Here is a 57,671-nt window from a genome sequence, read left to right as displayed (position 1 = left end):
ATGTCATCGCCATGCTGCCGGAAGCGATGCGCGAGATCCTGGTGCTGCGCGAACTGGAGGAGCTTTCCTACAAACAGATCGCCGAGGTTATCGACGTGCCGATCGGCACCGTCATGTCCCGCATCGCCCGCGCGCGGCGCGAATTCGGCGAAGCCTGGGATGCGTTCGAAAATGGCGGGGTCGGGGCATGAGCGATACGCCGAAACAGGGCTGCGACCAGTGGGGACCGGTGCTGCATGCCTTCATCGATGGCGAGCTCGATCTGGTGCGCGCAGCGGAACTGGAGGCTCATCTTGCGGGGTGCCCGGATTGCCGGGCGGAGATGGAAAGGGTGCGTGGGGTGCGGCAACGGATCGGGCGGGATGGCGTGCGCTTCAAGATGCCGGAAGAGGTGCGCGCGCAGGTGCTGACGGCGCTCTCGCGGGAGCAGGCCGCGGGCCTTCAGGCGCAAAGGCGCGTCGAGACGGCATCCCCATGGAGCCGCTTCTTCCGCTTCGTGCGCGACTGGAGCTTCGTGCCGTCGCTGGCGGCATTGGCCGCGAGCGCCATGCTGTTCGTCAACGCACCGGCGCCAGAACTCGGCATTCAGGACCAGCTGCTCGCTAGCCATGTCCAGTCGATGCTGGCCGATCACCTCGTCGATGTGCAGACCTCGAACCAGCATACGGTCAAACCCTGGTTCAACGGCCGTATCGACTTCTCGCCGCCGGTCAATGATCTTGCCAAGGATGGTTTCCCACTGGTGGGCGGGCGTGTCGATTACATCGGCGGGCGCGTGGTCGCCGCGCTCGTCTACCGGCGCAACGGCCACGTCATCAATCTCTTCGTCTGGCCGCAGACGGCAGGCAGGCAGACGGACAGTGAACACGACGGCTACAACATGGCCGAATGGTCGGCCAACGGGCTGGTGTTCTGGGCGGTGTCGGATGTCAGCGCCGGAGACCTCGCCGCCTTTCGCGCAAGCTTCATGCGTGCGGCAGCCGGCATGTGACGCAACGAAAAAGGCGGGCCAGAGCCCGCCTTTCGAATGCCTTTTCGGAAGAGCCGATCAAGCCGAAAGCTTGGCAAGCACTTCTTCGGAGACTTCGAAGTTCGAATAGACGTTCTGGACGTCGTCGTCGTCTTCGAGATTGTCGATCATCTTCATGAGCGACTGGGCCTTTTCCTCATCAACAGGCACGTTGTTCCGGGCACGCCAGACGGCCTTGACGGTTTCGGCTTCGCCGAGCGTCGCTTCGAGCGCCTTGGCGACTTCGCCGAGGCTTTCGAAACCGGTCGTGATGTAGTGGCCTTCCTCGTCGGTCTCGACGTCGTCGGCGCCGGCTTCGATCGCAGCTTCCATCACCTTGTCGGCATCGCCTGCCGAAAGCTTGTAGGTAATTTCGCCGACGTGATCGAAGGAGAAGGAGACCGAGCCGGTTTCGCCGAGTGCGCCGCCGGCCTTGGTGAAGATCGAGCGGACATTCGAGGCGGTGCGGTTGCGGTTGTCGGTCAGCGCCTCGACGATCACGGCGGTGCCGCCCGGGCCGTAGCCTTCGTAGCGGATCTGCTCGTAGTTCTCGCCATCGCTGCCGGCTGCCTTCTTGATGGCACGGTCGATATTGTCTTTCGGCATCGACTGGGCCTTGGCGTTCTGGATTGCCAGGCGCAGGCTCGCGTTCATCGCCGGGTCGGGCAGACCAGCCTTGGCGGCAACGGTGATTTCGCGCGCCAGCTTGGAGAACATTTTCGACCGCACGGCGTCCTGACGGCCCTTGCGATGCATGATGTTTTTAAACTGTGAATGGCCAGCCATGGCACCCCTGTTCACGTCTCATTGTTCGGAATGGGCCGCCTTATAAGAGCGAAACGGGCCGTATTCAAGCGGAAAGCAGCTTTCGGGCCTGCTGCACAGGCTGTGCAAATCATCGGAACAAAGCCGGTGGACCTGACGTTTTGAGCGGGAAACGCAAACGGAAAGGAATGGCCATGGCAAGCTTCAGCGAAGCCCGCGAACATCCGGCACAGCAGCTCTGGGAGCAGGTGAACGGCATTCACGCCGGGATGCTCGGCGTCGACGGCGCCGACATGCATATGCAGCCCATGGCGCCGCATGCCGATCCGAAGACCAATACGATCTGGTTCTACACCAAATCCGATGCCGATATCGCCCGCGCCATCAAGTCCGGCGCCCGCGCGCATTTCTGCGTGGTCGGCAAGGATCACGACTACCATGCGTGCCTCGCGGGCAAGATCGAGGTCAAGGCCGATCCCGGCAAGGTGGAGGAATACTGGAATTCCATCGTCGCCGCCTGGTACGAGAACGGTAAGAAGGACCCGAAGCTGACGATGCTCGCCATGCATGTCGACGATGCCGAAATCTGGGTCTCGACCGGCAGCAAGCTGAAATTCGGCTGGGAGATCGCCAAGGCCAATCTGGACGATGAGAAGATGCCGGATGTGGGGATCAAGCGGCATTTGCAGTTTGCTTGACGTCTCGTAGGCGTTCTACCGCGCGGCCCCCTCATCCCCGGCACAACAAGTTGCGCCTGAAACCTTCGGGCACCTTCTCCCCGTGGGGAGAAGGGAGGTCGCATCGATTGCCTCACTCTCGACATCCCCCTCTCCCCTCGGGGAGAGGGTAGGGTGAGGGGGCTTCGGGCGCCGACCTTACCTACTGCACATCCTTCATCACATAAATCTGCGGCTTCCGCGGCAGCGTCCTGAGCGACACCGTCAGCGTATCGTTCGGCGCATAGACGATCTCGAATTCCTTGCCGATCATCGACAGGAAGCGCTCAACCGGCGGTCCGCGGCGGTGCATCGGGAGCACGATCGAGGAGCGCAGCCGCTTGATCACCCGGCTCATGCTGTCAGGGCCCATCGTCAGTCCGCCATCAACAGGCACCATGACGATGTCGAGGCGGCCGATCTCGGTGTAATGGGCGTCTGTCAGCTCGTAATGCAGGTGGCCGAGATGGCCGATGCAGAGGCCGGCGATCTCGAAGATGAAGATCGAATTGCCGTCCTGCTGCGATCCGCCGAGGCCGTAGCTGAAGCGGATATCGGTGGTGACGTTGCGGATATAGGCGTCGCCGACGACGAGATCGACCTTGGCCTTTTCGCCGGGCACATCGCTCCAGCCGTGCAGGACGTGCTTGATCGCCGGATCCGGCGTCAGCGTGTAATGCGTCTGGTGCGCCTTGTTCATGGTGACGACATCAGGGGTCACCGAGGGCTGATAGATGCCGTTATAATCGGTGGCGATGACGATGCCGCCGGGCGTGTCGATCTCGAAGGTCGAATGTCCGAGGAACGTGAAGGTGACATCCTCGCCTTCGGAGACGGCGGGGACGATGGGGGTGCCCGGAGAGAAGCTTGCGAACTGCGCCTTCGGAATCCCCTGTGCGATCGCCTGGCATTGGCTGACATTCTTGCGCTGTTCCTGGGAGCCTGCCGCCTGCGGCAGGGCGAACGAGGCAAGGCATGCGATCGCGAGGATAAGACATTGCGGCTTCATGCCACCCCTCCGGCGCTTTCACGGTGGCCGGAAGGATGCGGCAAGGCGCCGCAGGGGTCCAGATGCGGGGTGCTCACGTTTGCGTGTTGGGGTGGTCGCCGTCTTTTGCGTGGGCGGTGGCAGCCCCCCTCTGCCCTGCCGGGCATCTCCCCCACAGGTGGGGAGACCACAAGAGGCGTGCTCCCCGCTTTAAAAATGAATGCTGCGGCTCTTAGGACGGTATTGGCACAGCGAGCGGCTGCGCCCAGCCAATCTCCCCACCCGTGGGGGAGATGCCCGGCAGGGCAGAGGGGGGCTGGCGCCCTCCGACGTCAAAGCCTACCGCCAAAACTCCGGAATCGTCTCCGCCAGCCGCGGTCCCAGCCGCAGCGGCGCAATCTTCTCCGCGAGTCCCGTCGCATCCGAAATCTCGACGCCAACGCCGCAGATCGTCGCCGGTCCGGTCGCCGCCTCCATCCGCCCCTTCGGCATCTTGGAAATGAACCGGTTGAGCGGTTCTTCCTTGTCCATGCCGAGCGAGGAGTCGTAATCGCCGCACATGCCGGCGTCCGACATATAGGCGGTGCCGCCGTTCAGGATCTGGTGGTCGGCGGTGGGCACATGGGTGTGCGTGCCGACGACGAAGCTGGCGCGGCCGTCGACGAAATGGCCGAAGCATTGCTTTTCGCTGGTCGCCTCGGCGTGGAAGTCGAAGATGATCGCGTCGGCCTGTTCCTTCAGCGGGCAGGCGGAAAGGATTGCCTCGGCCGACTTGAAGGGGTCGTCGAGCTCGGGATGCATGAAGACGCGGCCCATGATGTTGGCGACGAGCACGCGCGCGCCATTGCGCGCATAGAAGAGGCCGGAGCCGCGGCCGGGCGTTCCCTGCGGATAGTTGGCCGGGCGCAGGAACTGGTCGTGGCGGCCGGCGAAGGCGACGGCATCCTTCTGGTCCCAGACGTGATTGCCTGTCGTCACGACATCGGCGCCGGCATTGATCGTCTCGAGGAAGATGTCCTCGGTGATGCCGAAGCCGCCGGCGGCGTTCTCGCCGTTGACGACGACGAAGTCGAGTTTCAGGTCGGAAACCAGCCCCGGCAGGCGGTCCCAAACCGCCGTGCGTCCCGTCTTGCCGACCATGTCACCCAGAAAAAGAAGCCGCATTTCTATCTGATCCAAGAAGCAAAAAAGCGAAGGCCGCTTTCTGTCAGGATGGCATCCAGGCTTATGTCATGCGGCTCGTCGGGCACATGTGCCACTTCCTGGCAGTCGAATGCAATGCCGATCAGCCTTGGTTTGCGGCCTTTTTGCCGCAAAAGGCTAATGGCGCGGTCATAATAACCGGCGCCATAGCCGATCCGGTGGCCGCGGGCATCGAAAGCCGAGAGCGGCACGAGCAGGATATCGGGGTCGAGAACCGGTGCATCCGGGCCGGGACCCGAGGTGCCGAAGCCGGTGGCAATCAGTGGCGCATCGCGCAGCAATTCGCGGAAGACGATGGTCTGCTTGTCGAGGATGGCAGGCACGCAGAGCCGGGCGCCGCGCGCCTGAAAGCGTGCCATCAGCGGGCGGATATCGGCTTCCGAGCGGATCGGCAGGAAGCCGGAGATGATCGTGCCGGGATCGAAGGCGACGGCCTCGCCGGCGTGATCGGCCATGGCGAGCGCCTTTTCGATGCGCATTTCCGGCGGGATGGCGTCGCGAAGCGAAAGCCGCTCGGCCCGCATGTCGGCCTTTAGCTGTTTGGACATGGTTTGCATGCGCCGACCATAGACCGGCTGCAGATCAATGCAAATGCGCGAAAGCGGCGTTGGCTTTGCCGATCGGGCTAGATGACGATGCTGGAGGGGATGGCGGAGGCTGCCGTCGGCATCGGCATTGCCTGCGTTGCGTCCGCGACGGTCTTGCCGTTGCGCAGCTCGTCCATCGCCTTGTTGAGGATCTGGCGGACCTCGCGCAGAAGCGACTGCAATTTTTCCAGCGTCGACCGGTCCTCGTCAGACAGGCCGGTGGCCTGCTGCTCGCCGTCGGCGGCAGTGTCCTGGTAGGCCTTGCGGGCCTGCGCGGTGTCGACGGGCTCGGTCTCGGCGGTCGCCGGATCGGCTTCCGCGGATGCGGCGTCTGCCGATGACGACGTGGCGGCTGTTCCTGCCGTGCTTGCTTCGGTGGAGGCAGCGGTGACTGCGCCGGGTGTGACGCCCGCACCGGCGACGGCGGAGGCGAATTGCGCTGCGGCGGATGCGATCTTCTGCGACAGCTGTGCCGCGAGCCGGGCGGTCGCCTCAGGCGACAGACCGCCGCTCTTCAGCATCTCGACCTGCTGCTGAAGTTCCGCGAGCTTGCGCGCGGCGCGCTCCTTGGCGAGGTCGGCGGAGGATTTCTTGTCCTGCTGCAGGGCGTTGAGCGCCTCGTCGGCGCGCTGAAGCATTCTGAGCTGCGGATCGCTGCTCGAAGTTCCCGATGCCGCAAGCGATTGCGGCGTGCTGCGCAGAATGTTCAGCGCATTCGACTGTGCGATCTGCATCATATCCCCCGATACTATGAGGGGATTTCTGCAACTTCAGGCTTGCGCGGGCCTTGGCACTAATCGCCGGGCGAGCGTCTTCACGGTATCGGCGAAAAGCGGCAGGCCTCCCGGCTTCCAGCCGAGGCCTTCGAGCTTGGCGGTCTCCATGCGGTTGAGGGATGCCTTGTCTGCCGCCGGTGGTAGTGCGTGGGGACAGCCCGTTTCTGCCTGTATCCGGGCAAGGATGTCGCGCATATCGACGGTGATATCGGAGACATTGAAGGCCTCGCCTGACATCCGTGATGCCTCGATCTCGAGCATCAGCCGCACGGCGGCGCCGAGATCGCGGCCGTGGACCTCGGTTCCGGCCCGCGCCGGGATCGGCCTGCCGTCGAGATAGTCGTCGATCAGTCCGCTCCACTTGTTGGGCAGGAGATCGCCATAGACGCCGGTTGCCCTCAGACTCACCGCGGCAAAGCCGGGGCCGGCGAGATGGGCAAGTGCGCGTTCGCAATCGAGCTTGACCTCGCCGTAGAGCGTATCGGGTTTCGGCAGCAGGTCTTCGGTCTGCAAATGAGAGGCAGCGGCATCGCCATAGACCGCGCGGCTGGAGATGAAGATGCAGCGCCGGGTGCCGGCGCGCCTGGCGGCCTCGAAGAGTTTTACCGTGCCGTCGAGATTGAGGCGCTTGAAACCTTTGGGGTCATCGCCTTCGCCGCCGCGGTATTTGCCGGGCACATGGCTGAAGGCGGCATGAACGAAGAAATAGGCGTCGTCGAAGGCTTCGATATGGTCCGTATCAGGATCGAGCGAGAGCGGCGCGAAATCGACGGGGCGGGAAAACAGCCGCGGCAGCGGCGCGTGGCGTCCGCCGATGATGACATGGTATCCGGCATTGAGCAGTTCCTCGACGATATAGCGTCCGACGAGACCCGTGCCGCCCGATACCAGTACCTTCATGCCACCTCCGGGTTGTTCATGGCCGCCAGATCCGGCAGCGCCTTGCCGGCATGGAGTTCGTGCCAGAGATCGATCAGCGGCTGCAATTGTGCCGCCTTCGGATGATCGGTCTCCCACGGCTTCTCATATTGGTAATGCAGCACCGAAATGCTGTTCCAGTCCCAAAGCGCGGGCATGGTGAACCATACATATTGTAGCATGTTGAAATGGACGGGCAGGCCGTGCCAATCCGGGAAGAACTGCTGCAGGAAAGTCTGGTCGGTGCGCGGCCAGAAGGCATCGGGTGCGTCGAGCGCCTGCAGCATGCGGGCGAAGGTCTCCTTCGAAGGGGTGGCGACGAAGACGCCGGAGTTCATCCGGTGAAAATCGGCAAGCGATTCATAGACATTCGGGGCGGCGGAAAATTCCGGATAGGAAAAGAGCCGGTCGATATTGCGAAGCACGACGGCATCGGCGTCGATGAAGACCACGCGGTCGTATTCGGTCAATTCCCAGAGGCGCAGCTTGCAGAAATTGTCGAGCGGCGTGTGGAAGTCGGGCTTGCGGCCCTTGGTAAAGGGGGCGGTGGCGTGGACGTTGCCGCGAGCGTGCCGCTGGTTGAAGGCGTCCGAGAGCGGGAGGTGGGCCACTTCGATGAGACGGCAGCCTTTGTCCAGGAATGGGGCGAGATCGGCGCGTGTGACGGCGCCGGTGTGGAGGATGACGAGGTCGGCTTTCGTGCCGGTTTGGTGCAGGGAGTTGATGAGGGCGGTGGCGCCCTTGGCGTAGTCGGGGTTGGTGATGAGGGTGATGTAGGCGTGACGCGAGGGTTGGGTCATGAGGTCGACGCCTTGCGAGGATGCTCGACTGCTGCTGTGGCTGCAGGGCAAACGAAAGAGACGGTGTGCCGTGTAGCCCCCTCAACCGACCCTTCGGGGCACCTTCTCCCCGCGGGGGAGAAGGGAACACCGCAGCTTGCGCCGACGCCCCCTCTCCCCCGCGGGGAGAGGGTAGGGTGAGGGGGCTCCGGGCACCGCCGGGTGTTCTGTAGGTGTAGGGTGAGGCCGCGCAGCACAAGCGTCTCCGTCACGACACCGACTTCAACCGCTTACCCTCGGGATCATGATTGATCGTCGCGGCAATATCCTTGGTCCAGGCGGACACCGCAGGTACCCGGGAGCGGTCGACGCGGTAGGCGAATTTCCTGGCGACGTCGACGATCTCGGTCAGCAGCCCGGCCTCGAGCGTGATCGGGTCGAGGCCGAGCGCGCGGAATTTCTCGTTTTTCACGATCAGCTCGTTCTCCGGCGCTTCCTTGCGCGGGTTCGGCAGCCGGATGATTTCGGAGCCGCTCATCCTGGCGATCATCTCGGCGAGGTCGCGTATGCGATGGGTCTCGGTCATCTGGTTGAAGATCTCGACGCGGGAGCCGCGGGCCGGCGGGTTCTTCAGGGCGAGCTCGATGCAGCGGACCGAATCCTGGATGTGGATGAAGGCGCGGGTCTGGCCGCCGGTGCCGTGGACGGTGAGGGGATAGCCGATCGCCGCCTGGATCAGGAAGCGGTTCAGCACCGTGCCGTAGTCGCCGTCATAGTCGAAGCGGTTGATCAGCTGCGGGTGGCGGCGGGTCTGCTCGGTATGGGTTCCCCAGACGATGCCCTGATGCAGGTCGGTGATCCGCAGCGCGTCGTTCTTGGCGTAGAACTGGAAGAGCAGCTGATCCAGGCACTTGGTCATGTGATAGATCGAGCCGGGATTGGACGGATAGAGGATTTCCTGGCTCGCCGTCTCGCCCGCCGAGGTCTCGATGCCGACGGAGAGATATCCCTCGGGGATCGCGGCACCCACCGTCGAATAGCCATAGACGCCCATCGTGCCGAGATGGATCAGGTGCGCGTCGAGCTGCAGCTCGACGAGGGCATTCAACAGGTTATGGGTGGCGCTGACATTGTTGTTGACGGTGTAGTTCTTGTGGCGGTCGCTCTTCATCGAATAGGGCGCGGCGCGCTGTTCGGCGAAATGGATGATGGCGTCAGGGCGGTTCTCGCCGAGCCATTTCTTCAGCAGCTCATAGTCTTTCGAGAGGTCGATGAGATTGAAATGGATGCGCCGGCCGGTCTCGGCGTGCCAGATACGGGTGCGTTCCTGAATGGAGTCCATCGGCGTCAGCGATTGTACGCCGAGTTCGGTGTCGATCCATCGCCGCGAGAGATTGTCGAGGATGTGGATGTCGTGGCCCGCGTCGGAGAGATGCAGCGAGGTGGGCCAGCCAATGAATCCGTCTCCGCCCATCACTGCAATTTTCATCGCATTGCCTCCTGCGTGCTCATCCACTATCGGGAATACTTAGAGATTATGACGATTGTTCAATGCCCCCGGCCGGTGCTGCGGCCGCGGCAAAGAGGCATGCCCATTTGGAGACGATGATGGCGGAAGACGGTTTTCTGATTGCCGGGGCACTGACGGAGGAGGGCCACCGGCTCATCCAGCGCGTCTATTACGAGGACACCGATTTCTCCGGGCTCGTCTATCACGCCCGCTACCTGCATTTCCTCGAGCGTGGTCGCACCGACTACCTGCGCTGCCTCGGCGTCGAGCAGCGCGAGCTGATCACCGCGGATGAGGAAGGGCTGGTCTTCGTCGTCCACCGCATGGAGATCGACTTCAAGACCCCGGCCCGGATGGACGATATCCTGACCATCGTGACGCGGACCGAAAAAGCCGGCGGCGCGAAGATGGTCCTGTCGCAGGAAATCCGCCGCGGCGAAACGCCGCTGATCGCCGCAAAGGTCATCATCGCAGTCATCAACGCCAAGGGCCGCCCGCGCCGTCTGCCGGAGGCATTGGCAAAGCAGATGCTGATCGAGACGGAATAGCTGTAAAGCAGGGCATTCCGGCAGCTTAAAAGCCGGAATTGCGCCCTTGCAAAAACATGAGTTTCATGTGAAGGAATTGCCGCGCTGCAGGAAATGCGCGGTGCTCCGCCGCCGGAACCGTTGAATCAGGTTAAAACCGGCTAGAAAAACATCAGCTTTAATAAGCTTGCCGCCGCACTCGGACACTAACGAACTATTAACCATAATAGTGTCTTACTCTGAAAGTCAGAGTTTGTGCGGTGCACGCCTTCCTTTGACCAAATTTGACGGCAAGGAAGGCGGAAGAAAAGCTTCGAGCTTGACCAGGGCTTAAGGCGGCGGTCGCCAGACATTTCTTGCGAGATCACTTTTTGTGCCGCCCGGTCAAGCACCGGGCGTTTGGATTCGGGGATTTTGGATCAATGGAACAAGCAGGATTGGCAGCAGCAACGGCCGACGTCAGCCTCTGGTCGCTGTTCATGCAGGCAGGCATCGTCGTAAAACTGGTCATGCTCGGGCTGCTGGCAGCCTCGGTCTGGACCTGGGCGATCGTCATCGACAAATATCTGGCCTATGGCCGCGCCCGTCGCCAGTTCGACAAGTTCGAACAGGTGTTCTGGTCGGGCCAGTCGCTGGAAGAGCTCTACAGGACACTGTCCGAGCGCAACAATACCGGTCTTGCGGCGATCTTCGTTGCGGCCATGCGCGAGTGGAAGAAGTCCTTCGAGCGCGGCGCCCGGTCGCCGATCGGTCTGCAGATGCGTATCGACCGCGCCATGGACGTGACGCTGTCGCGTGAATCCGAAGGCCTCTCGGCCCGTCTCGGTTCGCTGGCGACGATCGGCTCGGCCGGTCCGTTCATCGGTCTGTTCGGTACCGTCGTCGGTATCATGACCTCGTTCCAGGCTATCGCCGGTTCGAAATCCACCAACCTCGCGGTCGTCGCTCCCGGTATCGCCGAAGCGCTGCTCGCGACCGCCATCGGCCTTGTCGCCGCTATTCCGGCGGTTATCGCCTACAACAAGTTCTCCGCCGATGCCGGCAAGCTCTCGGCGCGCATGGAAGGCTTTGCGGACGAATTCTCCGCCATCCTTTCGCGCCAGATCGACGAGAAGCTGCAGCCGCGCCAGGCCGCGCAGTAACGGAACGGCGGGGTAACGACCATGGGTATGGCTGTTGGAGGCAATTCCGGAAGCGGTGGCGGACGCCGCCGCCGCGGTGGCCGGAACAAGAACGTAATTTCCGAAATCAACGTGACGCCGCTTGTCGACGTCATGCTCGTGTTGCTGATCATCTTCATGGTCGCAGCACCGATGATGACGGTCGGCGTGCCGATCGACCTGCCGGAAACGCAGGCGAAGGCACTGAACTCGGAAACGCAGCCGATCACGATTTCGGTCAAGAACAGCGGCGAAGTCTATCTTCAGGAAACGCCGATCCCGGTCGACGAGGTTGCTGCGAAACTCGAAGCGATCGCCACGACCGGCTACAACGAGCGCATCTTCGTGCGCGGTGATGCAACTGCGCCCTACGGCGTGATCGCCGACGTGATGGCACGCATCCAGGGTGCGGGCTTCAAGAATATCGGCCTCGTCACGCAGCAGAAGAAGGACCAGTAGAAAGCAAGATGAAGACCAGCGTCGTCACATCTGCTGTTCTGCATGGACTGGTGCTCGCTGCAGCACTGGTCAGCATCGGCTCGCCCGAGCATTTCAAGGTCGATGACTTCGAAGCGATGCCGGTCGATCTGGTGCCGGTCGAATCGATCACCCAGATGCAGCAGGGCGACAAGAAGGCGCCGATGAAGGAAACGTCGGCGCCGAAGCCGACGACGCGTCCGCCGACGCCCGACCAGGGCGAGAATGTCGGCGACAACAAGGTCGACCTCAAGACAACGCCGGTTCCGAACGCCAAGCCGAGCAATACGGATGCGGCTGCCGCCAATTCCAGCGAGAAGCCGGCGCAGAAGATCGATCCGATCCCGAACGAGGTGAAGGAAGTCAACAAGGAAGAGACCGAGGTCGAACAGCCGAAGGAAGTCGCTTCCATTCCGCAGACAAAGCCTGACGTCGCGCCGACGCCGCCGAAGCCGGAGGAAAAGCCGGTCGAGGAAGCAAAGCCGGAGGAAGCGCCGAAGCCCGACGCCGAAGCGCTGCCGGACAAGGTGCCGACCCCGGTTGCTAAGCCGCAGGTGAAGCCGCCTGAGGAAAAGCAGGCCGAGAAGCCGCCGGAAAAGCCTCAGGACCAGCCGAAGACGGCTGAAAAGCCGACCGACAAGAAGAAGGACGATCAGAAGCGCGAAGTGGCCAAGTCCGCTTCGTCGATGAAGAGCGACTTCAATGCCGACGATATCGCCGCCCTCCTGAACAAGACCGATCCTTCCGCCGGCGGCACCAAGCGCTCGACGCAGGAAGCTTCGCTTGGCGCCAAGAAGGCTACCCAGGGTGCTTCGAAGCTGTCGATGAGCGAAATGGATGCGCTGAAGAGCGCGATCGCCGGCAACTGGAATGTCATTCCGGGCATGGAAGGCATGAATGAAGTGCGCATCAAGGTGCACATGAAGCTTGATGAAGACGGCAACATCATCGGCCAGCCCGAAGTCGAGGCGACCGGTGGCGACAACGATGCGACCCGCCGCGCTCTCGAAGGCGGTGCCTATCGCGCGATCATGAAGTCCGCGCCGTTCTCCACTCTTCCAAAAGATAAATACGATGCCTGGAACGAAGTCGTCGTGAACTTCGATCCCAGCGATCTAGGGATTTAAATGCTGAAAGGCCTCTGTCATATGAGAAAGTCTTCCCTTCTCCGCGCCTTGATGATGGTGGCGGGTCTCGTCACCGCGGGTGCGTTTACGACGCCTGCGAACGCGCTCGTCGAAATCAACATTAACAAGGGCAACGTTCAGCCGCTGCCGATCGCCGTCACCGACTTCCTGCAGGGCGACATGGGCGCCCAGGTGTCTCAGGTGATTGCCGCCGACCTGCAGCGCTCGGGCCTTTTCGCGCCCGTCAACAAGAACGCCTTCATCGAGAAGATTTCGAACCCCGATGCCGCTCCGCGCTTCGAGGACTGGAAGGTCATCAATGCACAGGCACTGGTCACCGGCCGCGTCACGCAGGAGGCCGATGGCCGCCTTCGCGCCGAGTTCCGCCTCTGGGATACCTTTGCCGGCCAGCAGATGACCGGCCAGCAGTTCTACACGCAGCCGGAAAACTGGCGCCGCGTCGCCCACATCATCGCTGACGCGATCTACAAGCAGATCACCGGCGAAGAAGGCTATTTCGATACCCGCGTCGTCTTCGTTTCGGAATCCGGCACCAAGCAGCAGCGCAAGCGCCAGCTCGCCATCATGGACCAGGACGGCTTCAACGTCCGCACCCTGACCGATGGCAGCGACCTCGTTCTGACGCCGCGCTTCTCGCCGAACCGCCAGGAAGTGACCTACATGTCCTTCGCCAACCAGCAGCCGCGCGTTTACCTGCTGCAGCTGGAGACCGGACAGCGCGAAGTGGTCGGCAACTTCCCGGGCATGACCTTCTCCCCGCGCTTCTCTCCCGATGGCCAGAAGGTCGTCATGAGCCTGCAGCAGGAAGGCAACGCCAACATCTATACGATGGACCTGCGTTCGCGCACGACGACGCGCCTGACCTCGACGGCGGCGATCGATACGTCCCCGTCCTATTCGCCTGACGGCAACCGCATCGTCTTCGAAAGCGACCGCGGCGGCCATCAGCAGATCTACGTGATGAATGCCGACGGCTCCGGCCAGACGCGCATCTCCTTCGGCGACGGCAACTACTCGACGCCGGTCTGGTCTCCGCGTGGCGATCTCATCGCCTTCACCAAGCAGTCGGGCGGCAAGTTCTCGATCGGCGTGATGAAGCCGGACGGTTCGGGCGAGCGTATCCTGACGACGGGCTTCCACAACGAAGGCCCGACCTGGGCACCGAACGGCCGCGTCATCATGTTCTTCCGCCAGGCGGCGGGTGCCGGTGGTCCGCAGCTCTATTCGATCGACCTGACGGGCTACAACGAGCAGCTCATCAAGACTCCGACCTACGCTTCCGACCCGGCATGGTCGCCGCTGCTCGAGTAGTGGAGAGCCTGGAATACGCCTTCATGTCGCCGCAAAGTCCTGAAAATGGGCAATGTAGGGACAAATCAGTAAATCGTTAACCATACTTATTGAGCGGCGGTTAACCGAGTACGGTTACAGTCCGGCAACCCTGATGAAGTCGCAAGGAGACCCGGCCATGAGCCGCATTCATACCCCGGCTATGAGCCGCATGCAGAATCTCGCCCGCAATCCCGTCATGATCGCTCTCGTCGCTGGTCTGGCTCTTGCTGGCTGCGCCAACAAGAAGAACATGGCCAACAGCGCCGGCGATCTCGGCCTCGGCGCCGGTGCGGCGACCCCGGGTTCGGCTCAGGACTTTACCGTGAATGTCGGCGACCGTATCTTCTTCGATACCGATTCCACCTCGATCCGTGCAGACGCTGCCCAGACGCTCGACCGTCAGGCTCAGTGGCTCGCCCGCTACCCGAACTACGCGATCACCGTCGAAGGCCATGCCGACGAACGCGGTACCCGCGAATATAACCTTGCTCTCGGCGCGCGCCGTGCGGCTGCCACCAAGGACTACCTTGCTTCGCGCGGCGTCCCGGCCCAGCGCATGAAGACGATCTCCTACGGCAAGGAACGTCCGGTTGCCGTCTGCGACGACATTTCCTGCTGGTCGCAGAACCGCCGCGCCGTTACCGTTCTCGGCGGCGCTGGCATGTAATCTGCGGATATCGCATTACATTTTGGAAAGGCGGTCCGTTCGCGGGCCGCCTTTTCTTTTTGAACACACTTTGGCCAGACTCCGTTGCTTTTTGAAAGCAATTGGCAAAATCTCCTGTTCGTGCCATCGGGGCGCGAAGAATCACTGGGACAGGACGATACCTATGAAGAAATATGTCGTGGCAGGGGTGCTCTGCCTCGCGGCTGTGACGGGGACCGAGCGAGCGGCTTACTCCGCATCGTTTCTCGGTCTGAATCTTGGCGGCAAGCCCGCGCAGACCCAGGCGCAGATGCCGCCTGTCGTCAACGTGCAGAGCAGCGGCACGGAAATGCGTGTGCAGCAGCTCGAAGACCAGCTGCGTCAGCTGAACGGCCGCATCGAAGAGATGAGCTACCAGATCCTGCAGATGCAGGAATCGCTCCGCAAGACGCAGGAAGACAACGAATTCCGCTTCCAGCAGCTCGAAAAGGGCGGTGGTGGCGGTGGTGGCGGCGGCTCGATGGGCGGCAGCACCAAGGGCACCAAGAAGAGCGAGGCAGACGTTCCTCCCGCATCCACGAACCAAGCGCAGGCCGGTTCGCAGGGGCAGGGCGGTGACGACGTCGCAACGATCATCCAAGCACCGCAGGGAGCCGAAACGGCTCCCTCCAACGACGTGCCGTCGAACAGCGGTCTCGGCCAGCCGCCGCAGCAGCTCGGCTCGATGGATTTCGACCAGAACGGCAACCCGGTCGGCGGGACGGTCAATCCGGGCGCCGAAGTCGGTTCCGCGCCGCTGCCGCCTCCGGGCGCCGGTACCTCGTCGCAGCAGACGGCATCGCTCGGCAGCGAGAACGACCAGTACAAGGCCGCATACGGCCATGTTCTCTCCGGCGACTATGCGACGGCCGAACAGGAATTCACGCAGTATATCGCCCAGTACCCAGGCAGCGCCCGCGCTGCCGACGCCAACTTCTGGCTTGGTGAAGCGCTTTATTCGCAGGGCAAGTTCAACGAGGCCGCCAAGACCTTCCTGAACGCGCATCAGAAATACGGTTCTTCCGAGAAGGCGCCGGAAATGCTGCTGAAGCTCGGCATGTCGCTTGCCGCTCTGGATAATACCGACACGGCCTGCGCAACGCTCAAGGAAGTGACCCGCCGTTATCCGAAAGCTTCGCGCGCTGTCATAAGCAAGGTCGCGAGCGAACAGAAGCGTCTCGCCTGCTAAGGGTTTCCGGCTTGTCTCCGGAAATCCCCCTGTCGCCCGAGGCAGCGGTCAGCCGCTTTCTCCAATCGCTTGCCGAACCCGCGCGCATTCTCGTCGCGATTTCAGGGGGCAGCGATTCCACCGGGCTTCTCGTCGCGCTTGCCGAAGCCGTCAAAGCCGATCCCCATTCGAAATTTTCCCTCTGCGCTGCAACGGTCGATCACGACCTGCGCGCCGGATCGGCGGATGAGGCGCGCGATGTCGCTGCTCTCTGCCAATCGCTTTCCATCCCCCACCGGATCGCTGTCTGGCACGGCGCCAAGCCGAAATCCGGCATTATGGCTGCCGCCCGCGAGGCGCGGTATGCGCTGCTCGCCGCAACCGCTGCCGGGTTCGGCGCCGATCTCGTCGTCACGGCCCATACGCTCGACGATCAGCGGGAAACCCTGATCATGCGTGGCAAGCGTGGCTCCGCCGGCGACCTAGATACGGGCATTGCCGATGCGGTGCTGTTCGACCGCTCCATCTGGATCGCCCGGCCGCTGCTTGCGAGCACGCGGGGCGATATCCGACGTTTTCTCACGTCTCGCGGTGTCGGCTGGTCGGATGATCCCAGCAATGACGACATGAAGTATGAGCGGGTCCAGACGCGTGCGGCGATGCCTGCCGATGCTGTGGCTCGCCAATTGCCGCAGCCGGAAGGCCGCGCAGCGCTCGCAGATGCAGCGGCGGATTGGCTGACGGAATATTTCACTCTTTGCGCCCCAGGTCTCGGGCGCATCGCGATCGAAAGCATCGCGATCGGCAATCCGGCATTCGCCTATGCGCTCGGCCGTCTTGGTGCGGTCTTCGGCGGGCAGTCTTTCGTGATGGGCGCGCAATCGCTGCAGCGGCTTTTGACTTTCCTTGGGACCGGCGAGCCGGGGAGGGTGACGGCAGGCCGCGTCGTCTTCGACAAGCGCCGTGATGGCCTCTATTTCAGCCGCGAAGACCGCGGCATCTTGCCACTCTCTCTGTCTCCCGGCGCGAGCGGCATCTGGGATGGGCGGTTCCGCGTCGTCAACGGTGCGAGCTTCCCGGTCAGGATCGAAAAAATCGGCGGTATCGCTGCCGAAAAGCCGTCCGAAAGCCGCCTGCCGAAATCGGCGTTGAAGCGTGCCCTCGCCGCCCAGCCGGCGATCTTTCCAGCGGATGACGCAAATGTGTCCGGAGCATTTTTGGGCGCCGTGGCGCTCGAACCGTATTTTGCGCCGTTCGACCGCTTTTTGACACGATTCGACTTCATTTTCGCCGGGCGCCTGACGGCGGCATTTGGAACACGCCCCTATCCAACGCTGCCTTTAGGACTTATTGACGGAAAAACCACCTGACGCAGGGGATCGCCTTGGCAACGGCACAGCGCAACCCTATGTTAGAGTTCAAATAAGACGGCCGCCAAACGGCGGCTGTTCCAGTGCTGGGGAGTTCAATGAACCCTAACTTACGTAATTTCGCCTTGTGGGCGATCATAGCGCTTCTGCTGATCGCCCTTTTCAGCATGTTCCAGACGACGCCGGCACAGACCAGCTCGCGCGAAATCCCTTATTCGCAGTTCCTGCGTGAGGTGGATGCGGGCCGTGTCAAGGAAGTCGTGGTCACGGGCAACCGTGTCTCCGGAAGCTATGTTGAAAATGGCACCACCTTCCAGACCTATTCGCCTGTGATCGACGACAGCCTGCTGGACCGCCTGCAGACCAAGAACGTCCTGGTTTCGGCCCGTCCGGAAACCGACGGTTCTTCCGGCTTCCTGAGCTATCTCGGCACGCTGCTGCCGATGCTCTTGATCCTCGGCGTCTGGTTGTTCTTCATGCGTCAGATGCAGGGTGGCTCGCGCGGCGCGATGGGCTTCGGCAAGTCCAAGGCCAAGCTTCTGACCGAAGCGCATGGCCGCGTGACTTTCGAAGACGTCGCTGGCGTCGACGAAGCCAAGCAGGACCTTGAGGAAATCGTCGAATTCCTGCGTGACCCGCAGAAGTTCCAGCGTCTCGGCGGCAAGATCCCGCGCGGCGTTCTGCTCGTCGGCCCTCCCGGTACCGGTAAGACGCTGCTGGCGCGCTCCGTTGCGGGCGAAGCCAACGTTCCGTTCTTCACGATCTCTGGTTCCGATTTCGTCGAAATGTTTGTCGGCGTCGGTGCAAGCCGCGTCCGCGACATGTTCGAGCAGGCCAAGAAGAATGCGCCCTGCATCATCTTCATCGACGAAATCGACGCCGTCGGCCGCCATCGTGGCGCCGGTCTCGGCGGCGGTAACGACGAACGCGAACAGACGCTCAACCAGCTCCTCGTCGAGATGGACGGCTTCGAAGCCAATGAAGGCATCATCCTGATCGCAGCGACTAACCGTCCTGACGTTCTAGATCCCGCGCTGCTGCGTCCGGGCCGTTTCGACCGCCAGGTCGTGGTTCCGAACCCCGATATCGTCGGCCGCGAACGCATCCTGAAGGTTCATGCCCGCAATGTTCCGCTGGCTCCGAATGTCGATCTGAAGACGCTGGCGCGCGGTACGCCCGGTTTCTCCGGTGCCGACCTGATGAACCTCGTCAACGAAGCTGCCCTGATGGCCGCACGCCGCAACAAGCGCGTCGTCACCATGCAGGAATTCGAAGACGCCAAGGACAAGATCATGATGGGCGCCGAGCGCCGCTCTTCGGCGATGACCGAGGCGGAAAAGAAGCTCACGGCCTATCACGAAGCCGGTCACGCGATCACGGCGCTCAAGGTCGCCGTCGCCGATCCGCTGCACAAGGCAACGATCATTCCGCGCGGCCGGGCTCTCGGCATGGTCATGCAGCTTCCCGAGGGCGACCGCTACTCGATGAGCTATAAGTGGATGGTCTCGCGTCTCGTGATCATGATGGGCGGCCGTATCGCTGAGGAACTGACCTTTGGCAAGGAGAACATCACCTCGGGTGCGTCCTCCGATATCGAGCAGGCCACCAAGCTTGCCCGCGCCATGGTCACCCAGTGGGGCTTCTCCGACGTGCTCGGCCAGGTCGCCTATGGTGAAAACCAGCAGGAAGTCTTCCTCGGCCATTCGGTTTCGCAGTCGAAGAACGTCTCCGAAGCGACGGCCCAGAAGATCGACAGCGAAGTGCGCCGTCTGATCGAGGACGCCTATACCGAGGCCCGCCAGATCCTGACCGACAATCACGATGAATTCGTCGCGATTGCCGAAGGCCTGCTGGAATACGAAACGCTGACCGGCGAAGAGATCAAGGCGCTTATCCGCGGCGAAAAGCCGGCGCGCGATCTTGGCGACGATACGCCGCCGAGCCGTGGCTCGGCCGTTCCGAAGGCTGGCGCTCGTCCGGCGTCGAAGGGCGATGAGGCCGAAGGTGGCCTCGAGCCGCAGCCGCATTGACCGAAAGTACAACGGACTAAGCTTAAGAGAGGCCGGGTTTCCCCAGGAAATCCGGCCTTTTCTGTGCAGTAACGCGATATAATCGGTTTTCGTCGTAATTGACGTGATGGCGCCTGCGTTTTGTGGCATGCCGCTATCATGAGCAGGCTGCATCAATGGATTTCGAGCGAGTTGATTCGCTCCCGCAGCCGGGAATTGCTTGGCACATGGCGCCGTCTTCTTGGCGCGCCGGAAGCATAGGGGTACATATGAAAAGACGTTACTTCGGCACGGACGGCATTCGCGGCCAGTCGAACATCTTCCCGATGACGCCGGATCTGGCGATGCGGGTCGGCATCGCAGTCGGCACCATCTTCCGCCGCGGCAGCCACCGCCACCGCGTCGTCATCGGCAAGGATACCCGCCTTTCCGGTTACATGCTGGAGAATGCGATGGTCGCAGGCTTCACCGCCGCCGGCATCGACGCCTTCGTTCTCGGCCCGATCCCGACGCCGGCTGTCGCCATGCTGACGCGCTCGCTGCGCGCCGATATCGGCGTGATGATCTCGGCCTCGCACAACCCCTACGAAGACAACGGCATCAAGCTTTTCGGCCCTGACGGCTACAAGCTTTCCGACGACATCGAGCAGCAGATCGAAGAGCTGCTCGAGAAGGACCTTTCCGGCCAACTTGCCAAGTCTGACGACATCGGTCGCGCCAAGCGCATCGACGGCGTTCACGACCGCTATATCGAGCATGCCAAGCGCACGCTGCCGCGCGACGTGACGCTGCAGGGCCTGAGGATCGCCATCGACTGCGCCAATGGCGCTGCCTACAAGGTCGCTCCGGCCGCGCTCTGGGAACTCGGCGCCGATGTCGTGACGATCGGCAACGAACCGAACGGTACGAACATCAATCTCAATTGCGGTTCGACGAGCCCGGTCGCCCTGCAGAAGAAGGTCGATGAAGTGCGCGCCGATATCGGCATCGCGCTCGATGGCGATGCGGATCGCGTGATCATCGTCGATGAAAACGGCGCAATCGTCGACGGCGATCAGCTGATGGCCGTCATCGCCGAAAGCTGGGCCGACAGCCAGCAGCTGCGCGGCAACGGCATCGTCGCCACCGTGATGTCCAATCTCGGCCTGGAACGTTTCCTGGAAGACAAGGGCATGAACCTTGCCCGCACCAAGGTCGGCGATCGCTATGTCGTCGAGCATATGCGCCAGCACAATTACAATGTTGGCGGCGAACAGTCCGGCCATATCGTCATGTCCGACTACGGCACGACGGGCGACGGTCTCGTGGCTGCCCTGCAGATCCTGGCGGCCGTGAAGCGGACCGGTAAGACGGTCAGCGAGATCTGCCGCCGGTTCGAGCCGGTGCCGCAGCTGCTGCGCAATGTCCGGATCTCCGGCGGCAAGCCGCTCGAGGATATCCATGTGCAGAAGGCGATCGCCGATGCGGAAGCCGAGCTCGCCAAGAACGGCCGCCTCGTCATCCGCCCCTCCGGCACCGAGCCGCTGATCCGCGTCATGGCCGAAGGCGACGACCGCGCCCAGATCGAGCGCATCGTCAACGACCTGATCGGGACGATCTCGAACGTGCGCAGCGCGGCCTAAGAAGAAGCGCTCCAGCCAATCATGAAGCCGGTGCTTTCAGCGCCGGCTTTTTCTTTGCGCCACAGACTATGGTGAGCGATCCCTGAAGAAACACGGTAAATATTCGTAGTTAAGCGGGTTTTAACGTTTCCCGTTCATTATCCAAACAAAGCGTATCAGATTGGCAGGCGCGTGCCGGGCCAATGTAACTTCTTTGGAGTGGATCATGAAAAGAAGCTTGGCCGGCATCTTCGCCGCACTGCTGATGACATCGAATGCACTGGCGGCCGATCTCGCTCCTGTCGAGCCGGTCCCGGAAATGCCGCCGGAAGTCACGGTCACGGAAACGACCGGCTGGTATCTGCGCGGTGACGTCGGCTACGGCTTCACCGATCTGCGCGGCGCCCGCTATTTCCAGGGCAGCAATGACAACGAAGTTGATTTCACCAGCGCCGATCTTCGCGACAGCTTCACCGTCGGCGGCGGTGTCGGTTACCAGGTCAACAACTACCTGCGCACCGATCTGACGCTGGATTACCTGACCAAGGCTGACTTCCACGGTTCGACCACGGGCGAGTGCGGCTCGCCGCTCGAGCCTTGCACGTCGAGCGATCGTTCGTCGCTGAGCGCCTGGAACCTGATGGCCAACGCCTATGTCGATCTCGGCACCTACGGCATCTTCACGCCTTACGCCGGTGCCGGTATCGGTGGCTCCTACGTCAAGTGGAACAACCTCCGCAACGTCGCCTGCCAGGACGACGGCGGCGGTTGCGATGACGAAGTTACGCATAACGGCAAGGGCAACTGGCGCTTCAGCTACGCTCTGATGGCCGGTACCTCCATCGACGTCAGCTGCAACGTCAAGGCCGACCTCGGCTACCGCTTCCTGCATGTCAACGGCGGCAGCATGTTCGGCTACGCTGAAAACGGCGGCCCGGGCCGTGACAAGGGCTTCAACGTCCACGAAGTCCGCGCCGGTGCCCGTTACCTCTTCGGCGGTTGCCAGGAGCCCGTTGCCTACGAACCCGCTCCGGCGATCCCGCTGCAGCAGCCGGTTTACAAGTAATCGGATCGAGACTGATTTGCGAAAGCCGCCTTCGGGCGGCTTTTTGCATTTGTGGCCATCCGTCGCGCCTGCGTCAAAAAATCCTCAGGCTGCGACACTTCTCCGTTGACCATAACGGGCGACGTCTGTATCTACGGCGGCGGGACACCTCTCCCCAACGAGAGGCTAATTACCTGGAAGGGTATACATATGGCCACTGCCACCGCGAAGCCGGACGTACGTCCGAATAACACCCATTTTTCTTCTGGCCCTTGCTCGAAGCGCCCCGGTTGGTCGCTCGACGCTCTCTCCGACGCGCCTCTTGGCCGGTCGCACCGTGCGAAAGTCGGCAAGACGAAGCTGAAGCAGGCCATCGATCTTACCCGTGAAATTCTGGAAGTGCCGGCGGATTACCGCATCGGCATCGTTCCTGCCTCCGATACCGGCGCCGTTGAAATGGCGCTCTGGTCGCTGCTCGGCGAGCGCGGCGTCGACATGGTCGCCTGGGAAAGCTTTGGTGCCGGCTGGGTCACCGATGTCGTCAAGCAGCTGAAGCTGAAGGACGTGCGCAAGATTGAAGCTGGCTACGGCGAGCTGCCCGATCTCTCGACCATCGATTTCGACCGCGACGTCGTCTTCACCTGGAACGGCACCACTTCGGGCGTCCGCGTTCCGAATGCCGATTTCATCCCTGCGGACCGCAAGGGTCTTACGATCTGCGACGCGACCTCCTCGGCATTTGCCCAGGACATGGACTTCGCCAAGCTCGATGTCGTCACCTTCTCCTGGCAGAAGGTTCTCGGCGGCGAGGGCGCTCATGGCGTCATCATCCTGTCGCCGCGCGCCGTCGAGCGCCTGACGACCTATGCGCCGGCCTGGCCGCTGCCGAAGATCTTCCGCATGACCTCGGGCGGCAAGCTGATCGAGGGCATCTTCACCGGCGAGACGATCAATACGCCGTCGATGCTCTGCGTCGAGGACTATATCGATGCGCTGCTCTGGGCTCAGAAGCTCGGTGGCCTGAAGGCGCTCATGGCGCGTGCCGATGCCAATACCAAGGTCATCGCCGATTTCATCGCCGCCAATGACTGGATCGCCAACCTGGCGGTCAAGGCCGAGACGGCTTCCAACACCTCCATCTGCCTGAAGATCGTCGACAAGGATGTCGTCGCTCTTGACGCGGACGGCCAGGCGAATTTCGCCAAGGGCCTCGTCGCTCTCCTCGAAAAGGAAGGCGTCGCCTATGATATCGGCGCTTACCGAGATGCCCCGTCGGGCCTGCGCATCTGGGCCGGTGCGACGATCGAGGCATCCGACATGCAGAAGCTGATGCCGTGGCTCTCCTGGGCCTTCGAAACGCAGAAAGCTACGCTTTCCCAGGCTGCTGCCTGAGTTGATCGCATAAGGCTCCGTCTTGATGGCGGAGCCCAGCATCCCTGATTTCATCCATCGCTGAACTTTTTGAAGGAAGCCCCCAATGGCACCTCGCGTTCTCGTATCCGACGAACTGTCGGAAACCGCCGTCCAGATTTTCCGTGACCGCGGCGTCGAAGTCGATTTCCAGCCGCAGCTCGGTAAGGACAAGGACAAGCTCGCCGAAATCATCGGCAACTATGATGGTCTTGCCATCCGTTCGGCCACCAAGGCGACCGAAAAGCTGATCGCTTCGGCGACCAACCTGAAGGTCATCGGCCGCGCCGGCATCGGCGTCGACAATGTCGATATCCCGGCTGCATCGCGCCGCGGTATCATCGTCATGAACACGCCTTTCGGCAACTCGATCACCACGGCCGAACACGCCATCGCGCTGATGTTTGCCGTTGCCCGCCAGCTGCCGCAGGCCGATGCCTCGACGCAGGCCGGCAAGTGGGAAAAGTCGAAGTTCATGGGTGTCGAAATCACCGGCAAGACGCTCGGCGTCATCGGCGCCGGCAATATCGGCGGCATCGTCTGCAAGAAGGCGATCGGGCTCGGCATGCATGTCCTGGCCTATGACCCCTTCCTCTCGGCCGAGCGCGCCCAGGAAATGGGCGTCACCAAGGTCGAGCTCGACGAGCTGCTGGCCCAGGCTGATTTCATCACTCTCCACGTTCCGATGACGGACAAGACCCGCGGCATTCTCGGCAAGGAAAACCTCGCCAAGACCAAGCCCGGCGTTCGCATCATCAACTGCGCCCGTGGCGGCCTGGTCGATGAAGCAGCACTCGCCGAAGCCATCAAGTGCGGCCATGTCGCCGGTGCCGGTTTCGACGTCTTCGAAGTCGAGCCTGCCAAGGAAAGCCCGCTCTTCGGTCTGCCGAACGTCGTCTGCACGCCGCATCTCGGCGCTTCCACCACGGAAGCCCAGGAAAACGTCGCTCTGCAGGTTGCCGAGCAGATGTCGGATTACCTCGTCAAGGGTGCGGTTTCGAACGCCATCAACATGCCGTCGATCACCGCTGAAGAAGCACCGATCCTGAAGCCGTTCATCAAGCTCGCCGACGTTCTCGGCGCTTTTGTCGGCCAGGTCACCGACGAGCCGATCAAGGAAATCGAGATCCTCTATGACGGCGTCACCGCCGGCATGAACACCCGGGCACTCACCTCTGCGACGCTGGCCGGCCTGATCCGCAGCCAGGTTGCCGATGTGAACATGGTTTCGGCTCCCGTCATGATCAAGGAAAAGGGCATCGTCCTTTCCGAAGTCAAGCGCGACAAGACCGGCGTCTATGACGGCTATATCAAGCTGACGGTGAAGACAGACACGATGACGCGCTCGATCGCCGGTACCGTCTTCTCGGATGGCAAGCCGCGCTTCATCCAGATCAAGGGCATCAACCTCGACGCCGATGTCGGTTCGCACATGGTCTACATCACCAATACCGACGTTCCCGGCATGATCGGCTTTATCGGCACGACGCTCGGCTCCGCCGGCGTCAACATCGCGAACTTCCAGCTCGGACGTGACAAGCAGGGCGGCGATGCGATCGCGCTGCTCTATGTCGATGGTCCGCTGAGCGATGAAGTTCTGGCAAAGCTGACGGCCAATGCGGCGATCCGCCAGGCCAAGCCGCTGGTCTTCGCGGTCGACTGATTTTCCTCCCAGGAAGATAAAGAAAAGCCCGGCGCGGGAGACTGCGCCGGGCTTTTTTGTGCGATCGGGATCAGGCGCTGATGCTGCCCGCGTCAGGTACGCGACCCTGCGGCGTCAGACCGTCGACGGCCTGCGGCAATGTCTTCGAAAGCCGGGCGAGGAGGTCGTCCTTGTTCAGGCCGGTCGCCTTGGCGAGCTCGTCCAGAATGTCAGGGCCGAGCGCCTGGGAGAGCTGCCCGTTGTCGATCGGCTTGTTCTCTCCGGAGGAAACCCAGGAGTTTGCCGTATCGCCGAAGCCGTTCTGCTGGAAGTGATCGAGCAGCCCGCCAAGGCCGCCGCTCAGGATGCCGCCGGCCGAATTGCCCTTGAGCAGATCGCCGAGGCCGGTGCTGGCGAGACCGCCAAGCAGGCCGCCCAATCCACCAAGGCCGCCGGATTGTGTGGCGCCGCCACTATTCTCGCCGCCGAGAATGCCGCCGAGCAGGCCACCGAGGCCGCCATCGGCCTGTGCAGCCGCGCCGCCGGGTTGGGCTCCGGAGCCCTGCGGCTGCCCGCCGCCGGTCATCTCGCGCAGCGTCGCCGTGATGTTGTCGCGGTTCTGGTAGCCCGCAACGGCCAGAATGCCCAGCAATGCCATAAGACTTTTGCGATCCATGGTGTCCTCCCGCTGAAATCGCCAGGGCGCAGTCCGCCCGCGAGCGTGAATGCGCGACGGGGCAAAATGTTCCGCGGCTCCGGATTTTCAACGCGCCGGGCGCAACAGACGCAGCGCGTTGATCGTTACCAGAACAGTTGCGCCGGTGTCGGCGAGGATCGCGGGCCAGAGGCCGGTGATGCCGATGATCGTGGTGACCAGGAACACGGCCTTCAGGCCGAGCGCGATGGTGATGTTCTGGAAGATGTTGCGCATCGTCCGCTGCGAGAGCGCGATCATGGAGGCGACATCGCCAACGCGGCCGTGGAGGATCGCGGCATCGGCGGTTTCCAGCGCCACATCGGTGCCGCCGCCCATGGCAATGCCGATATCGGCAGCCGCAAGGGCGGGGGCGTCGTTGATGCCGTCGCCGACCTTGGCGACGGTGAAGCCTTCGCGCTTCAGTTCGCCGACGATCCGCTGCTTGTCTTCAGGCATCAGCTCGGCGCGCACCTCGATGCCGAGCTGCTCGCCGATCGCCTTTGCGGTGCGGGCGTTGTCGCCGGTCAGCATCACCACCTTGACGCCGCGCGCCGTCAGCGCCTTGAGCCCGGCCGCCGCATCGTCGCGGGGTTCGTCGCGCATGGCGATGACGCCGGCGATTGCGCCGTTGACGAGCAGGATCGAGACCGTCTTGCCTTGATCGTTCAGCGCCTGGATCGCGCTGTCCTGTTCCGGGCTCAGTTGTTCGCGGACTGCCGCGGGGGAGAAGAGATCGAGCTGCTCGCCTCCGACGCGGCCGGTCATGCCCTTGCCGGCAATGGCGGCGACTTCGAATGCCGGGGGCACGGGTACCTTGTCTGCCGCCGCGCGGTTGAGGATCGCCAGCGCCAGCGGATGGCTCGAGCTGCGCTCCAGCACTGCGGCGCGCGAGAGGACCTGCGCCTCGGTGAAGCTGCCGAAGGCGAGGATGTCGGTGACCTTCGGCTTTCCCTCGGTCAGGGTACCAGTCTTGTCGAGGGCCACGGCGGTGATCTTGCCGAGACCTTCCAGAACGGCGCCACCCTTCAGCAGCAGGCCGCGGCGAGCACCGGAGGAGAGCGAGGCGGCAATGGCGGCGGGGGTCGAGATGACGAGCGCGCAGGGGCAGCCGATCAGCAGGATGGCGAGGCCCTTGTAGACCCATTCGCTCCAGGCGCCACCGGCAACGAGCGGCGGCAGGATGGCGACGAGGGCGGCGACAGCGACGACACCCGGCGTATAGTAGCGCGAGAAGCGGTCGATGAAGCGCTCCGTGGGCGCCTTGGATTCCTGGGCTTCCTCGACGAGCTTGACGACGCGGGCGATGGTATTGTCGGCCGCTGCGGCGGTGACGCGAATTCTGAGCGCCGTATCGCCATTCACGGTGCCGGCGAAGACCGTATCGTCGGGGCCCTTGCGAACCGGAACGCTTTCGCCAGTCACCGGCGATTCATCGATGGCGCTTTCGCCGGAGACGATGGTGCCATCGGCGGAGATGCGGTCGCCGGGGCGCACGAGAATGATCGAGCCGACGGCGAGGGCTTCGGCGGGAACTTCGCGCGTCGCGCCGTTTTCTTCGAGCAATGCGCTCTTCGGGACCAGCGTCGTCAGTGACTGGATGCTGGCGCGGGCGCGGCCCGCCGCGACACCTTCGAGCAATTCGCCGACGAGGAAGAGGAAGACGACGGCTGCGGCTTCTTCGGCGGCATTGATGATGACGGCGCCGACGGCGGCGATGGTCATCAGCATCTCGATCGAGAAGGGCGTGCCGGCAAGCGCTGCCATGACCGCGCGCCGCGCGATCGGTATCAGGCCGATCAGCATGGCAACGGTGAAGGCATAGGCGGAGATCTGCGGCAGGAGATGGCCGGCCGCATAGGCGACTGCGAAAGCGATGCCGGACAGGATGGTGAGCTGGCCCTTGCGGCTTTTCCACCATGGACCGTCCATCGGCGCATGGTCGTGGCCGTGCAGCCCTTCGATTTCCGCGTGGTCGTGGTCATGGTCGGAATGATCGTGCCCGGCGTGGTCATGGTCGTGATGTGCGTGAGGTGACGGGGCAGGGGCGCTCTGCTTGCCGAGCGGCATGGGAACGACGGAATAGCCGAGCCCCGTTACCCGCTTTTCGATGGCGCCGAGATCGCTGCTGCCGTCGTGGCTGACGGTCATCGTGCCCGCGGTTACCGAAACGGAGACATCCTCGACGCCGGGAAGGCGGCGAATGGCCGTGTCGATCTTCGATGCGCAGGAGGCGCAATCCATGCCGCCGACGCGGTATTTTGCCTGGGATGTTTCAGCCATGATCCGGTTCCTTGTCATCTACCGGTATTCTTCCTACATCCTCTAGTGACTAGAGGTGCAAGAGGCGATCATGAAAAAAATCACTATCGGAGATGCTGCGCGTCAGAGCGGCGTCAAGGTGCCGACCATCCGGTACTACGAGGGTATCGGGTTGCTTGCCGCGCCAGTTCGCAGCGAAGGCAACCAGCGCTCCTATGAGCCCGAGGACGTCAGGCGCCTCGCCTTCATCCGCCATGCGCGCGAGCTCGGCTTCGAGGTCGATGCGATCAGAACGCTGCTGACGCTGCAGGACGATCCGCATCAATCCTGCGCCTCGGCCGATGCGATTGCCAAGGCGCGGCTGGCGGAGGTCGAGCAGCGCATCCGCAGCCTGACGGCGCTGAAGGCGGAGCTCGAGGTCATGGTCGAGGGCTGCGGGCACGGCCGCGTCGATCAGTGCCGGGTGATCGAGATCCTTGCCGATCACGGCCAGTGCACGCATCACCAGCATTGACCGGGTGCCAAGCGGCGCAAAGTAGAGATCGAACTTCCTCTATGCATCTTTTGCGCGATCCGGCGGCATAAATCTATCCGAGGCTGCTTATTAAATAAGCGATCGCACAAAGTTTATGCATCCTATCATTTTGAATTTATTCAGCTTTTTGCGTTACAACATCGCGGTCCGCTGTTTGTATCCGAAAAGACTTCATGGCCCCCACCACGACGAAGACCGATGAATTTCAAGTTCCGAACGACGACTTCCGGTCGTTGTTCGAAACCCATCCGTCACCGATGTGGGTCTATGATCCCCGGACGCTGCGCTTCCTCATCGTCAACAATGCCGCCCATGATCTCTACGGCTATTCGGCCGAGCAGTTCCGGGAAATGACCGTGCTCGACATCCGCCCGCCGGCCGAGCGCGAGCGGATGATGACGGCCGTTAAGGGGCGTACCGATATCGAGCGCGCCGAGCGCTGGACGCATCTGAAGGCGACCGGCGAGGCATTCGAGGTTCTGACCTATGGCCGGGAGGTGCGGTTCGACGGCGGCGATGCCATTCTCGCCATCGTGCAGGATCGCAGCGAGGTGAATGCCGCGCGGCGGCAGGTCACCGATACCCGCTCGCTGCTCGACAGCATCGTCGACAACCTGCCGGTCGGCGTCTTCGTCAAGGATATGGAAGACGACGGCCGTTACGTGCTGTTCAACCGGCAGAGCGCGGCGATTGCCGAAATGCCAGGGCGCGAGATCGTCGGCAAGACCGATCGCATGGTGTTCCGCGACAAGACCGGTTTCTTCCGCGAGCAGGACCGGCAGGTGCTGGATGAAGATATCACCGTGACCTTCGAAGAAACGGTGCCGAAGCGCGGCGGCGGGCACCGCCTGCTGAAGACGGTGAAGCGGGCGCTGCCGGCGGCGGAGGGCAGGGCGCGGCGTTATCTGCTTGGCATCTCGCAGGACGTGACCGAGGAGCGCGCTTTCGAGGCGAAGCTCGCGCATCTCGCCATGCATGACGCGCTGACCGGGCTGCCGAACCGTGCGGCCTTTGCCGACTTCATCGAACGGCATGCAATGGCGGCGACGGCCGAAAGCCCGATTGCACTTCTCTACCTCGATGTCGATCATTTCAAGCTCATCAATGACAGCAAGGGTCATGCGGCCGGCGATGCTCTGCTCTGCCAGGTGGCGAAACGGCTGCAGATGCTGGTCGAGGATGGCGATCTCGTCGCCCGGCTCGGCGGTGATGAGTTTGCCGTTGTACTCAAGGGCGGCGATTGCGGCCGCACCAAGCGGTTTGCCGAGCAGCTGCTTGCCGTTCTGAGCGCCCCCTTCGATCTCGATGGCAGCAACGAGCATGTGACCTGCTCGATCGGCGTGGCGCTCGCGCCACAGCAGGCGGGCGATGCCGATGTGCTGATGCGCCATGCCGACCTGGCGCTTTACGCCGCCAAGGAAAGCGGCCGCTCGACCTATCGCTTCTACGAGGCCGAGATGCGGCTGGAGGCGGAACGGCGCCACCAGCTGACGGCAGAGCTGCGCGATGCGCTAGAGATGGATCAGTTCGAGCTGTACTACCAGCCGATCGTCCAGGCTGCGACGGGGCGGCTTGCCGGGTTCGAGGCATTGATCCGCTGGCGTCATCCGGCCCGCGGGCTCGTGGCGCCGATGGAATTCATCCCGATCGCCGAGGATACCGGGCTGATCGTGCCGATCGGCGAGTGGGTGCTGCGCGAGGCCTGCCGGGCCGCGGCGTCCTGGCCGGAGCATCTGAAGATCGCCGTCAATCTCTCGGTCTGCCAGTTCCGCCACAACACGCTGCTGGCAACCGTCGTCTCGGCGCTCAGCGATAGCGGCCTGCAGCCGCAGCGGCTGGAAATCGAGATCACCGAATCCGTCTTCCTTGCCGATGTCGAGCAGAGCCTGCCGCTGCTCAGGGCGCTGAAGGAGCTCGGCATCCGCATTGCCATAGACGATTTCGGTACGGGCTATTCCTCGTTCAGCTATCTGCGTGCCTTTGCCTTCGACAAGATCAAGCTCGACCGCAGCTTCGTCGCCGGCATGGAGAGCGATCCGGGCAATCTCGCCATCATCCGCGCCGTCGCCGGTATCGGCTCCGGCTTCAACGCGGTGACGCTGGCCGAAGGGATCGAGACCGAAGAGCAGCTGGACAGGTTGCGCCAGGAAGGTTTTGCCGAGGTGCAGGGCTATCTGCTCGGCAAGCCGATGCCGCAGCGCGAGGCCGAACGGCTGATCGATGCCGAAGCGCCGCTAAAGCGCGTCGCCCACGGTTGAGATCATCGCATCAAAGGCATCCGCCGCCTTGCTGCGATAGCGCTCCTCGTGCCGCAGCAGGAAGAACGGGCGCGGCAGCGGCGTTACCGCGACTTCGGCGATCGATCCGCTCTTCAGAAACGGCGCTGCGATGCTGCGCGACATCAGCGTCGCGCCCAATCCCGCCTCGACGGCGCCGATGATCGGCTCGTTGGCGGGCATCATCAGCGCCACGTCGAGCGCCGAAAGCGTCATGCCCTTCGCCTCGATCATGCTCTCGAAGGCGTGGCGGGTGCCGGATCCCGCCTCGCGCACCACCCAGGACGTTTGTTTGAAATCGCCCACATGGCGCGGCTTGCCATCTGCCCAGGGGTGATCGCGGCCGACGATGACGATCATCTCGTCGATCGCCACCTGCCGGGCCAAGACGCCGCGCCTCTCCTCCCGCCACTCGATCAACCCGATCTCCGCCTTGCCGTTCATCACCGCATCGGCTGTGTCCGCCGTATTGCCGATTCCGACATTGAGCCTGATGCCGGGATAGCGGCTGCGATAGGCCGCGAGCTTCGGGCCCAGCCAGTGGGCGGCGACCGTCTGGCTGGTGGCGATCGACAGCTCGCCATGCATCAGGCCCGAGAGATCCATCAGCGCCGCTTCAGCCGCCCGGGCGCTCGCCAATACCTGCTGCGCCTCTTTCAGGAACAGCTGGCCGGTCTGGTTGAGAACGATCGAGCGGCCGACGCGATCGAACAGCGTCACGCCATGGCGCGTTTCCAGCGCGGTGATCGCGGCGCTGACGGCCGATTGCGTCATGTTCAGATGCTCTGCAGCCCGCGTCACATGCTGGCGGGCGGCGACTTCGACGAAGATGCGGAGCTGCTCCAAGGTCATATGTTCGATTTTATCGAATGAAATGACAATTACAATTCGTTGGAAGCGATTAATTGAGACGTTTATTCGTGATGCCAGAAAGACGAGGCAAGCGGCATGACCATTCTCATGAAAATCGAAACCGACGGTATCTCCAGCGAAGGCCTGCGGATCATCCGCCATTTCACCCCCAACTGGTTTGCGGCGACGATGGGCACCGGGATCCTTGGTGTCTGTCTGGCGCAGTTTCCGTCAGTCCCCGCGCTCTACGGCGTCGGCGAGGTGCTGTGGTTCCTGAACATCCTGCTCTTTGCGGCGCTGACCGCGATCTATGCCGCGAAATGGGTTCTCTACCCCGCGGATGCCCGGCGCGTCCTCAATCATCCGGTTCTGTCGATGTTCTTCGGCTGTATTCCCATGGGGCTTGCCACCATCATCAACGGCTTCGTGATCTTCGGCGTGCCGCTGATGGGCGAGACTGCGATCGAGATCGCGCAAGCGCTCTGGTGGCTCGATGCGGTGCTGGCTGTTGTGGCAGGCCTCTCGATCCCCTTTGCGATGTTCACGCGCCAGCAGCACGCGATCCATGAGATGACCGGCGTCTGGCTGTTGCCGGTCGTTGCCTCGGAGGTCACCGCAGGCAGCGGCGCGCTGCTGATCCCGCATCTTGCGGGAGATGGCGCGCAGTTCACCATGCTGTTCACCAGCTATGTGCTCTGGGCATGCTCGGTGCCGCTGGCGCTTGGTATCCTCGTCATCCTCTTCCTGCGCATGGCGCTGCACAAGCTGCCGCCGGCCAGCATGGGTGCAACAGGGTTTCTCGCTCTGGGCCCGATCGGCACCGGCGCCTTCGGCCTCGCACTCTTTGCCGCCAATAGCGGCGGCGTGCTGGCGGCAAGAGGGCTTGGCGACCTGGCCTCCGCCATGGCCGGTGCAAGCCTGCTCGGCGCCGTGCTTCTCTGGGGCTACGGGCTGTGGTGGCTGGCGATCGCCATTGCCACGACGGCAAGCCATGCCCGCGGCGGCCAACTGCCTTTCAATCTCGGCTGGTGGGCCTTTACCTTCCCGATCGGGGTCTATGCGGTCGCTACCCTGCGCCTTGGCCAGCTTCTCGCATTTCCGCTGCTGACCTGGCTTGGCGCAGCGCTGGTTGCAGCACTTGCGATGATCTGGATCGTCGTCAGCCTGAAGACGCTGTCGGGCGCTCTGAAGGGCTTCCTCTTCGCCGATCCCTGCCTCGACAATTGAATGGCCGGACGGAGCCGGAGCAGTCTTTTTGATCTCCGGCTCTTTTCTATGCTGCGCTGCACCCTAGCTCCCGGGGCATGACCGACCTTGTGAACGAAATTCGCGCCCAAGGCTTCTGGCTTCCGGACTGGCTGGCAAGCATCGTCATCTTTGCCGTCGTCGTGGCGCTGGCGCTCTTCATCCACCGGCTCGCCTTCCGCCTGCTGACACGCATCGTTGCCGGGCGGGATCTCTTCTGGCGCTCCATGGTTTCACGGCTGGAGCGTGTGGCGCGGCTGGCGATCCTGACGGCGGCGCTGTCCTTCGCCGCCACCGTCTCGCCGCTGACGGAATACCAGGCCTCGACGCTGCGCCACATCCTGCTGATCGCCTTCATCATTCTCGTTGCGGCAATGGCGCGGACCGCCAAGCATATCTGGATGACCGTCTATCTCCGGCGCTTCAAGCTGGATGCCGAGGACAATCTCCTTGCCCGCAAGCACGTGACGCAGTCGCGCATCATCGAGCGGATCGCCGATCTCCTGATCGTCATGGTGGCGATCGCCTCCTGCCTGATGACCTTCGATGCCGTCAAGCAGTATGGCGTCAGCCTGCTGGCGTCGGCCGGTGTCGCCGGTATCGTCGTTGGTCTGGCGCTGCAGCCGGTGCTGAAGAACCTGTTTGCCGGCATCCAGCTGGCCATCACCCAGCCGATCCGCATTGACGATGCGCTGCTCGTCGAGGGCGAGTGGGGCAATGTCGAGGAGATCACTTCCACCTATGTCGTCGTGAAGATCTGGGACTGGCGGCGGCTGATCCTGCCGCTCAGCTACTTCATCGAGAACCCCTTCCAGAACTGGACCCGCGAAAGCGCCTCGCTGATCGGCAATGTCATGCTTTATCTCGATTACAGCGTGCCGGTGCCCGTCATCCGCAGGAAGGTGGAGGAGATCCTGGCCGCCTCGAAACTCTGGGACAAGCGGGTGGTCAATGTCGCCGTCACCGATTTCAAGGAGAGCGTGATGGAAATCCGCATCCTCGCGTCGGCTTCCAATTCCGGCCGCACCTTCGACCTGCGCTGCGAAATCCGCGAAAAGCTGATCGATTTCATCCAGCAGGACTATCCGCATGCGCTGCCGCAGGTGAGGGCGGTGATGGATGGCGGCAACGGTGTGCCGCGCAGGCAGGCAGCGGAGTGAGGCCGTTCTACGCGCCCCTTGCGTGACGGGGCGTTCCTTTCTATATCCAGCGCCAATGAAAGACCGGCGGCCGACCCCGCCGGCGGCAGCACAATCCGCGGCATTTGCAGGGCAAGGCACGGATCGCTACAATCGTATTTCCTGAGCGCAGAGTTGGCAGTACCTCGTGAACACACTGGATTTTGACAAGAAGCCCGAAGACACCCGTGTCGTCGTCGCCATGTCCGGCGGCGTGGACAGTTCCGTCGTGGCCGGGATTTTGAAACACCAGGGCTACGATGTGCTCGGCATCACCCTGCAGCTCTACGATCACGGTGCCGCCGTCCACCGCGCCGGTTCCTGCTGCGCCGGCCAGGATATCGACGACGCGCGCCGCGTCTGCGAGACGCTCGGCATTCCGCATTATGTGCTCGATTACGAAAAGCGCTTCCGCGACACGGTCATCAATCCGTTCATGGAAAGCTATGTCGCCGGCGAGACGCCGATCCCCTGCGTCTCCTGCAACCAGACGGTCAAGTTCGCCGATCTGCTCGAGACCGCCAAGGAACTCGGCGCCGATGCGCTGGCGACCGGCCACTATATCCGCTCGCGGCCCAATCCGGCGCCCGGCAATCCCGGCCGCCGCGCGCTTTACCGCCCGGCCGATGCCGATCGTGACCAGAGCTACTTCCTGTTTGCGACGACGCAGGAGCAGATCGACTATCTGCGCTTCCCGCTCGGCGGCCTGCCGAAGGCCGAAACCCGCAAGCTCGCCGAAGAGATGGGCCTCGTCGTTGCCAAGAAGGCCGACAGCCAGGACATCTGTTTCGTGCCGCAGGGCAAGTATTCCGATGTCATCAACAAGCTGAAGCCGAATGCGGCGCTGGCCGGCGAGATCGTCCATCTCGACGGTCGCGTGCTCGGCCAGCATGACGGCATCCTGCATTACACGATCGGCCAGCGCCGCGGCATTGGCGTCGCCACCGGCGAGCCGCTCTATGTGGTCTATCTCGACGCCCGCTCGCGCCGCGTCATTGTCGGCCCCAAGGAAGCGCTGGAAACGCACCGCGTCTATCTGCGCGACGTCAACTGGCTGGGCGATGAGGAGCTTCTCCAGGCGGCCTCCGGCGAAGGCTTTGCCTGTTATGCCAAGGTGCGTTCCACCCGCGTGCCGGAGCCCGCCGTTCTGCGTGCCGACGCCTCGGGCATCTATGTCGATCTGACCGTCGGCGAAGCCGGCATCGCGCCCGGCCAGGCCTGCGCGCTCTATTCCGCGCCCGGCGACGACGCCCGCGTTTTCGGCGGCGGCTTCATCGAGCGCTCCGAACGCGAGCCCGCCGCCGAGGCCTCGCTGAAGGCACTTCTGAGCCAGCCGGTGGCTGCATAAAATTCTTGGGAAAGGCGATGCTGCGGTGCAGCCTTTTTCTCTTTCATGTGCTTGACACAAAGCCGAGACGCTCTTAATAACCCGCTCACCGACGGGCCGAGCGCTTTGCGAATGGCTTGTTCGAGTTGTGGCTGGGTAGCTCAGTTGGTGAGAGCGCAGGATTCATAACCCTGAGGTCGGCGGTTCAATTCCGCCCCCCGCTACCAATCTTCTCCAATCAAAGACGCTATCGGAATTGACCGCCGGCACCGGCCGGTTTTGCTATTTGTGCTTTCGCGCAAAGCCTCCGGCCACCGCGCCAAGCGCAATGCCGACGGCGATGCCGATTGCGGTATCTTCGAAGATCAAGGGGCCGACAGCTGCGCCTAGCGCAGTGCCGATTGCTATTCCGAGCGCCATGCCAGTCGAGATAGGCCCGAGCGCGAGCGGTTCAACCCGCCGCCGACAGCGTCTGCATCCGCTCGTCGATAAACGCCGCTGCTTGATCTGCCATGCCCTGAACTCGGGAATTGACATCTCTACGCTCTCTTTGGTAGCGGCCTCGCTGGAATATTTTCAATTTAGAAGCGTCCTGATGATTCTCGCATGCTGTATAGATAGAAATTATGTTGAACTCGCCGGTGTCATGCTACGATCGGTTCATCAGTTCGGAAATGTCGGTGCTGTTCAGTTCTGGATACTTGCCGATGGTCTTACAGAGGCTGACAAAGCCAATATTGCTGCGGCCGCGGATCGAGAAGTAACCTTTGTCGACATGACGAAGGAAATGGCGGGTCGAATTGAGAATCTCAAAACGACGTCATATTGGAGCCGGTCCATCTACGGCCGTCTGCTCATGCCCGAGATTGTCGATGAAACCTGCGAACGTATCGTCTATCTGGACGCCGACGTTATCGTAAAAGGCGACATCTCGCATCTTTTCGAGACCGACCTCCAAGATAATCTCGTGGCAGCGTGCTGCACGGTTGGTGGCGCGAAGCTGAATCGTCGTTTGGGACGGAATGACGATGAGCTTTATTTTAACTCCGGCGTTCTGGTCCTTGATGTAAAGAAGTGGCGAAATGAAGGGCTTACGCGAAAAGCGATCGAGCTACTGCATATCAACAACTATACATTCATGGATCAGGATGTCCTGAACGTCCTGTCGACGGGCCGGGTGTTGTCACTTGAGTGGATTTGGAACGCCCAGAGAGGGAACGACTTCGCTGACGCGGTGATCGTGCACTTCATTCACGTGAAACCTGATAGTGTCGAGTGCCAGCATCCAGAAAAGGACTTCTATCTCAATTTGCGCGCTCAAACGCCGTGGGGAAGACGGCGCCTTCGCACAAAGACTGACAGGAGACTTCGCAAGCTCGGGCATTCGCTCAAGTATCGCCTTCGATATATGCGCCAACTCTTTTCCATCAGTGTTGATGAAATGCTTCGCAGGCTCACGGCTATGGGGGGCAAATACCGAAAGCCTCGTTTCGACAGTTGAAAATTTGGCTTGGCTAAGGGAAAGATGGTGGCTCCCAGGGAGCCTCAACCCGCCGCCGACAGCGTCTGCATCCGCTCTTCGATAAACGCCGCAGCCTGATCCGCCGGCATCGCCTTGCCGAAGAGGTAGCCCTGGCCAATGTCGCAGCCGAGGCGGGTCAGGTAGCCGAGCTGGCTGTGTTCCTCGATGCCTTCTGCGGTCGTCTTGATATTCAGGCTGTGGCCGAGGCCGAGCATGGCGCGGACGATCTTTTCCTGGCGTTCGTCTTCCTGGTAGGTGGCGACGAAGCTCTTGTCGATCTTGATCTTGTCGAAGCGATAGCGGGCAAGCTGGGCGAGGCTGGAATAGCCGGTGCCGAAATCGTCCAGCGCGATCTGGACGCCTGCCGCATGCAGTTCGTCGAGGATGACGGCGGCGATCGCCGGGTCCTGGATGAGGGCATTCTCGGTGATCTCGATCTCGAGCCTTTCCGGCGGCAGGCCGGAGGCGGCGAGCACTTTCAGGATGCGCGAGGCGAGCAGCCGGTCTTCCATCTGCACCGGAGAGATATTGAAGGAGAGGACGATATGGGCGTGCCAGCCGAGCGCGTCGCGGCAGGCCTGCGACAGCAGGTTCTCGAAGAGCTCGGTAATCATCCCGGTTTCCTCGGCAATGCCGATGAAGACGGGGGGAGGGATGTTGACGCCGGTATCGTCGCTCCAGCGGGCCAGCGCCTCGAAGCCACAGATATCGCCGGTCTTCAGATCGATCAGTGGCTGATAGAAGGGACGGATGGCCTTCTGCTGGATGGCGGTGCGCAGCTTCGTCTCCAGAGAGGCGCGTTCGGCGACCTTGTCCTGCATCGATGCCTCGAAGGCGAGCGCATGGTTCGGGCCGCGTGACTTCGCCTCATACATCGCCAGATCGGCGCGGTGGGCGGCGTTCTCAAGCGGTTCGCTGCCTTCGGTCCAGCGCTCGTAGCCGACGCTGGCGCCGACTTCGACGGCAAGGCCTTCGATGCTGATCGGTCTTGTGACGGCCTGGATCAGCACGCGGGCGAAATGCTTCTCGCGCTCTTCGGTCATGCCGGCGCCGATGATGACGAATTCGTCACCGCCGAAGCGGTAGACGCAATCGGCATTGCCAAGCGAACAGATGCGTCGCGCCACCTCGATCAGCAGGATATCGCCGCCCTTGTGGCCGACGAGATCGTTGACCTTCTTGAAGCCGTCGAGATCGACCGAGAAGACGGTGACGTTGCGGGCCGCCGCGTTATGCTCCTCGTCCGAAGCGTCCGGGCGGGCGAGCTTCTTGCGCTCGAAGGCATAGCGGTTCGGCAGTTTGGTCAGGTGATCGTGGGTGGCGGTCCAGTCGGCCTTGAACTGCGCGGCGGCGCGCAGCTCCATCTCGCGGCGAAGATCGGCAATGCGCAGGATCGAATAGATGAAGCTCATGGCGCCGGCGATGACGAAGGCAAGCACAAGCTTTTCGGCGCCGTAATCATCGAACATCTGCACAAAGGCCGAGAGGCCATCGCCGAATTCCAACAGGATTCCGAGGAGCCAGAGGACGCCCCCGAGCATCATGACCGATAGACACTGCCGTCCGGCACGGCTGCGAAAGAACCCCGGCATTCACATTTCCTCACCCCTGATAAGACATAGCAATATCATCGAAGTCTGAAATGTTCGTTGAAAACGGGTAGTGATTGTTTGCTGCAATCTCCGTACGGTTTCGCACGCTCTGCGGGTTTTAAAGCGCCTTTAACTCAATTTGTAGATATTTTCCGGCGAGCTTGTGTGTGTCTATCCAAGCAATTACTGGTTTATGGCACAGATAACGCAGCTGTGATTTTTTTGGGATCTGATTGCACGGTCAGCTTGTTGTAGGGCGCTCATTGTGCTTTGCAGGATTCCAAAAGGAATCTTGCAATGGCTTGGCGGCGGCAACTCAAAAGAGAGTTTTCGCGGCGAATGAGGGGAAGCAATTGGTTCGATCGAGTGCTGTATTGATCTGCCTGGCCTTGGCCGGGTGTCAGGCTGTGCCTGCCCAGGGTCCCCTTGCCGATACCATCAACAAGGATGCCGGCCGTTCTGCTGCCGAGGTCGGCCGCCGGAACGCCGCAGTTTTCGATATCGTCGATGTGGACAGCCGCTCGGCGACGCTCGTTTCCAACTATGTTGCGACTGCACTCAACCGCCGCTTCGGCATTGGTGGCGGCGTCGGCCGCGTGGTCATCGGTATTGGCGATCATCTGAAGGTGTCGATCTTCGAAGCCGGCAGCGACGGCCTCTTTTCGACAACCGAATCGAAGCAGACCAATCTCGATATCGTCGTCCAGCCGGACGGCATGGCTGCCATCCCCTATGCGGGATCCGTGAAGTTTGCCGGCAAGACGCTGGAGGAAGCGCGCAAGGCGATCCTCGCATCGCTGGCGAACAAGGCTGTCGAGCCTGACGTTATCGTCACCAGCGTGAGCACCGCCTCGCGAAACGTTACTGTCTCTGGCGCCGTCGGTAAGCCGTCTCAGGTGCCGCTGAGCCTCGTCAGCGAAAAGATCACAGAAGTGCTGGCGAAAGCCGGTGGATCAAGGGCTCAGCCCTATGAAGCCTATGTCACGCTGGTGCGCGGCAAGAAGACGGGCACCGCGCTGCTCCAGTCGATCATCGAGAACCCGTCGGAAGACATTTACGTCCAGCCGGGCGACCAGATCTTCGTATCGCAGGATCCGCGAACCTTCACCATTCTCGGATCCGCAAATCTCAACGCGCGCATCAATTTCGGTGCGAATGACCTGAATTTGCTGGAGGCGGTTGCACTCGGCCGCGGTGGTAACGATCTGGCTACCGATGCGAAGGGCTATTTCGTATTCCGCTACGAAGAGCCTGATGTCGTCATGAGTCTGCTGGGCAGCCAACGGTTCCATGATCTGCTGGCCAAGGGTATGGCACCGGATAGCGTCGGCCGTTATCCGATCGTTTATCGCTTCGATATGAGCCATCCGGACAGCCTGATTGTTGGCCAGACATTCCCAGTGAAAAACCGGGACGTCGTCTATATTTCGCGCCATCCGTCCGTCGATATACGCATGTTCCTAGGTATCGTTGGGCAGCCTGTTGCCATTGCTGCGCAGAGTGCGTCGATTTATAACAATTTCAATGAATAGGAATGGATCTTTAGTCGAGGCTGTTCTTCGTTAAATCTTGCTGAGGCCGGACGATGTTTCGGTCTTATCTTCGTTCTCTTTTGGTTGGTTGTCCTGCCCCGTCAAAATTCAGGGGAACACAACCAGAGATGCGATTTTTGAGATGACAAGGGGCATCTTTTGTGATGTCTGCTTGTGTGGCATTTACGCACGCCCCCTGCCGACTGCTGTTACACAACGACACCGGGTGCCTATGACTACTGAAATTATCGGACGCGCAAGTATTGCTCCCGGGGCCTCTTCGATAGAGGCGCTGCGGCAAGTTCTCGAGGATGGAAAGTGCACCGTCAGCGAGATCCCGGCCGAGAGGTGGGAGCTTGGGCGCTTCTGGCATCCGACGCAGGGTCTCCCGGGCAAGACATACTCATTCGCGGCCGGCGTGCTCGACGATATCTATCATTTTGATCCAGCCGTTTTCGGGCTCTCGCAGCGCGAGGCTACTCAGATGGATCCGCAGCAGCGCATCCTGCTCGATCTGGTCTGGCGGGCGCTTGAGGATGCCAACCTTCCGGCGTCAACCTTGGCGGGCGAGCAGGTCGGTGTCTATATCGGCGCGTCCAGCCTTGATAACGGCAACCTGGCGGTCGAAGATCCTGCTGCGGGCAGCCCCTATTTCATGACAGGCAACACGCTGTCGATCGTTTCGAACCGCATCTCGCATATTTTCGGGCTTCGCGGTCCGAGTATGACTATCGATACCGCATGCTCATCTTCGCTGGTGGCGCTCGATCAGGCGATGCGGGCGCTCGATCGCGGTGATATCGACACGGCGATCGTCGGCGGCGTCAATCTGCTTGCTCATCCGCTGTCCTTCGTCGGCTTTGCGCAGGCGCGTATGCTGTCGCCCGAAGGGCTCTGTCGCGCTTATGATACCAATGGCCACGGCTATGTCCGCGCCGAGGGCGGCGTTGTCCTAGTGCTGCGGCGTACCGACAAGGCGCTGCGCGAAAAGGACCGGAGCTATGCGCGTCTGCATGCCGCTGGTGTCAATTCGTCCGGCCGCACGAACGGCATTTCGCTGCCGTCGCGCGATGCGCAGGCCGCGTTGCTGCGTTCCATCTATGAAGGCGGCAATATTGACGTGAATCGCATCGCCTTCATCGAGGGCCATGGAACCGGCACGCGTGTTGGCGATCCGGCAGAAGTCTGGGCGATCGGCAGTGTTATCGGCAAGAACCGCCGCGCGCCTGTTCCAATCGGCTCGATCAAGTCTAATATCGGTCATACAGAGCCGGCATCCGGCCTCTTCGGCCTTGTCAAGGCGGTGCTCGCGCTGGAAGGCAACTTCCTGCCGGCGACACTCCACATTGAGCGGACGAATGAAGATATCGACTTTGAATCGCTGAATGTCAGGGTCAACACGTCGGGCATCGAACTGATGCCGGCGAGAACGCCGCGTTTTGCCGGTGTCAACTCGTTCGGTTTCGGTGGAACGAACGCTCACGTCGTCATCAGCGATCCCGATCCGGTCGCTCCTCCGGAGCCGCAGGCCAGGGGTGACAACGTCATCTTCATGGCGAGCGCGCACACCGAGACGGCACTGCAGACGCTCCTTGAGGATTATCGCGAGCGCCTGCAAAGTGCCGATACCAAGGAGACGCGCCAGATTATCGCGTCCGCATCCGCAAATCGCGAGCCAATGCGCCATCGCTTTGCCGTGAAAGCGAAGGATGGCGAGGCCGTCTTTGCTGCCCTGGAAGCCTATCTCGACGGCGAGCAGACGTCCGGCGAACGCGGTGAAGTGCCCGGCCAGACGGTCAAGGTCGCTTTCGTCTTCTCTGGAAACGGATCTCAGTGGCCCGGAATGGGGGTAGATGCCTATCGCCACAACGCTCATTTCCGCCAGTGTTTCCAGTCGTTCAGCGCCCTGTTCGAATATTATATCAGCGAAAAGCTCACGGATCTGTTGTTTGCCGAGGACCTGCCTCAGCGCCTTGCAGATACGAAGATCGCGCAGCCGCTGCTGTTTGCGGTGCAGGCAGCGCTCTCCGATTGCCTGTTTTCTCAGGGCGTCAAGCCTGCTGCCGTTTTCGGCCACTCCGTCGGCGAGATCGCGGCCGCTTATGCGGCAAAGGCGCTGACGGCTGCCGAGGCTGTGGCGATCGTCGCCAAGCGCTCTCAGCACCAGGATCTGCTGGCCGGTGAAGGCAAGATGGCCGCCGTCGTGCTCAGCGCCGAGGCAGCTGCGGCTTTTGCCAAGGCCAACCATCTCGACAATATTTGCATCGCCGCGATCAACGCAGCGAATTCAGTCACGATATCCGGCCCGTCCGAGGAGGTGCTTGCGTTCCGCGACGCTGCGCGCAAGGCGCAGATCGTCGCCCACGTACTCGATATCAATTACCCGTTTCATCACCCGATCATCGATCGTGCGAAAGACGCCTTCCTTGATGACTTGCCGGATATCGAACCGGATCAGGGCAACGGCACGTTTTTCTCTACGGTTACCGGCCGGCGCGAAGACGGCGCGGTGCTGGATGCTGGCTATTGGTGGCGCAACGTGCGCGATCCCGTCTTGTTCAAGGATGCCTGCGAGGCGGCGATGGATGCCGGCTGCAACCTGTTCATCGAGATTTCACCGCGGCCTATCCTGTCGAATTACGTGGCGGATGTTGCAAAGGGCATCTCCTACAAGGCGGCCGTCATCCCAACACTCCTGCGCGAGAGCGGCACCGGCCGCGATCCGGTCTCGCAGTCGTTTGCGCGGGCGTTTGCCCATGGTGTGTCGCCGCTGAAGTCGCGGAGTGCCGGTGCGCGCAACGCCTTTGTCCGATTGCCGTCTCTGCCGTTTGAAAATACCGAGCTGCGTCCGCAGACGACAACGGATGAGATCGATGTTTTCGGCCGGGACCAGAAGGTTCCCTATACCCTGCTCGGCTGGCGCACGGATCCAAACGGTTCGAGCTGGAAGAACCATCTCGATGCCCATCTGGTGCCTGATCTGGCCGAACATGTCGTTGACTCGAAGGCGATCATGCCGGGAAGCGGTTTCATCGAAATCGCGGTCACTGCGGCCCAGCAATATTATGGGGTTGATGCCGTAGAGCTGGGCAATCTTGAAATCGTGCGCCCGCTCGAACTGCGCACAGATCGCATCGCCGAGCTTTCGACGGTGCTTTCGCCGGAGACCGGCAATATCGAGATCCGCTCCCGCGAACGGTTGAGCAATGACGACTGGACGGTCCATGCGGTCGCCAGGGCTCGCAAGACCATTGAAGCGCAGGCCGAAGAGCCCGCGGCGCGGGTTGCCGGTGAAGTCACGACGGTCCTGAGTGCGGCCAAAACCTACGAGACAGCAGAGCGGTTCGGCCTGCAATATGGCCCGCGCTTCCAGCTACTGTCGAAGGCCGTGGCTTTCGGGCACGGAACGATCGAGGTCGATCTCAAGAAGGCGACCCCGGCTGCGCATCGCTACATGCGCTACGGACTCAATCCGATGTCTGTCGATGCGGCGTTCCACGGTCTGGTGGCGCTGTTCGATCAGCTTTCCGGCGACCAGGCAGGTGCACCTTACATTCCCGTTCGGTTCGGAACGGTACGGGTGACGCGCTCCGAGCAGCCGATCGTCAAGGCGATCATCTCGATCGAGCGCTTCAGCCAGAACTCGATCAAGGTGCATTTCCGGATGTTCGATGCCGCAGGCCTGCAGGTCGCGGCGTTCGACGACTGCCGTTTCCGCAGGACCTATCTGCGCCGCCACCACACGCTGGATTCGGTCGCGTTCCACTACGAAAGCGTTCCGTCCTCCTTGTTCGCGTATGAGGCTGGTGTACGCGGGCTCGCGGAGTTTGCGGCGGCAGGCGCGGGCGAGCTCAACAACGCGACGCTGCTGCTGGATGCCGCAGTCTATCGTGCATGTCACGAGATCGCCTTGTCGATTGCCGGGAGTGGTGGCTCCATCGCCAAGATGCCCGGCGATGCGGCGTTCCGCTCGTTCCTGACGAGCTGCCTGTTCAGCCTCGAAGATGCCGGGCTTGCTTCGTCGGAAGACGGACAATGGCGCGTGGTGCCGGAGTTAACATTGCCGCCGGTCGCGGAAGTGCTGCGGGAGCTCTACGGCGAAGATTCTGGCCGTATTGCCGAGGCGGTGCTGATTAACAATACACATCGCGATGCCCTGGAGCGGGTTGCGGTTCTGAAAGCCGGTGGCGATGCGCTCGGGTTTGCGTCATCGAGCGATGCGACGCTCGATCATATTCTCGTTCATGCGCCTTTGAGCGTGCGCCGGCAGGCTGCTTCCGAACAGATGGTGACGCAGCTTCTGCCGGATGGCGCCGCCCGCTACATCCTGGAGGCCGGTTCGCTTTCGGCCGCCTTCAGCCGCAAGCTTGCGCAGCTCGCTGCACAGAGAGGCGCGTCGCTGATCATCGCCGAGCCGCGCGAAAACACCCGCCGCGCCCTGCAGATCGCGTTCGAGGCCGATGCCAATGTACTGATCGCCGATCCAGAACGGCTCGCGGATCATCCGGCCGCCGATCTCATCGTTTGCGCTGGCGATGAAAGCCAGCAGTTCCTGATGGGCAACGAAGCCATGCAGGCGCTTGTGCGGCGTGCGGCCTCTCATGGCGCATCGCTGGTTTTCGCCGATCGCGCGCCGTCCGCCTTCAACGATTTCGTCTTCGGCCTCGCCGAAGACTGGTTCGCCGGCAGCCAGTCGCCGGAATTCCCGATCGGCAGGCTTTCCACGGTCAATCAGATCGAGGAAACAATCCGCTCGCTCGGCTTCTCGCAGGTCGCGGCGGAGGAGACGGGCTATCCCGAGGGGCGCCTGATTTCGCTTCTGGCGCAATCGAAAGCTGTTGCGAAGACGCCTGCTCAGGGGAACGCGAGCGCAGCGCCGGTGCTGGTCTTCGGCGATGCCGAGAGACGGATATCTCTGGACGGCATGGCGACGCTTCCTGTGCCGGGCGGTGCGTCCGATCTCGTCTATGCGGACGCCCTGGCGGCGTTCGAAGGGCACACGGTTCGCGCAATCTATTTTGCTGCTCGCGCGGCAGGCGAAACGGCGTCCAGCGCCTCGCAGCAACGTCTCGAAACGTTCCGCGTCTTTGCCGAAGCGCTGGCCGCGCGGGTTGCGGGTTCGGTCCGCGTCCAGCTGATCGTCGTGGCGCCCGGTGGATCGCCGTTGACGGATGAAGGGGCCGATGCGGCCAATGCCGGTCTCTGGACCTTCGCGCGTGTCCTGCAGAACGAGTATGAATTCCTCGATGTGCACCTGATCGATGCCGAGACGGATGACGCCCGGCTTTCGGGCGTTTTGGCCTCTCTGTTGACGTTGGCCACGGAAAACCGGGAATGGCTGCTCGACCGCGCAAGCGGCGAGGTGCGTGAACTGCGTGCGGCGACGGGTCCGGCGGCTTCGGTTGCCCGGAATACCGCTGATTATGCCACGGCGACGATCCGTCAGCACTCCGCTGGCCGCCTGGATAGCGTGGCATGGGAGGCGTGCGACGTTCCTGTTGCCGCTGCCGGTGAGATCGTTGTTTCTGTCGAGGCGACCGGTCTCAATTTCCGGGACGTCATGTGGGCGATGGGCGTTCTGCCCGAAGAGGCGCTCGAGGACGGCTTTGCCGGTGCGACCATCGGCATGGAATTCGCCGGCCGTGTGGTGGCATTGGGCGCCGGCGTCAGCGGGCTCTCGGTGGGTGACAAGGTTATGGGCATCGGCCCGGCGGCGTTCTCGACACATGTCCGCGTCCGCCAGGACGGCGTGACCAGATTGCCGGAGCGCATGAACACCGTGGCGGCCGCCACGGTTCCCGTCGCGTTCCTGACCGCCTATTACGCCATGGTGGAGCTTGGCCGCATCCAGCCCGGTGAGACTATTCTCATTCACGGCGCTGCCGGCGGTGTCGGTCTCGCAGCGGTTCAGATCGCCAAACTGAAGGGCGCGAAGATCATCGCAACGGCGGGCACGGTCGAGAAGCGGCGTTTCCTGGAAACGCTCGGCGCCGATCATGTCTTCGACTCGCGCTCGCTCGATTTCGTATCGGCGATCCGCGATGTCACGGATGGTGCGGGCGTGGACCTCGTCCTGAACTCGCTGTTCTCCGAAGCGATGGAACGCAGTCTCGAGTTGGTGAAGCCCTTCGGGCGCTTCCTCGAACTCGGCAAGCGCGATTACTATTCCGACCGCAAGATCGGCCTGCGCCCCTTCCGGCGCAACATCAGCTATTTCGGCATCGATGCCGACCAGCTGCTGGTGAATGTGCCGGAGCTGACGAAACGCATCTTCACAGAGATCGGCGAATTGTTCTCCGCGGGCAAGCTTGTTCCGATCCCTTATCGGGCCTTTGCCTATGACGAAATCGGCAATGCCTTCCGCCTGATGCAGAATGCCGGGCATATCGGCAAGATCGTCGTCCAGCCCCCTGTTATCGGCACCGACAGCGTTCTCTTGCCACCCGGAAAACCGGTCGCATTCGATGCGGATGGTGTCTATCTCGTGGCCGGCGGTATCGGTGGCTTCGGCCTTGCGACGGCAGCCTGGCTTGTCTCGAAGGGGGCGAGAAAGATCGCGCTCTGCACCCGCAAGGGCATCGCTGACGACGAGACCCGCAAGGCGATCGGCGACTGGGCGAAAAAGGGTGTGACGGCAAGCGTCCATGCCTGCGACATTACCGATGAGGACGCGGTTTGTGCCTTGCTCGGCGAGTTGCGCGCCAAGGGCCCGTTGAAGGGCGTGGTTCACGCGGCGATGGTCCTCGACGATGCGCTGCTGTCGAACCTGTCTGCGGAACGCAACCGTCCGGTGGTCGACGTAAAGGTCCGTGGCGCGGAGATCCTGAGCCGCTTGACCGCAGCTGACGATCTCGATCTCTTCCTGCTCTTCTCATCGGCAACGACCATGCTCGGCAATCCGGGCCAGGCGAATTACGTCATCGCCAACGGCTATCTCGAAGGTCTGGCCCGCGAGCGCCGCCTTGCCGGCCGCAAGGGCCTGGCTATCGGCTTCGGCGCGATCGCGGACAAGGGCTATCTGGCGCGCAACGCCGAGGTCAACGACGTGCTCTCGAAGCGCATCGGCAAATCGGCCCTCAAGGCGGGCGACGCGCTGGAGCAGGTCGAGCGCTACATGATGGCCGATCAGGGTAGCATTGCCGAGGCGGCCGTGATGATCGCGGAAGTCGACTGGACGGCAGCCCGAATGCTGCCGATCGCCAGCAAGTCGCTGTTCGAGACGATCATGCGTCAGGCGGGCAGCAACCAGGCCGCAAGCGATAGCGAAACCGTCGATCTCGAAGCGATGATCGCTGGCAAGTCGGCGGACGAGTCCCAGGCGCTTCTGCACAAGCTCGTCGCGGCCGAGATTGCCGCGATCCTGCGCGTGACGGAGGACGGGATTACCCCGGACAAGGTGCTCAAGGATATCGGCCTCGACAGCCTGATGGCGATGGAGCTCGGGATGAGCTTCCAGCAGAAGACGGGCTTCGACATTCCGCTGAGCGGTATAAGCGATGGAACCACGGTCGGAGACGTCGTCGCGCGCCTTCGAGAGCGTGTTGCGAGCCGGGCCGGTGGCGGCGATACCGAAGCCGATGCGGGCGGCGACAAAATTCTCACTCAGCTGATCCAGACACACTCTGGAGCGGCTCAGAGATCAGCAGGCTGACATGACAGAGAGCTCGAACGGCAACGGACAGGATAGCGGCCGCAGGGCGGGTCTGCTGGATCAGATGCGCCATGCCAACGAATCCTCCGGGCGGAACCGCATGGCGCGCATGAACCGGCAACCGGTGCAGGCGATCCGCCAGGCCGTGAAGTTCGACGAGCTTCCTGAATACAAGCGGGTGGTGGCGCAGAAGGTCGGTGCGCAGATGGTCGGCATCGACAATCCGTTCTACCGTTCGCATGACCGTGCGGCCGGCGCGACCACGGTGATGTCCGGCCAGGAATTCGCCAATTTCGCCTCCTACGACTATCTCGCGACCAACACCGATCCGCTGGTCAACCAGCGGGCCAAGGAAGCGATCGACCGGTTCGGTATCTCGGCATCCGCAAGCCGCCTTGTCGCCGGGGAGCGTCCGGTTCATGTGGAACTGGAACAGGCACTTGCGAAGGTCTATGGCGTCGACGCGGCTGTCTGTTTCGTCAGCGGATATCTGACCAATGTCGCGGCGATCAGCTGCCTGATGGGGCCGCAGGATCTCGTCATCCACGACGAGTTCATCCACAACAGCGCGCTTGCCGGCATCAAACAGTCCGGCGCTGCCCGGCGCCTCTTCAAGCATAACGATGTCGCCAGTCTCGAAGCCGTATTGAAGACCTTGTCCTCCGACTTCCGGCGTATCCTCGTCATTGTCGAAGGCGTTTACTCGATGGACGGCGACATTGCCGATCTGCCGGCTTTTGTCGAGCTTCGGTCGCGCTACGGTTTCTGGCTGATGGTCGATGAGGCGCATTCGCTCGGCGTTCTCGGCGCGAGCGGCCGCGGATCCTTCGAACATTACGGCATCGATCCGCGCGAGATCGATATCTGGATGGGCACGCTCTCGAAAACGACTTCGAGCTGTGGCGGTTATATTGCCGGCAGCCAGGCGCTGATCGACGTGCTGAAGGCGGATGCGGGCGGTTTCGTCTATAGCGTAGGGCTGGCGCCGGTTCTGGCGGCGGCTGCGCTGACCGGCCTCGAAATCCTCGAACGGGAGCCGCAGCGCACGGCCAATCTCAGAAAGAACGGCAGCCTGTTCCTGCAGCTCGCCAAGGACGCTGGGCTCGATACGGGTCTGGCGACCGGGTACTCGGTCGTACCTGTCATCGTCGGGGATTCGGCGCGCGCGGTGCAGCTTTCGAACGAGCTTCTGGAAGATGGCGTCAACGCGCTGCCGATCATCCACCCGGCGGTTCCCGAAGGCTTGGCCCGGCTACGCTTCTTCATCACCTGCAATCATAGCGAGGCGCAGATTGCGCATGCGGTGCAGGCAACGGCGAAGCGCCTGAATGCTCTTGAGGAGCGCAACTTCGGGCTGGGTTCGATCGACATGGAAAAGATGATGCAACTGCTGCCGGATATTCAAACGGCGGGAAAGTCTTAGGCGGGGCGATGCAATGCATGTCATCGTAACCGGAGGTTCCAGCGGTATCGGCCTGGCAGTCGCCAGGGCCTATGCCTTGCAAGGTGCTGCGGTTTCGCTTGTCGCGCGGGATGACGGGCGCCTCGAGGCGGCGCGAAAAGATCTCGGTGAAAATGTCTTTTCGGTATCGGCGGATACCACGGCGAATGTGGCACTCAGCAGCGCCATCGCCGCATGCGAAGCCGCCAATGGCCCTTGCGATGTGCTCGTGGCGTCTGCTGGAATTGTCGATCCTGCCGCTTTCGAGACGCTGCCGCCTGACCTTTTCGATCGCCAGATCTCCATCAATCTGCTGGGAACCGTCAACGCCGTACGTGCGGTCTATAGTGGCATGAAGAGCCGCGGGCGCGGGACGATCATGATCGTTTCGTCCGGCGCGGCGCTGATCGGCATCCATGGCTATGCGGCCTATTGCGCCTCGAAGTCCGCTCTCGATGGTTTTGTCGAAGCTCTGCAGATGGAAGCGCTCGGCAGCGGTGTGAGGGTCTCCATCTGCTACCCGCCGGATACTTTGACACCCCAATATCAGCAGGAACTCCCCGCGCGGCCGTGGCAGGCCGAATTGCTGATGGGAAAGGTGAAGCCCTGGTCCGCCGATGCGGTTGCGCTGCGGATCGTCACGGCGATCGGGCGGCGGCAGGCGCGCGTCTATTTCACGCCGTCGCTTGCGGCACTCGCGCTCTTCGGCCCCGTCATAAAGCCCGCGTTGCGGCTCTGGTATCGATGGCGATTGCGCCAAAAGGAGCGAATGCGGCCGATTGCATTCGAGACGCGGCACGAGCCACGCCCGGCGCCCCGGGCCGATACGAACAGTACTTAGTCTGACTGCGACGGCATAATAGAATGCATATTCATGACGCCCCCATCCTGCTGACCATCTTGTGTTTCAGTCTTGTCTGCATCGCGGTCTATGCCACCGATTGGCTGGCCTTGCCCTTTGCTGTCTACCGCAAGAATGCCGTCCGGCGGCCGATGGCGCGCACGCTTATCGATCTTGCCGCCCGCCTTCCGGTGATTGCGCTCGTCTTCGCCGGCTTCTTTGCCGTGACTTGGCGGCCGATCTATTGCGTTCAGGCGACCATCAGCTTCTTCGTGATCTTCACCGGCATTTCGCGCGCCAAGTTCCAGTTCATCCGCGAGCCGCTGGTCTTCTCGGACATCGCGCTGGTCGTCGATGTCTTCAAATACAAAGAGATCTTCTATGCGACGTCGCTGAACGTCTTCTTCTGGATCTTCTCTTTCCTCTACGTCTTCGGGGTGACGGGCCTCTATTTCTATTTCGAGCCGCATATCCTGCCCGACACCGCGCGGTTCCTCTGGATATTGCTGGGTCTGCTCGTTGCGTTCGGGCCGTGGTTCGCGCTCTTTTATGGTCCGGTCAACGGCCCTGTCTCGCGTCTCACGCAATGGGTTGTCGGCCCGATCGACATCAAGAAGAACACGGTTCGCTTCGGCACCTTCACATCCGTCGTCCTGCATTTCGTCATCTGGCTCGGACGCCGCCGTGAGAAGATCGTCCGCGAGCTTTCGACGCTGATCAAATCGGCCCTGCATGATCTCTGGGATGGCGATGACGACGAGGCGCCGCCGCTGATCGTCATCTGGCAATCGGAATCCTTCATCGATCTCCGGCACTTCGGCGTGAAGGGCCTGAAGCTTCCCAATCTCGACCGGCTGCGCAAGCAATCGGCCCAGTGGGGGCGGATGACGAGCGTCTTCGAAGGCGGATACACGCTGCGGACCGAATTTGCGGTGCTGAGTGGCCTTCAGCCCGAAGACGTCGATATCGACGCCAGCTATCCCTATCTGCGCGCGGGCCACTACGCCGACATCGTCTGGCCGAACAAGCTGAAGAATGCCGGCTGGAAGACACAGTTCGTGCATCCCTACGACCGGACGTTCTTCCTGCGCCACAAGGCGATGCCGCAGCTCGGCTTCGATCATATGATGATGCTCGATGAGTTCGACCACAAGCCGGAGCGCGACGGGCCCTATGTCAGCGATCTGGCGCTGACGAAGAGCGTCATCCGGGAGATCGACAAGGATCCCGACCTTAAGAATTTCGTGTTCGTCGCCTCGATGGCCAATCACGGCCCCTGGGAAGCCGGACGCGTTAAGGACGAGACGGATCCCGTAGCGATCTATACGGAACTCCTGAGGCGCGCCGATCACGCGCTTGGAAATCTCGCCCACTATCTCGATACGCTGGACCGGCCGGTATGGCTGCTGTTCTACGGTGACCACGCGCCGCTGCTGAAGGCGTTTGCCGATCCGTTCCCCGATCCGCGCACGGACTATGTGATCGTGCCGCTCGGCCGCGCACGGGCGCATTCGCAGAGGCCTGTTCCGGCGCAGGAGGAGGCACCCTGGAATCTGCTCGGCACGTTGCTGCGCTATGCGGGCCTCAGCAAGGAGTTGCCGTCTTGACGCTTGAGCGGGCCATTGTTGGCGCAGACCGGCGCGTCTTCCTGTTCCTGCAGGGGCCGTCGTCGAGCCTCTATGTCCGGATGGCCCGCAAGCTGGAAGCGGCGGGTAGCGAATGCCTTCGCGTCAATCTCAATGCCGGCGATGCGATCTTCTGGCGACGGGGCGGCGCCATCAACTATCGCGGTTCGTTCGCTGCCTGGCAGGGCTATGTCGGGCGGCTGATCGCGGAGCGCGGCATCACCGATCTGGTCGTTCACGGTGAAGAGCGCCCCTATCATAAGGTGGCGATCGCTGCCGCGGGGCAGGCGGGCGTCGCGGTCTATGCCGTCGAAATGGGACATCTGCGGCCCGATTGGGTCACCATCGAGCGTGAGGGGTTGTCGTCGAACTCCCGCTTTCCCATCGACCCGGACCATATCCTGACGGCTGGCGAGGGGCTGGGCGAACCGGATTGGCAGAGACGCTACAGCCATAGCTTCCTGTCGGAAGCCGCGGCCGACATGCTGTATTATCTGCCGACCGTGTTCCTGAGCTTCCTCTATCCCCACTACCGGCGGCATGGCTTGTTTCATCCGCTGGCCGAGTATGCGGGGTGGGCGATCCGGCTTGCCAAGTCGCGGTTCACCGCCAGTAAGGCCGTCCGGTCCGTGCACGCCGTTGCCTCCGCCAGCCATCCGTATTTTGTCTATCCGCTCCAATTGCAGACCGACTATCAGCTGCGATCGCACTCGCCGTTTCATAGCCAGCAGGATGCGATCCGGCATATTCTCCGATCCTTCGCAGAACATGCCGCGGCCGATGCCCGGCTGGTGATCAAGGTTCACCCGCTGGACAACGGCTTGATCGACTGGCGCTCCTACGTGGAGCAAATGGCGGTGGCATCGGGTGTTTCGGATCGAACGGTCTTCATCGATGGCGGCAATCTCGATTTGCTCATCCGTGGCTGCAGCGGGCTGGTGACCGTCAATTCCACGGCGGCGCTGAACGCGCTGCAGGCGGGTAGGCCGGTCAAGGTTCTGGGCTCGACCGTCTATGACATCGATGGCCTGACGGATCGCCAGCCGCTCGATGCGTTCTGGAACCGGCCGGTGGCGCCGTCGCCGCTCCTGCTCACCGCCTTCATGCGGCTGCTTGCCGCCTCGATCCAGGTGCGCGGCAATTTCTACAGCCGCGAAGGGGCGGAGGCCGCGGCAGGCGGCCTTGTCCGCAAACTGCTCGACCGCTCGGTCAACGAGCCGGGCGCCTATGTCGATCCGGCTCCGCGTTCGCATCCCGAAAAGATCGCCGTCGCCTGACCTCCCTCCCAAGTTTTTCCGTGTGCATTGAAACCATTAGTGCACTTCCCGCTTTATGCATCAAAAGGCGAGTGGGAACTGATGTCCGCTTTTTATTTCAAGACGCAAGACAATGACGGCACGGCTGCGGCCGATCTGCCGTTTGAATTTCCGGATCTGTTTTCGGCAATCGAGGAGGCCAAGCATGTGCTGGCGGAGATGGCGCTCGATGGGCTGCCGTCGGCGCCGGAGCGGCGGTTGTCGATCGAGGTTCAGAATTCCGAGCGGCTGCCGATCGTCAGCCTGCAGCTGGAACTGAAGATTTCCTATCTGCCGCAGGCGCGCAACTGAGCGGGAACCAAGCGGCGGCAGTCCCGTTTCAAATCATGAAGAGATCAAAACGGAGGAAGGCTGATGCAGGTCGTTGGCACGCAGATCATTGCCGCGAGAGGCGGCAAGGACGGGTTTACCGTGGAATTCGTCAGCGATGACGGCGCCGTCGTTTCGGTACAGATGCGCGGCGAAGAAGGGCTGAACCGGCAGAACGCCGTCATGAAGGCGCAGTCGCTGATGAGCGCGATGGCATCCGTCGACGCGAGCGAAGGCGGCGATATGAGCGTGCATCGCAGCGCGCGTGCTTCCGGTGATCGTGCGGCGCTCGAAGAGCAGCTCGACCAAGGGCTGGAGGACAGCTTTCCGGCCAGCGATCCGGTGTCGGTGACGCGAAGCTCGGTTCCCGGCGAGCCGACTAAGCATTGACGCAAATCCCATTTATAGTCGTGGGATCGTGTGGTTCCCCGCGGTCATTGGGTTGATCGCAGGGATCTTTTCCGTCACTTGTATTTAAGAAAATCCTTTTCAGAGAATCCTCATGTCCTCTTCCAACGCCGTCTTTGTCCGCTCGACGCTTTTCATGCTCGGGCTCGGCGTGCTGCTTCTGGCCGGTATCGTCGGAACGTCGCTCTGGCTGACGAGCGCGAACCGCATCTATTCCGATACGGTTGCCGAGATGCGCCGCATCCGCACCGGTTCGGTCGATCTGCTGACCGCGCTCCAGGATGCCGAAACCGGGCAGCGCGGCTTTCTGCTGACCAATGACGAGAGCTATCTGGCACCCTACTTTCAAGCGGTGAAGAACTTGCCCGAGCGGCGCAAGCGGCTGGCAGACGTGCTGCAGAACTATCCTGACTATGCCGAGCGGCTGCCGGTGCTGGATCAGGCGGTCGACGGCAAGATGGCGGAGATCGACAATACGGTCGCGCTCGCCAAGGCCGGCCGGATGCAGGAAGCGCTGGCGATCGTGCGCAACGATAGCGGCAAGGCGCTGATGGACGACGCCCGCGGCGTTCTCGTCGGCTTCATCAGCCAGACCGATGACCGCCTTCGGGTAATCGTCGGCGAACAGCTCAAAGCGGCAAGCAACCTGCAATGGGTGACGATCGGCGGCGCATTGGCGATTGCCATCGTCGTCGGCGGGGCAATCCTCATTATCGTCCAGCACGTGCGCGACCTGTCGCGGGCGCGCGAGGAGCTGCAATCGCTGAATTTCGGCCTGGAGGAGCGCGTCAACGAGCGCACCGAAGACCTGATGCAGGCCAACCAGGAAATCCAGCGCTTCGCCTATATCGTCACCCACGATCTCAGGGCACCGCTCGTCAACATCATGGGCTTCCTCAGCGAGCTCGAGGCCAGCCTGACGGCGGTCACGGCCTATGTCATGGCTGACGAGAAGAAGCCGAGCGAGGATGAGATCAAGGAAGCGCGCCTCGCAGTCGAGGAAGACCTGCCGGAGGCGATGAGCTTCATCCGCTCGTCGACCCGCAAGATGGATTCGCTGATCAACGCCATCCTGAAGATTTCCCGCGACGGACGCCGCAAGCTGGTGCCGGAGAGGATCGACCTCAAGGCCATGCTCGAGACGGCTGCGGCGAACGTGCATCACCAGGTCGCCGAGGCCGATGGGGAAGTGGAGATGGATATCCGCGTGCCCGGACTGATCACCGACCGCTTCTCGCTGGACCAGATCTTCGGCAACCTTTTCGACAATGCGGTCAAATACCGCTATCTTGGCCGTCCTGTCAGGATCGCCGTGCGGGCCATGCCGGCCGGCAAGGGCCGGATCAGGATTGATGTCGAGGACAATGGCCGCGGCATCGCAGTTGCCGATCGCGAGCGCGTTTTCGAACTCTTCCGCCGCGCCGGCGAACAGGATCAGCCGGGTGAAGGCATCGGCCTCGCATATGTGCGATCGTTAATACGAAATTTGGGAGGTGACATTACTGTCGCTTCGACAGAGGGCACCGGCAGCACCTTCACGCTGCTTCTGCCGTCGGATCTCACCACCATCGTAAAGGGTACAGAGTCATGAAAGCCACAGGCCAGGAAGTCACGATCGTCATGATCGAGGACGACGAGGGGCATGCCCGCCTCATCGAGAAGAACGTGCGCCGGGCCGGCGTCAACAACGAGATCGTGCCCTTCACCAACGGCAAGAGCGCGCTCGACTTCATCCTCGGCCCCGACCGCAGCGGCACCGTCAGCAAGGACCGCTATCTGCTGATGCTGCTCGATCTCAATCTGCCGGATACGTCGGGCATCGATATTCTCGAGCAGATCAAGAGCAACGAATACACCAAGCGCATGCCTGTCGTCATCCTGACGACGACCGACGACGAGCGCGAGATCCAGCGTTGCTACGATCTCGGCGCCAATGTCTACATCACCAAGCCCGTCGACTATGATGGTTTCGCCCATGCGATCCGCCAGCTCGGCCTGTTCTTCGCGGTGATCCAGATTCCGCAGCAATAACGAGAAAAGGCGAGCAGTCATCCTGCTCGCCCTTCGTTCAGCGCATCAGCAGCGGAATGCCGATGACGATAGCTATGAGAACAATAGCGGTTGCGACCTTCAGAAGGCGCACACGCCGCGTCCGCTCCCCACTCCAATCATACGTCATGGTTGGTCTCCACGGGGCATGCACTTAGAGCCCGGCATGCCGGGTTCAATAGGTATGGCGCAACTTGCTTGCGTAAGGCTTATCTAAATTATGCGGTGAAAACAGACGCTTGCTGCAATCAGCGGCTGAAGCGCAGCGCCCATCGACGGCCGTCGAAACTCATCCGCAGCAGGGCAAGCGGCTCGATATCCGCCAGCCAGAAAGAGCTCGGCGGGGCCTTCATCACATGCAGGATCGCTGCCCGGATGACGGTGGCATTGGCGATGGCGACGATATGGCCGTCGAATGTCTGCTGCTCTTCCATCCAGCCGGCAATGCGGGCCTGAAGTCTCGACAGGCTCTCGCCGCCATGCGGGGCTGCGTCCGGATCGGTCATCCACTGGATCAGAGCATCCGGCTCCTTGGCCTGCAGGTCGGCAAGCGGGCGGCCCTTCCAGCGGCCGTAATCCATGTCGGCGAGCTTTGGATCGGCTGCGGCCGTCAGGTTCAGGATTTCGGCGGTCTGCAGCGCGGCGAGCGCCGGGCTGCTTTTGACGTGACCGGCACGCTGAAGCCTCTCCGCGAGAGCCGCGGTATCGGTGGCGGCGCTCTGTTCGAGCGGCTCGTTCAGCGGAAAGCGGCCTTCGCGGTTGGCGATTGTCGGGCCGTGGCAGATCCAGGTCAGCCGGGTATGCACAGGAGAGCCTCCGGGCTGCCTCTTCGGCAGATGAAGTTTCGTTGACAGTTCGAAGCCTAGAGATATAACGGTCACGTTGCGGGTTTGGAAGCCGGTGTAAATCCGGCGCGGTCGCGCCACTGTGACCAGGATGCGAAAGCGAACTGGAAGTCAGACCTTGCCGCAACATCCTTTCGACTGAACGCGTCATTCCAGGAGGAATACATGTCTGACATCACTTTCAAGCCTATCGCAGCACCGCAGCCGATTCCGGTTGGCGAGATCCTGCCCTGGGCGATCTTCGGCGGCCTGCTGATGATCATCGCCATCTATTTCGTCGGCACGGAAGAGGGCGCCATGGCGCTGTTCTCCGGCGGCTACGTTCACGAATTCGTGCACGACGCCCGCCACCTTCTCGGCTTCCCCTGCCACTAAAGGACGACTGACATGGTTGGAAACCTTCTACTTCGCGGCATGATCGCGGGGGCGATTGCTGGCGTCCTGGTGTTTGTCTTCGCCCATTTCTTCGGTGAGCCGCTCGTCGACCAGGCGATCGCTTTCGAGGAAGCCGCGGCACAGGCAGCCGGCGAAGCCGCAGAGCCCGAGATCGTCAGCCGCGCCACGCAGGCCGGCATCGGTCTCTTCACCGGCGCCATGGCCTATGGCGTCGCCGTCGGCGGTCTCTTCGCACTGACCTTTGCCTTCGTGCATGGCCGGTTCAGCACGCTCAGCGCCCGCGGCACCGCTGCGGTCATCGCTCTTGCCGCTTTCGTCGCCATCATCCTCGTTCCCGGCGTCAAGTATCCGGCCAATCCGCCGGCTGTCGGCAATGGCGATACGATCGGCGTTCGCACCGAGCTGTTCTTCCTGATGATCGTCGTTTCCGTCGCGGCGCTGATTGCGGCAATCGCCTTCGCGCGCAGTCTCGCTCACCGTTTCGGCATCTGGAACGGCGCGATCATCGCCGGCATCGCCTATATCGTCTTCATCGGGCTCGTGCAGTATCTGCTGCCGCCGATCAACGAGGTGCCGGAAAACTATTCGGCGATCGTCCTCTGGCGCTTCCGCATCACCTCGCTCGGCGTGCATGTCGTGCTGTGGTCAGTGCTGGCTGTGGTCTTCGGAATGCTGGCCGAGAAGCGGCTGGCCTCGCAGGGTGCTGTCGGGCGTCCGGCGTTTCGGTGAGGTTGGGTGAGGGGAGAGCCCCTCGGGATATGGGGAAGACGCCACGCCTGTGGCCCCCTCATCCGACCCTTCGGGCCACCTTCTCCCCGCTGGGGAGAAGGGAAAGTCGAGGACGCCTCCTAGCGCCTACATCCCCTTGTAACTTCCCTTTATCCGCTATCGAGGCTGTAATGCCTATCGCGGTGGCGAGCGAGAGACCGAGGCCCCTCTGGGACACCAAG

At 62.1% G+C, this 57,671-nt stretch carries 47 protein-coding genes and 1 tRNA gene (1 of these 48 running past the window's edge); 35 read left to right on the top strand and 13 right to left on the bottom strand.

Features of this window, described 5'->3' with window-relative positions; translation table 11 throughout:
- Window positions 1–191 carry the 3' portion of a sigma-70 family RNA polymerase sigma factor gene (locus ACQZ5H_RS12890; protein ID WP_449097949.1) on the top strand. 550 nt of this gene lie to the left of the window's left edge, so the window shows 191 of its 741 coding nt (coding positions 551–741); the start codon falls outside the window, past its left edge; it ends in the stop codon at window positions 189–191.
- Entirely contained in the window at window positions 188–991 is an 804-nt protein-coding gene (locus ACQZ5H_RS12885) for an anti-sigma factor family protein (RefSeq protein ID WP_449097948.1), read from the top strand. The genes ACQZ5H_RS12890 and ACQZ5H_RS12885 overlap by 4 nt, the downstream gene beginning before the upstream one ends.
- Before the next feature lie 57 nt (window positions 992–1,048).
- On the opposite strand, the gene ACQZ5H_RS12880 is transcribed toward ACQZ5H_RS12885, so the two are convergent.
- The gene (locus ACQZ5H_RS12880; RefSeq protein WP_449097947.1) at window positions 1,049–1,795 is read right to left on the bottom strand and encodes a YebC/PmpR family DNA-binding transcriptional regulator; all 747 of its coding nucleotides are present in this window, start codon (window positions 1,793–1,795) and stop codon (window positions 1,049–1,051) included.
- Window positions 1,796–1,968: 173 nt separating this feature from the next.
- On the opposite strand from ACQZ5H_RS12880, the gene ACQZ5H_RS12875 reads away from it, so the two are divergent.
- Window positions 1,969–2,472, top strand: coding sequence for a pyridoxamine 5'-phosphate oxidase family protein (locus ACQZ5H_RS12875; RefSeq protein ID WP_413710201.1), 504 nt, complete (start codon window positions 1,969–1,971; stop codon window positions 2,470–2,472).
- 181 nt (window positions 2,473–2,653) lie between these two features.
- On the opposite strand, the gene ACQZ5H_RS12870 is transcribed toward ACQZ5H_RS12875, so the two are convergent.
- The 7 genes from ACQZ5H_RS12870 to ACQZ5H_RS12840 all read right to left on the bottom strand — a co-directional run bounded on the left by ACQZ5H_RS12870 (window position 2,654) and on the right by ACQZ5H_RS12840 (window position 9,230).
- A complete protein-coding gene (locus tag ACQZ5H_RS12870; RefSeq protein WP_449097946.1) occupies window positions 2,654–3,499 on the bottom strand; it encodes an MBL fold metallo-hydrolase in 846 nt (281 codons plus the stop codon).
- Between the two features lie 318 nt (window positions 3,500–3,817).
- On the bottom strand, window positions 3,818–4,642 hold the full coding sequence (locus tag ACQZ5H_RS12865) for a TIGR00282 family metallophosphoesterase (protein ID WP_112718855.1): 825 nt from the start codon (window positions 4,640–4,642) through the stop codon (window positions 3,818–3,820).
- A 2-nt stretch (window positions 4,643–4,644) separates the two neighbouring features.
- Window positions 4,645–5,229 (bottom strand): 5-formyltetrahydrofolate cyclo-ligase, encoded by a 585-nt coding sequence (locus ACQZ5H_RS12860; protein WP_449097945.1) that lies wholly within the window; start codon window positions 5,227–5,229, stop codon window positions 4,645–4,647.
- A gap of 77 nt (window positions 5,230–5,306) precedes the next feature.
- Window positions 5,307–6,002: a hypothetical protein gene (locus tag ACQZ5H_RS12855; protein WP_449097944.1), complete on the bottom strand. Its 696-nt coding sequence runs from the start codon at window positions 6,000–6,002 to the stop codon at window positions 5,307–5,309.
- Between the two features lie 36 nt (window positions 6,003–6,038).
- On the bottom strand, window positions 6,039–6,944 hold the full coding sequence (locus ACQZ5H_RS12850) for an NAD-dependent epimerase/dehydratase family protein (protein WP_449097943.1): 906 nt from the start codon (window positions 6,942–6,944) through the stop codon (window positions 6,039–6,041).
- On the bottom strand, window positions 6,941–7,762 hold the full coding sequence (locus ACQZ5H_RS12845) for a glycosyltransferase (RefSeq protein ID WP_449097942.1): 822 nt from the start codon (window positions 7,760–7,762) through the stop codon (window positions 6,941–6,943). Before ACQZ5H_RS12845 ends, ACQZ5H_RS12850 begins: the two co-directional genes overlap by 4 nt.
- A gap of 247 nt (window positions 7,763–8,009) precedes the next feature.
- Window positions 8,010–9,230, bottom strand: coding sequence for an NAD-dependent epimerase/dehydratase family protein (locus tag ACQZ5H_RS12840; protein WP_449097941.1), 1,221 nt, complete (start codon window positions 9,228–9,230; stop codon window positions 8,010–8,012).
- A 119-nt stretch (window positions 9,231–9,349) separates the two neighbouring features.
- On the opposite strand from ACQZ5H_RS12840, the gene ybgC reads away from it, so the two are divergent.
- The 13 genes from ybgC to serA all read left to right on the top strand — a co-directional run bounded on the left by ybgC (window position 9,350) and on the right by serA (window position 24,846).
- Complete coding sequence (gene ybgC, locus ACQZ5H_RS12835; protein WP_130281946.1) at window positions 9,350–9,799, top strand: tol-pal system-associated acyl-CoA thioesterase; 450 nt, start codon at window positions 9,350–9,352, stop codon at window positions 9,797–9,799.
- Window positions 9,800–10,200: 401 nt separating this feature from the next.
- Window positions 10,201–10,920 (top strand): protein TolQ, encoded by a 720-nt coding sequence (tolQ, locus tag ACQZ5H_RS12830; RefSeq protein WP_112718862.1) that lies wholly within the window; start codon window positions 10,201–10,203, stop codon window positions 10,918–10,920.
- A gap of 21 nt (window positions 10,921–10,941) precedes the next feature.
- Complete coding sequence (gene tolR / locus ACQZ5H_RS12825; RefSeq protein WP_112718863.1) at window positions 10,942–11,397, top strand: protein TolR; 456 nt, start codon at window positions 10,942–10,944, stop codon at window positions 11,395–11,397.
- Between the two features lie 8 nt (window positions 11,398–11,405).
- Window positions 11,406–12,542, top strand: coding sequence for a hypothetical protein (locus ACQZ5H_RS12820; RefSeq protein ID WP_130281944.1), 1,137 nt, complete (start codon window positions 11,406–11,408; stop codon window positions 12,540–12,542).
- A gap of 21 nt (window positions 12,543–12,563) precedes the next feature.
- Entirely contained in the window at window positions 12,564–13,874 is a 1,311-nt protein-coding gene (gene tolB, locus ACQZ5H_RS12815; RefSeq protein ID WP_112718865.1) for a Tol-Pal system beta propeller repeat protein TolB, read from the top strand.
- Window positions 13,875–14,031: 157 nt separating this feature from the next.
- A complete protein-coding gene (gene pal, locus ACQZ5H_RS12810; protein WP_112718866.1) occupies window positions 14,032–14,562 on the top strand; it encodes a peptidoglycan-associated lipoprotein Pal in 531 nt (176 codons plus the stop codon).
- A 163-nt stretch (window positions 14,563–14,725) separates the two neighbouring features.
- Window positions 14,726–15,769, top strand: a complete 1,044-nt coding sequence (ybgF, locus tag ACQZ5H_RS12805) for a tol-pal system protein YbgF (protein ID WP_203428100.1) — start codon at window positions 14,726–14,728, stop codon at window positions 15,767–15,769.
- 11 nt (window positions 15,770–15,780) lie between these two features.
- Window positions 15,781–17,118: a tRNA lysidine(34) synthetase TilS gene (tilS, locus tag ACQZ5H_RS12800; RefSeq protein ID WP_449097940.1), complete on the top strand. Its 1,338-nt coding sequence runs from the start codon at window positions 15,781–15,783 to the stop codon at window positions 17,116–17,118.
- Window positions 17,119–17,216: 98 nt separating this feature from the next.
- A complete protein-coding gene (ftsH, locus tag ACQZ5H_RS12795; protein WP_112718869.1) occupies window positions 17,217–19,148 on the top strand; it encodes an ATP-dependent zinc metalloprotease FtsH in 1,932 nt (643 codons plus the stop codon).
- Between the two features lie 248 nt (window positions 19,149–19,396).
- Entirely contained in the window at window positions 19,397–20,749 is a 1,353-nt protein-coding gene (gene glmM, locus ACQZ5H_RS12790; RefSeq protein ID WP_449097939.1) for a phosphoglucosamine mutase, read from the top strand.
- 205 nt (window positions 20,750–20,954) lie between these two features.
- Window positions 20,955–21,794, top strand: coding sequence for an outer membrane protein (locus ACQZ5H_RS12785; protein WP_413710192.1), 840 nt, complete (start codon window positions 20,955–20,957; stop codon window positions 21,792–21,794).
- Window positions 21,795–21,983: 189 nt separating this feature from the next.
- Window positions 21,984–23,165 carry a phosphoserine transaminase gene (locus ACQZ5H_RS12780; protein WP_130281936.1) on the top strand — a complete coding sequence of 394 codons (1,182 nt, stop codon included), beginning with the start codon at window positions 21,984–21,986 and terminating at the stop codon, window positions 23,163–23,165.
- An 85-nt stretch (window positions 23,166–23,250) separates the two neighbouring features.
- Complete coding sequence (serA, locus tag ACQZ5H_RS12775) at window positions 23,251–24,846, top strand: phosphoglycerate dehydrogenase (RefSeq protein WP_449097938.1); 1,596 nt, start codon at window positions 23,251–23,253, stop codon at window positions 24,844–24,846.
- Between the two features lie 70 nt (window positions 24,847–24,916).
- Here serA and ACQZ5H_RS12770 read toward each other — a convergent pair whose 3' ends face one another.
- Window positions 24,917–25,501, bottom strand: a complete 585-nt coding sequence (locus ACQZ5H_RS12770; protein WP_449097937.1) for a YidB family protein — start codon at window positions 25,499–25,501, stop codon at window positions 24,917–24,919.
- 87 nt (window positions 25,502–25,588) lie between these two features.
- Window positions 25,589–27,802, bottom strand: coding sequence for a heavy metal translocating P-type ATPase (locus tag ACQZ5H_RS12765; protein WP_449097936.1), 2,214 nt, complete (start codon window positions 27,800–27,802; stop codon window positions 25,589–25,591).
- A 70-nt stretch (window positions 27,803–27,872) separates the two neighbouring features.
- Between ACQZ5H_RS12765 and ACQZ5H_RS12760 the strand changes: the two genes are divergently transcribed.
- Entirely contained in the window at window positions 27,873–28,295 is a 423-nt protein-coding gene (locus ACQZ5H_RS12760) for a MerR family transcriptional regulator (RefSeq protein ID WP_112718876.1), read from the top strand.
- Window positions 28,296–28,489: 194 nt separating this feature from the next.
- On the top strand, window positions 28,490–30,574 hold the full coding sequence (locus ACQZ5H_RS12755) for a putative bifunctional diguanylate cyclase/phosphodiesterase (protein ID WP_449097935.1): 2,085 nt from the start codon (window positions 28,490–28,492) through the stop codon (window positions 30,572–30,574).
- Here the strand turns inward: ACQZ5H_RS12755 and ACQZ5H_RS12750 are convergent.
- Complete coding sequence (locus ACQZ5H_RS12750; RefSeq protein WP_449097934.1) at window positions 30,551–31,444, bottom strand: LysR substrate-binding domain-containing protein; 894 nt, start codon at window positions 31,442–31,444, stop codon at window positions 30,551–30,553. The genes ACQZ5H_RS12755 and ACQZ5H_RS12750 overlap by 24 nt on opposite strands.
- Before the next feature lie 96 nt (window positions 31,445–31,540).
- Between ACQZ5H_RS12750 and ACQZ5H_RS12745 the strand changes: the two genes are divergently transcribed.
- From ACQZ5H_RS12745 to ACQZ5H_RS12725, 5 genes are all read left to right on the top strand, one after another.
- On the top strand, window positions 31,541–32,671 hold the full coding sequence (locus tag ACQZ5H_RS12745; RefSeq protein ID WP_449097933.1) for a TDT family transporter: 1,131 nt from the start codon (window positions 31,541–31,543) through the stop codon (window positions 32,669–32,671).
- Between the two features lie 77 nt (window positions 32,672–32,748).
- Complete coding sequence (locus ACQZ5H_RS12740; protein WP_449097932.1) at window positions 32,749–33,849, top strand: mechanosensitive ion channel family protein; 1,101 nt, start codon at window positions 32,749–32,751, stop codon at window positions 33,847–33,849.
- 166 nt (window positions 33,850–34,015) lie between these two features.
- Window positions 34,016–35,215: a tRNA 2-thiouridine(34) synthase MnmA gene (gene mnmA, locus ACQZ5H_RS12735; RefSeq protein WP_413710185.1), complete on the top strand. Its 1,200-nt coding sequence runs from the start codon at window positions 34,016–34,018 to the stop codon at window positions 35,213–35,215.
- Between the two features lie 129 nt (window positions 35,216–35,344).
- Window positions 35,345–35,421: transfer RNA gene (locus tag ACQZ5H_RS12730), tRNA-Met, on the top strand.
- 29 nt (window positions 35,422–35,450) lie between these two features.
- Complete coding sequence (locus ACQZ5H_RS12725; protein WP_449097931.1) at window positions 35,451–36,695, top strand: glycosyltransferase family 8 protein; 1,245 nt, start codon at window positions 35,451–35,453, stop codon at window positions 36,693–36,695.
- A gap of 44 nt (window positions 36,696–36,739) precedes the next feature.
- Here the strand turns inward: ACQZ5H_RS12725 and ACQZ5H_RS12720 are convergent, their stop codons facing one another.
- Complete coding sequence (locus ACQZ5H_RS12720) at window positions 36,740–38,308, bottom strand: putative bifunctional diguanylate cyclase/phosphodiesterase (RefSeq protein ID WP_449097930.1); 1,569 nt, start codon at window positions 38,306–38,308, stop codon at window positions 36,740–36,742.
- Between the two features lie 353 nt (window positions 38,309–38,661).
- Between ACQZ5H_RS12720 and ACQZ5H_RS12715 the strand changes: the two genes are divergently transcribed.
- From ACQZ5H_RS12715 to ACQZ5H_RS12670, 10 genes are all read left to right on the top strand, one after another.
- Entirely contained in the window at window positions 38,662–39,840 is a 1,179-nt protein-coding gene (locus ACQZ5H_RS12715) for a polysaccharide biosynthesis/export family protein (protein WP_449098099.1), read from the top strand.
- Window positions 39,841–40,072: 232 nt separating this feature from the next.
- Window positions 40,073–47,491 (top strand): type I polyketide synthase, encoded by a 7,419-nt coding sequence (locus tag ACQZ5H_RS12710; RefSeq protein WP_449097929.1) that lies wholly within the window; start codon window positions 40,073–40,075, stop codon window positions 47,489–47,491.
- Between the two features lies 1 nt (window position 47,492).
- Window positions 47,493–48,914 (top strand): aminotransferase class I/II-fold pyridoxal phosphate-dependent enzyme, encoded by a 1,422-nt coding sequence (locus tag ACQZ5H_RS12705; RefSeq protein ID WP_449097928.1) that lies wholly within the window; start codon window positions 47,493–47,495, stop codon window positions 48,912–48,914.
- A 13-nt stretch (window positions 48,915–48,927) separates the two neighbouring features.
- Window positions 48,928–49,773 carry an SDR family oxidoreductase gene (locus ACQZ5H_RS12700; RefSeq protein WP_449097927.1) on the top strand — a complete coding sequence of 282 codons (846 nt, stop codon included), beginning with the start codon at window positions 48,928–48,930 and terminating at the stop codon, window positions 49,771–49,773.
- 23 nt (window positions 49,774–49,796) lie between these two features.
- On the top strand, window positions 49,797–51,380 hold the full coding sequence (locus ACQZ5H_RS12695; protein ID WP_449097926.1) for an LTA synthase family protein: 1,584 nt from the start codon (window positions 49,797–49,799) through the stop codon (window positions 51,378–51,380).
- Complete coding sequence (locus ACQZ5H_RS12690; RefSeq protein WP_449097925.1) at window positions 51,377–52,675, top strand: capsule biosynthesis protein; 1,299 nt, start codon at window positions 51,377–51,379, stop codon at window positions 52,673–52,675. Before ACQZ5H_RS12695 ends, ACQZ5H_RS12690 begins: the two co-directional genes overlap by 4 nt.
- An 81-nt stretch (window positions 52,676–52,756) precedes the next feature.
- Window positions 52,757–53,005 (top strand): DUF6894 family protein, encoded by a 249-nt coding sequence (locus tag ACQZ5H_RS12685; RefSeq protein ID WP_112718888.1) that lies wholly within the window; start codon window positions 52,757–52,759, stop codon window positions 53,003–53,005.
- Between the two features lie 63 nt (window positions 53,006–53,068).
- Window positions 53,069–53,413 (top strand): hypothetical protein, encoded by a 345-nt coding sequence (locus ACQZ5H_RS12680; RefSeq protein WP_449097924.1) that lies wholly within the window; start codon window positions 53,069–53,071, stop codon window positions 53,411–53,413.
- Window positions 53,414–53,525: 112 nt separating this feature from the next.
- Window positions 53,526–55,022, top strand: a complete 1,497-nt coding sequence (locus tag ACQZ5H_RS12675; RefSeq protein WP_246777443.1) for a sensor histidine kinase — start codon at window positions 53,526–53,528, stop codon at window positions 55,020–55,022.
- Window positions 55,019–55,462 (top strand): response regulator, encoded by a 444-nt coding sequence (locus ACQZ5H_RS12670; protein ID WP_449097923.1) that lies wholly within the window; start codon window positions 55,019–55,021, stop codon window positions 55,460–55,462. The genes ACQZ5H_RS12675 and ACQZ5H_RS12670 overlap by 4 nt, the downstream gene beginning before the upstream one ends.
- A 266-nt stretch (window positions 55,463–55,728) precedes the next feature.
- Here ACQZ5H_RS12670 and ACQZ5H_RS12665 read toward each other — a convergent pair whose 3' ends face one another.
- Entirely contained in the window at window positions 55,729–56,286 is a 558-nt protein-coding gene (locus ACQZ5H_RS12665; protein ID WP_449097922.1) for a histidine phosphatase family protein, read from the bottom strand.
- Window positions 56,287–56,490: 204 nt separating this feature from the next.
- Between ACQZ5H_RS12665 and ACQZ5H_RS12660 the strand changes: the two genes are divergently transcribed.
- Both ACQZ5H_RS12660 and ACQZ5H_RS12655 read left to right on the top strand, forming a co-directional pair.
- Entirely contained in the window at window positions 56,491–56,700 is a 210-nt protein-coding gene (locus ACQZ5H_RS12660; protein WP_112718892.1) for a CbtB domain-containing protein, read from the top strand.
- A 12-nt stretch (window positions 56,701–56,712) separates the two neighbouring features.
- Complete coding sequence (locus tag ACQZ5H_RS12655) at window positions 56,713–57,450, top strand: CbtA family protein (RefSeq protein ID WP_449097921.1); 738 nt, start codon at window positions 56,713–56,715, stop codon at window positions 57,448–57,450.
- Window positions 57,451–57,671: the final 221 nt, after the last annotated feature.

Source organism: Rhizobium sp. 21-4511-3d (assembly GCF_053522545.1).
The sequence above is the reverse complement of the archived record's forward strand: the minus strand, read 5'-3'. Positions and strand labels throughout refer to the sequence as shown.

Excerpts from the sequence above, each read along its gene's own strand:
- ACQZ5H_RS12700 (WP_449097927.1), top strand. The coding sequence starts at position 48,928 with ATGCATGTCATCGTAACCGGAGGTTCCAGCGGTATCGGCCTGGCAGTC.
- ACQZ5H_RS12875 (WP_413710201.1), top strand. The coding sequence starts at position 1,969 with ATGGCAAGCTTCAGCGAAGCCCGCGAACATCCGGCACAGCAGCTCTGG.
- ACQZ5H_RS12710 (WP_449097929.1), top strand. The coding sequence starts at position 40,073 with ATGACTACTGAAATTATCGGACGCGCAAGTATTGCTCCCGGGGCCTCT.
- ACQZ5H_RS12675 (WP_246777443.1), top strand. The coding sequence starts at position 53,526 with ATGTCCTCTTCCAACGCCGTCTTTGTCCGCTCGACGCTTTTCATGCTC.
- ACQZ5H_RS12785 (WP_413710192.1), top strand. The coding sequence starts at position 20,955 with ATGAAAAGAAGCTTGGCCGGCATCTTCGCCGCACTGCTGATGACATCG.
- ACQZ5H_RS12755 (WP_449097935.1), top strand. The coding sequence starts at position 28,490 with ATGGCCCCCACCACGACGAAGACCGATGAATTTCAAGTTCCGAACGAC.
- tolB (WP_112718865.1), top strand. The coding sequence starts at position 12,564 with ATGAGAAAGTCTTCCCTTCTCCGCGCCTTGATGATGGTGGCGGGTCTC.
- ftsH (WP_112718869.1), top strand. The coding sequence starts at position 17,217 with ATGAACCCTAACTTACGTAATTTCGCCTTGTGGGCGATCATAGCGCTT.
- pal (WP_112718866.1), top strand. The coding sequence starts at position 14,032 with ATGAGCCGCATTCATACCCCGGCTATGAGCCGCATGCAGAATCTCGCC.
- tolR (WP_112718863.1), top strand. The coding sequence starts at position 10,942 with ATGGGTATGGCTGTTGGAGGCAATTCCGGAAGCGGTGGCGGACGCCGC.
- glmM (WP_449097939.1), top strand. The coding sequence starts at position 19,397 with ATGAAAAGACGTTACTTCGGCACGGACGGCATTCGCGGCCAGTCGAAC.
- ACQZ5H_RS12695 (WP_449097926.1), top strand. The coding sequence starts at position 49,797 with ATGCATATTCATGACGCCCCCATCCTGCTGACCATCTTGTGTTTCAGT.
- ybgF (WP_203428100.1), top strand. The coding sequence starts at position 14,726 with ATGAAGAAATATGTCGTGGCAGGGGTGCTCTGCCTCGCGGCTGTGACG.
- ACQZ5H_RS12660 (WP_112718892.1), top strand. The coding sequence starts at position 56,491 with ATGTCTGACATCACTTTCAAGCCTATCGCAGCACCGCAGCCGATTCCG.
- serA (WP_449097938.1), top strand. The coding sequence starts at position 23,251 with ATGGCACCTCGCGTTCTCGTATCCGACGAACTGTCGGAAACCGCCGTC.
- ACQZ5H_RS12855 (WP_449097944.1), bottom strand. The coding sequence starts at position 6,002 with ATGCAGATCGCACAGTCGAATGCGCTGAACATTCTGCGCAGCACGCCG.
- ACQZ5H_RS12865 (WP_112718855.1), bottom strand. The coding sequence starts at position 4,642 with ATGCGGCTTCTTTTTCTGGGTGACATGGTCGGCAAGACGGGACGCACG.
- ACQZ5H_RS12820 (WP_130281944.1), top strand. The coding sequence starts at position 11,406 with ATGAAGACCAGCGTCGTCACATCTGCTGTTCTGCATGGACTGGTGCTC.
- ACQZ5H_RS12740 (WP_449097932.1), top strand. The coding sequence starts at position 32,749 with ATGACCGACCTTGTGAACGAAATTCGCGCCCAAGGCTTCTGGCTTCCG.
- ACQZ5H_RS12880 (WP_449097947.1), bottom strand. The coding sequence starts at position 1,795 with ATGGCTGGCCATTCACAGTTTAAAAACATCATGCATCGCAAGGGCCGT.
- ACQZ5H_RS12745 (WP_449097933.1), top strand. The coding sequence starts at position 31,541 with ATGACCATTCTCATGAAAATCGAAACCGACGGTATCTCCAGCGAAGGC.
- ACQZ5H_RS12850 (WP_449097943.1), bottom strand. The coding sequence starts at position 6,944 with ATGAAGGTACTGGTATCGGGCGGCACGGGTCTCGTCGGACGCTATATC.
- ACQZ5H_RS12655 (WP_449097921.1), top strand. The coding sequence starts at position 56,713 with ATGGTTGGAAACCTTCTACTTCGCGGCATGATCGCGGGGGCGATTGCT.
- ACQZ5H_RS12840 (WP_449097941.1), bottom strand. The coding sequence starts at position 9,230 with ATGAAAATTGCAGTGATGGGCGGAGACGGATTCATTGGCTGGCCCACC.
- ybgC (WP_130281946.1), top strand. The coding sequence starts at position 9,350 with ATGGCGGAAGACGGTTTTCTGATTGCCGGGGCACTGACGGAGGAGGGC.
- ACQZ5H_RS12765 (WP_449097936.1), bottom strand. The coding sequence starts at position 27,802 with ATGGCTGAAACATCCCAGGCAAAATACCGCGTCGGCGGCATGGATTGC.
- ACQZ5H_RS12750 (WP_449097934.1), bottom strand. The coding sequence starts at position 31,444 with ATGACCTTGGAGCAGCTCCGCATCTTCGTCGAAGTCGCCGCCCGCCAG.
- ACQZ5H_RS12720 (WP_449097930.1), bottom strand. The coding sequence starts at position 38,308 with ATGCCGGGGTTCTTTCGCAGCCGTGCCGGACGGCAGTGTCTATCGGTC.
- ACQZ5H_RS12705 (WP_449097928.1), top strand. The coding sequence starts at position 47,493 with ATGACAGAGAGCTCGAACGGCAACGGACAGGATAGCGGCCGCAGGGCG.
- ACQZ5H_RS12870 (WP_449097946.1), bottom strand. The coding sequence starts at position 3,499 with ATGAAGCCGCAATGTCTTATCCTCGCGATCGCATGCCTTGCCTCGTTC.
- ACQZ5H_RS12770 (WP_449097937.1), bottom strand. The coding sequence starts at position 25,501 with ATGGATCGCAAAAGTCTTATGGCATTGCTGGGCATTCTGGCCGTTGCG.
- ACQZ5H_RS12670 (WP_449097923.1), top strand. The coding sequence starts at position 55,019 with ATGAAAGCCACAGGCCAGGAAGTCACGATCGTCATGATCGAGGACGAC.
- ACQZ5H_RS12760 (WP_112718876.1), top strand. The coding sequence starts at position 27,873 with ATGAAAAAAATCACTATCGGAGATGCTGCGCGTCAGAGCGGCGTCAAG.
- ACQZ5H_RS12680 (WP_449097924.1), top strand. The coding sequence starts at position 53,069 with ATGCAGGTCGTTGGCACGCAGATCATTGCCGCGAGAGGCGGCAAGGAC.
- ACQZ5H_RS12685 (WP_112718888.1), top strand. The coding sequence starts at position 52,757 with ATGTCCGCTTTTTATTTCAAGACGCAAGACAATGACGGCACGGCTGCG.
- ACQZ5H_RS12860 (WP_449097945.1), bottom strand. The coding sequence starts at position 5,229 with ATGTCCAAACAGCTAAAGGCCGACATGCGGGCCGAGCGGCTTTCGCTT.
- ACQZ5H_RS12780 (WP_130281936.1), top strand. The coding sequence starts at position 21,984 with ATGGCCACTGCCACCGCGAAGCCGGACGTACGTCCGAATAACACCCAT.
- ACQZ5H_RS12845 (WP_449097942.1), bottom strand. The coding sequence starts at position 7,762 with ATGACCCAACCCTCGCGTCACGCCTACATCACCCTCATCACCAACCCC.
- tolQ (WP_112718862.1), top strand. The coding sequence starts at position 10,201 with ATGGAACAAGCAGGATTGGCAGCAGCAACGGCCGACGTCAGCCTCTGG.
- ACQZ5H_RS12885 (WP_449097948.1), top strand. The coding sequence starts at position 188 with ATGAGCGATACGCCGAAACAGGGCTGCGACCAGTGGGGACCGGTGCTG.